This is a genomic window from Fusibacter ferrireducens (assembly GCF_015352425.1).
Classification (GTDB): Bacteria; Bacillota; Clostridia; order Peptostreptococcales; family Acidaminobacteraceae; genus Fusibacter_A; species Fusibacter_A ferrireducens.
The window spans coordinates 57672-115342 of sequence record NZ_JADKNH010000011.1 but is presented as its reverse complement, the minus strand read 5'-3'; the positions used below and the strand labels follow the sequence as shown (position 1 = coordinate 115342).

The following is a 57671-nucleotide window of genomic DNA, read 5'->3' as shown; positions in this document are numbered from 1 at the left end:
CTCTTTAAGTCTCATTGTAATATTCAAATCTTCTCGACTCGGTGTTACATGTCCAGACGGATGATTGTGAACGGCAATGATTGCAGCAGCATTTTTCTTTATCGCTTTATTGAAAACTTCTCTTGGATGTACGATTGAAGCATTTAAACTTCCAACAGAAATAATTTCCCACTTGATCATTTCGTTTTTAGTATTTAAAAGAACAACTATAAATTTTTCTACTTTCTCGTGTCCAATTTCACTTTTAAAAAAAGTAAAAATGGCATCTGGCGAAGTCACTTTCGTCTTCGACTTAAAACTTGACCTTTGGATACGACGCCCCAACTCTAAACTGGATAAAATCTGGCAGGCCTTACTTGGACCAATGCCTTCAATTTCACAGAGTTCTTCCAGAGAAAACTGATTTAAATCCGAAAAATCAGCGGGACACTTTTCGATGAGATCATGCGCCACATCAATCGCAGATTTTTTTGCTGTACCTGTTCTGAGTATAATGGCCAGAAGCTCTGCATTCGACAGCGCTTGTTCACCGTACATCATCATCTTTTCTCTGGGCCTTTCTTCCAAAGGCAATTTCTTAATCATATGTTATAGTCCCTCTCTCGTCAATAGATTAATTCGAAATTCATCGATCATGATCTTATTTAACTTTGAGAGTGGTAAACCCATTACACTGAAATAATCACCTCGTATCTGTTTCACCAGCAGAGCGCCTTGACCTTGAATCCCGTATGCGCCTGCTTTATCAAGAGGTTCTCCTGTATCAATATAGGCCTGAATCTCAGCATCACTCAATTCATTAAAGACAACTTCCGTTTTCACGTAGTCCACGCGCTTTATTTTTCGAGATTCGCAGATCACTGCAATTCCAGTGTAAACGTCATGTGTTCTACCACTGAGTTTCCTTAACATGTGATAGGCATCAGATTTATTTTCAGGTTTTCCCAAAACCTCGTCAAGATAGACAATTGTATCACTGCCGATGACAATTGCATCCGGTTCTAGATGTGCAATTTGAAATGCTTTTTCAAAAGACAATCCCATGACAATTTGTTCTGGTTTTTCATAAAATGTGTTTTTTTCATCAATACTACTAGGCCTTTTTTCAAATGAGATTTTTAACATCTCTAATAATTCAGATCGCCTAGGAGATGAAGACGCCAAAATAATCCTCATAATTTTCTATAAAGTACAAAGGCCAAGACAATACCAATAATACCAGAAACATTTAGAATTAATTCAAATCCAAATGTAAGCTTGACCACACTTAAATCCAGTAAAAAGGGATCTACACCAATGGACTTCCCGAAATTTAAAATGGGGAATACATCGCCTAATGCGGCTCCGATAATACTTCCAATTATTGCTCCTGTCAATATGAGCAGAAGTAGAATTAGGCCATCATTACTTTTAACTCTCATAGTCACCTCTATAATACCATATTTTTACATTTAATACCAACACATTTCTATTTAGTTTAGCATTATGTGAAAATAAATACAAGATATATACCCTTATATAAAAATGAATTTTATTAAATATTCAACGTTTTAAGATAATATCAGTTAACCGTTTAAAGTATGTTCATTTGAGTTTCAATCAACACATTTGAGTTTTAATCTACTGTTGTAGGTATTTTTACTTTTACTGCAATATATAAATTTCCCAGTGAAATAAATGCAGCTAAAAAGAAAATATATTGCGGTCCAAAATTCACCCAAATAACGCCTCCTAAAATCGCGCAGATTATAGAGACAAAGTGATCTAAACTCTGACCCAATGTTAAAGTATGAGTGATATCGTTCTTATCCTTTGAAATTGATTTTAGATAAAGTGTTCTAATGAGTCCCATCTGTGTAGACATTCGATCTATAATTAGTATACCATAAGCAAGCAAAACGCCAATACCAGAAGTTTTAATACTGCCGTTTACATATCCTGCACTTAAAAAACCATAAATTGCATATACGCCTATGAAGGAGAGCGCATCTACATAAAGCATTTTTTTGATCCCAAATTGATCGATCCACTTCCCCAGATAGGTCATGAAGAAAATGCCAATAAATGCGCCTACAATGCCAATGAGTGCTAATGTATCCGCTTTTTTCCCAAGTAAATCTATGAGTACCCAAGGACCATAAACCATCATAATTTGCTTTTGCACACCAAAAAGAATAACGAGGTAATAGTAGTATTTATATTCCTTACGTAAAGTAAAATTTAATTTTTGAGGGGTATGACCTGTCACATTTACTGAACGCTCTAAAAAAAATAATAAAATGAAGACACATAAAAATAAAAAACCTGCTAATATAAAGATCCATTTTCTTTCAGATGTAAAAGTAAAGAAACCGGTCTTAAACCCCACAAAGACTAAAACAGCTGAGAGCATTTGAAAAGCAGTAAATACGCCTTTAAAACGTCCCATCTTCTTGCCAAGGCCTTCTTGACCTGCCAAATCCATTCCTATACTATCTTGGAGTGGAAAAAACAAATGCATACCTAAAGAATTTATAAATATAAATAACAACATTATATTAAAACTCGGTGTGATAAATCCCAATACCATAATGCCAACAAAACTTAAAAGTTGTGCAATCATTGCAATTTTGATGTCACTTATGAAAGAAAGCATTGCAATGACGAACACGCTAATGATACCTGGAATTTCTCTAGGAAACTCAATCAAACCACGTTTAAAAGCATCCACTTGATACGCATCTTTAAAATAATTGGACATAACCGCATTGCTAAGACCTAGTCCAAAAGCTGTAATTGCAATAATAATCACATACAACTTGATTTCTTTTTCTCTATTTCTGCTCTCCATAATATCAACCTCTTCAAATAGATCATAATCTTGCTAACTCTAAAATTTACAAAATAAGCTGACTCCTCTGAGAGCCAGCTTATCTATAATTTAAAAAAAATTAATTCACATACTTATTTCATCTCAATGGCATCCTTCGGACATTTAGCTTCACAGACGCCACAACCAATACATTTAGATTGGTCAATTTCATGTACATTTTTAAGCTCACCTGTAATCGCATCCACAGGACAATTTTTCGCACAAATTGTACACCCAATACATTTATCATCGATGATATAGGCTTTTTTGCGTTTGGAGATGTCCCCTTCAATGGCTTTTGTAGGACATTTCTCAACACAGACCATACAGTTCGTACATTTTTCGTAATCAATAACTGCTAAATTATTAACCACATGGATCGCATCAAATGGACAGTTCTTTTCGCAAATGCCACAAGCAATACAAGCAACACTACAATTCTTCTTAACCATAGGTCCCTTATCTTTATTATTACAATCCACAACCGTAAGTTGTCCATATGGTACAAGTGTGATCACATCTTTAGGACAAGCCTCAATACATTTATTACAAGATGTACATTTTTCAGGATCTACTTCAGCGATGCCTTTGCTGTTAATGTGAATCGCATCAAACGGACAAACCTGTACACAGGTACCCAATCCCATACAACCATATAAACAGCTCTTTGGTCCACCATTTAACATGTTTGCAGCAACGCAACTATCGAAACCTTCATAATCGAATCTATTGCTACACTTATCTTCATCACCTTTACAAAGTACCTTTGCCACTTGTTTTACAGAATCGCCTGCATCAAGTCCCATAATACTTGCAATGTTCTTCGCACATTCTGCACCACCTACGGGACAACCATTTACAGGTGCAAGCCCTTTTACAACAGCATTTGAAAAGCCATCGCAACCAGGATATCCACAGGCACCACAGTTTGCACCTGGAACCACTTCTCTCACTGCAACCACTCTTGGATCAATCTCAACAGCAAATTTTTGTGAAGCAAGTGCAAGACCAGCTCCAAACAAAAGTCCCATAACGCCCAATATACCTGCAGCAGTTAATACACTCATTATATCCATCGTCATTCACCCTTTCTTAAACCAAGCCCGTAAACCCTAAAAAGGCAATTGACATTAAACTTGCTGTGATCAATGCAACTGGGAATCCTTTAAATGGCAACGGTACGTCTGAGATTTCGATTTTTTCTCTGATACCTGCAAACAAAACGATTGCCAAAGAAAAACCGATAGCGGCAAAAAACGAATGCACAACAGTTTGTAACAAACCAAATTTATATTGAATGTTCAACAGTGCAAGTCCTAGAACCGCACAGTTAGTCGTAATCAGTGGTAAAAATACACCAAGAGCTTGATAAAGTGTTGGACTCATCTTTTGTAAAACGATCTCAACAAATTGTACAAGTGATGCAATTACCAAAATAAATGCCACTGTTTGTAGAAACTCGTAATGTAATGGCACTAAAATAAAATATTGAACAAAATAAGTCAATATCCCAGCTAAGGTCATAACGAAAGTTACCGCCATACCCATTCCAAAAGCCGTTTCAACTTGCTTAGAAACCCCTAAAAACGGACAGATTCCTAAAAATCTTGAAAGGACAAAGTTGTTCACTAGGATCGCACTGACCATTATGACAAATAAACTTTCATTTTGCATGACAACCCCTCCTTATCTCGCCTTCTTCATTTGCGCTTGATTATAAATTGCAAGTAAAATTCCAAGTGCTAAGAAAGCACCAGGAGGCAAAATCATAATCAAAGCTGGTTTATAAGCCGCCCCAAAAATAGATACTCCGAAGATACTACCATTTCCAAATAACTCTCTGACACTGCCTAATATTGTCAACGCAATTGTAAAACCAAGACCCATGCCAAGTCCATCAAGCATAGAATCCATAATACTATTTTTAGAAGCAAAAGATTCAGCTCTTGCTAAAATAATACAGTTAACAACGATCAATGGAATAAAAAGTCCAAGTGCATTAAAAAGTGCAGGCACGAAACCTTCCATAACCATACCAACAATTGAAACAAACGTTGCAATAACAACGATAAATGCCGGTATTCTTACTTTTGCTGGTATAACTTTACGCAATAGTGAAATCGCCATATTAGAGCAGACGAGAACTGAAGTTGTTGCAAGTCCCATACCGACACCATTCATTGCTGACGTTGTCACTGCAAGTGTAGGACACATGCCTAGCAATTGAACAAATATTGGGTTTTCTTTAAACAAACCATTTGTTAAATTCTTAATATTCATCTAAATCCCCCCCTAGTTTCCCATAATAAAGTGGTATGCGTCAATGGAAGCATTAACGCCACTAGTGATTGCTGCTGAAGAGATTGTAGCGCCTGTAATCGCTTGAATATCTGTTTCAGTAGGATTTGACTTAGCAACACCTATATGATCTGATGCAGACATACCATTATATTGCTCGTAAAACAAGGGTTCTTTAGCACGAGCACCAAGACCTGGTGTCTCTTGATGATTTCCCATTCTCATACCTGTTACGGTGCCTTCAACATCAATACCCGTTACAACTTCAACAGCGCCGCCGAAACCTGTGGGCAGTGATTTAAAAACATATCCCACAATATTATGATCTGCATCATAACCTATATAACCTTCTGCCACAGGTGCAAATTTTTCACTAACCTCTGCATTTTGAGCTTCATCTAAGTCCTCAAATGAACTAGCCGATGGCAATACCGCTGCTTTAGCGGCATCATTTGCAAGCTGACGTTGCAGTGCAATTTGATCTTTTGTGCCTTCGTTTGTCATGGCAAGTGCAAAAGCTGCCACAGCGCATATAATAAATAGGATAATACCCGTTTTAAATATATCTTTCATTATTTTGCACCTCCAAAGACTCGAGGTTGAGTATACTTATCAATTAACGGTGCCGCCACGTTCATGAGTAAAATCGAATAAGACACCCCTTCTGGATACCCGCCATATAGACGAATAATTGTTGTCAGCAGACCACATCCAACAGCATAAATAACCTGACCTTTAGCCGTTATTGGCGAAGAAGCATAATCTGTTGCCATAAATACAGCACCTAAGATCAAACCGCCTGCAAGTACACTGAAGAGTGTATATTGAAGGTCAAAACCACCCAATAAGAAAGTCAATACTGCCACAGTTCCTATATAAATCAGTGGAATTCTGATACTGATCACTTGTCTATAGACGAGATATGCACCACCAAGAAGCAATAAAAGTGCTGAAGTTTCACCAATACAGCCTCCGATATTGCCCATAAGTGCCTCTGTCATGCTAGGCAATTGAACATCTAATCCCTCTTTGATGATACCAAGTGGTGTCGCAGTAGTCACAGCATCTGCCTTAACCGCTGCCCAAGTGGTCATTTGAACTGGCCAAGATGCAACGAGCATTGCTCTAGCAGCAAGTGCGGGATTCATCCAGTTATGTCCTAATCCACCAAAAGCTTGTTTAACAATGCCGATTGCAAACACACTACCGACAACTGGAATCCAAAACGGTACAGTTGAAGGTAAATTCATACCCAATAACAATCCAGTAACAACAGCACTAAAATCTGTCACTGTCACTGGTACTTTTCTAATCTTTTGCACAGCATATTCTGTAAGCATTGCTGACGCCACAGAAACAATCAATACAATCAAGGCATTTACACCAAAATTATATACACCATATGCCGCTGCAGGCAAAAGTGCAATTGCCACATCCCTCATTATTTTTTGAGTCGTATCATTTGAACGAATATGAGGTGATGAAGAGACTTTTAATCTGGCTTCCATATCTAATCCTCCCCTATTTTTTCTTTCTTGCGATAATTTCTCGCTTCGCCACCCTAATGGACGCCAAAAGCGGCCTCTTAGATGGGCAAACAAATGAACACGATCCACATTCTATACAATCAAGCGCTTTAAAAGAAGCTGCCTTATCATAATTGTGTAAAAGTGCATAAGCACTAATTTGAATGGGTTCTAAAAATGCAGGACAAACACTGACACATTTACCACATTTAATACATGCAGTTGGTTCTGGTATTTTCGCTTCTTCAGGTGTGAAACACAAAATACCGGATGTGTTTTTCATTGCAGGTAAATCATCTGACATTTGAGCAACACCCATCATAGGCCCACCGAGTAAAATTTTCTCAGGGGTCCCATTAAAACCATCACAGAATTGAATTAATTCCCTTAATGATGTTCCCATTTTAAATCGAATATTTTTAGGCGTTTTAATCGCACCGCCTGTAACCGTACAAATTCTTTCAATTAATGGCATTCCAGTGGTAAAGACATTTGCGATTGTAGCGGCAGTTGCCACATTGTTTACCACAACGCCTGCGTCCATAGGCAATCCGCCAGATGGTACTTCTTTACCTGTACATGCAAATATAAGTTGCTTTTCAGCACCTTGAGGATACTTGGTTTTTAATCCCACAACTTTAACATTAGTGCCCTGCGCTGCTGCTGTCATCGACTCAATTGCATCGGGTTTATTACTCTCAATCCCAATGAAACCATTAGATACATTTAATGCTTTCATCAATATCTGAAGTCCTAAAACAATCATCTTAGGTTCTTCAAGCATCAATCTGTGATCACAGGTTAAATACGGTTCACATTCTGCACCATTGAGAACAACTGTGTCAATTGTCTTTTCTGGTGGTGGTGAAAGTTTAACATGTGTTGGGAAGCCTGCACCGCCCATACCAACAAGACCAGCATCTTTAATGATGTCGATGATCTCTTTGCTTGATAAAGTTTTGTAATCTGCCTTTGGTTTTACAGATTCATGATATTCGTTTTTCATATCATTTTCAATGATGATACAAACATCAAAACCATATGCTGTAAACCGTTTTTTGACATCAAGTACTGTTCCCGATACCGAGCTATGAATATTAGCCGATACAAATGATCCTGCTTTTCCAATTAATTGACCAACTTTTACCTGTGCCCCTTTTTCAACTACAGGTTCACATGGTGCTCCAATGTGTTGTCTTAATGGAATTTCTACTATCTTAGGTTCTAAATAATCAACGATTGGCAAGTGTTCCGTTAACTTTTTAGAATGCGGTGGGTGTATGCCACCTTTGAAGGATAGAAGACCCATATAATCTCACCCCTTAACAAAGATTTTTGTTACGTACTACTAATAAATGTTAAAATTTATCAATAAAGAAATTATACAGTATACAATTTCTTTCATAACCAATAATAATTTTACTATAAATCATTATGAAGGTCAATGGCCCAACTATTGAAATTACTTATATCGGAAAACTTGAAAGTTAATTTTTTAGCAATCGTTGTCCCAGCAAATGCGCAATTGAAAACAGCACAGTTGCCTACTTAGAACACTACATACTATTGGAAATCTTAATAGTTGTTGTTTTTTCTATTAGTATATCTTATTATTTTCTAAAAAACTGTACCTATATTATAAAAATTGCAACAAAATGAAATCGCAATGTAAATGTTCGTTATTTTTTTATCAATCATAAATAAAAAAAAGTAATTGTCAATCTATTAGATCAACAATCACTGTTGTAATCATCAGCTTAAGTTATTATTACCTTAAATGAACATCATTTAAGGGTCAGCCTTCTTCCAGATATTTATTGGCTCTTTTAGTCCAACATAACATGATCAGTCAATTAATCTTCATCAACCAATTAATTTTTGAACCTCCGCAATAACTTTTTCTGCAACAAACGGCTTTACAATAAAACCTTTTGCTCCAGCTTTAACGGAATCAATCACCATACCTTCTTGGCCCATAGCACTACACATTAAGACCTTTGCATCAGGAAAACTCGACGTAATCATCTTTACACCCTCGATGCCGTTGACATCAGGCATTGTGATATCCATTGTGACGAGATCAGGTTCAAATTCCTTGTATTTAGCAAATGCTTCTTCACCATTACCAGCTTCAGCCACGATTTCATAACCTGCTTTTTTCAAAATATCACTCATCAATTTTCTCATAAACATAGCATCGTCTACGATTAAAATTCTTTTCCCCATAATTATGCCCCTCTCTTAACCGTCTAACAAACAGTCAATTCTATTATTCTAGTACTATATGCCCACGATTATTAAAACAAATTAATTATACCCATTATAACCAGTAAATACAATACAATTTGCCTAAATTTCTCCTCATCAATTTTATTCCCAATTTTCACGCCAATAAACGTTCCTAAAAATAAAAATGGCAGTATGGGTAAATATGAGTTCATAATGTCTACAGATAAAAGTCCCTTGTTTAAATAAAGCATCACCGTAAAAATATTATATAAAATAAAAAGAGAAGTTAAGCTAATTCTGAAACTGTCCCTATCCTTTTGAATATTTGAAAGTAAAAAGACAATGGGCGGACCACTCAGTGAAACAGAGCCATTTAAAAGACCACTTAAAGTCCCTGTAAGAATCAATGCAAGATTTTTATTTTTAATATTTGCTCTGAATCCCCTTATCATTAATATCGCAACTGCGATGATAAAAATGCCGACAGCTCGCTTAAGCACTATTTCATCCATGATTATCAAAAGCTTTACCCCAAGGGGAATGGCAAGCATCCCAAATAAAAACATTAAAAATATCTCTTTAAAGTTAGGTTTCTTTTTAAGTTGGATTGCTATTAAAATATTGAGTAACAAACTCAATATCACCAGTAACGGCACAGTTTCCTTTAAATTCAATAAAAATCCCATTAATGGTAGTGCCACCAAAGAAAAGCCAAAGCTTGTGGCGCCTTGAATCAATGAAGCCATAAAGACAATCAGTGACAATAGAATAAGTTTCATAATCCCTCCCATAAAAGCGTTCTCTTCTATTATAGCTGTATGCTACAAATTATAAAACCCATTCTTTTGGCTCAAATCTTGCATATAACAACATTTGTGTCATCTCCGATGACTCAAAACGATTTTCGCTGACGCTGTTTGAGGGTGAACATTCCTCGGCACAGCTTTTGGCTCAAATCTTGCATATAACAACATTTGTGTCATCTCCGATGACTCAAAGCGATTTTTGCTGACGCTGTTTGAGGGTGAACATTCCTCGGCACAGCTTTTGGCTCAAATCTTGCATACAACAACATTTGTGTCATCTCCGATGACTCAAAGCGATTTTTGCTGACGCTGTTTGAGGGTGAACATTCCTCGGCACAGCTTTTGGCTCAAATCTTGTTGTTTAAAAAAAAAGCTCAAAATTTAATTTGAGCTTTTTTCTGATTCACATTGAGAAATTAAGATTGTTTGAAGAATGCTTCTATACTTGAAGCCGCTTCTGCTTCATCAGCACCTGATATTTCTATAGTAAGACTGTCATTGTAACTGATGCCTAAAGACATTAAGCTTAAAATACTCTTTGGATTACCTTCGGCACCGTCTTTTCTAATGATGATATCTGATTTAACCGGTTGACATATTCTCACGAGTTCAGATGCTGGTCTTGCGTGGATGCCTTCTTTATAAAGACATGTTGCTGTAATTTTTTTCATAGTATCCTCCGTAATTGCAGTTTAATTTCAAATATTCATTTTAAATTCTTACAGGGTAGTACCATTAGAATTAATAACATTTTTATACCATTCAAAGCTTTTCTTCTTGCTTCTTTTAAGTGTGCCATTGCCTTCATTATCTTTGTCTACATAGATGAAACCGTATCTCTTTTTCATCTCTCCTGTTGAAGCACTGACAAGGTCGATACATCCCCATGGTGTATACCCCATAAGGTCAACTCCATCTAAAGCAATTGCATCCCTCATGGCCTGTACATGTGCTCTGAGATAGTCAATGCGATAGTCATCTTCTACATAGCCATTTTCATCAGGCATGTCCACAGCACCTAAACCATTTTCAACAATAAAAAGAGGTTTTTGATATCGATCATAGAGCATATTTAATGTCGTTCTCAAACCAAGTGGATCAATTTGCCAACCCCATTCACTTGCTTTTAAATACGGATTTTTAAGACTTGCAAAAACATTGCCTTCCGTAGTCGCATTCACTTTAGGATCTGCACTGGTCAATCTTGATGCATAGTAGCTAAACGAAATAAAATCCACTGTATTTTCTTTTAGAATTTGAGCGTCCTCTGGTTCCATTTGAACATGGATCCCTTCGTTTTCCATCATTTTAAGTGCGTAATTTGGGTACTCTCCTCTGGATTGAACATCTATGAAAAAGTAGCTTTCACGTTCTTTTGTCATCGCTTTAAAAGCATCCTCAGGTGCACAAGTGTTCGCATAAGTAACACCAGCTGCCAACATACATCCGATCTTGAAATTTGGGTTGATACGCTTTGCAATCTTAGTAGCAAGTGCACTGGCCATTAATTGATGATGAGCAGCTTGATACTTGATGCTTAAAACGTCATCGCCCTCTTCAAAGAGTAAACCTGCTCCCATAAACGGCAAATGCAACAACATATTGATCTCATTAAACGTCAGCCAATAAGTTACTTTGTTTTTGTAACGTTCGAAGAGAACTTCACAAAGTCTTTCATAGTGAACAATCATTTCACGACTTCTCCAAGACCCAAGTGTTTCAACCAGATGGATTGGCACATCGAAATGTGTTATCGTTACAAGAGGCTCTATACCATACTTTAAGCACTCATCAAAAACATCATCATAAAATTTTAATCCCGCTTCATTAGGCGTTGGATCATCTCCATTGGGGAAAATTCTCGTCCAAGAGATAGACATTCTAAATGTTTTGAACCCCATTTCCGCAAAGAGTGCTATATCTTCTTTATAATGATGATAAAAGTCAATTGCCTCATGACTCGGATATTGATGTGCTTCATCACAAGACAACATTTTCAACTCACCAAGCATCACTGGAAATCGGTCTTTTCCCGCTGGAATCACATCCACAGTTGACAAGCCTTTGCCATCTGCAAGATATGCACCTTCACATTGATTTGCAGCAGTTGCACCGCCCCACAAAAAACCTTCCGGAAATTGTTTCATTTCTGTTTTCATCTCTTTCTCCTATCTCTGTACATCTATTTCAGTACATCTGTCATAATATGTCATTCATAGTAGGTCTACAGTAGTCTATTGCTCTCAATACGTCAATATCATGCAAACTCATTTTTTTCAAGCATCTCTTTGAGCATAATACTAACGCCTTCATCGTCATTAGATGCTGTAATTCGATCTGAAATAGCCTTGACTTGTGATGTCGCATTTTGCATGGCAACACCACACCCAACATATTTTATCATTTCAAGATCGTTTTCGCTATCTCCAAAGGCAATAATCTCTGTTTTATCTATCCCAAAATACTCTGAAAGTATTTTTATGCCATAACTTTTGTTGATCCCTTTATCTGTCAACTCAAAACAGCCTTTTCCAGTTAACGCCATCTCTATTTTTTTATGTTTTCTCAAAATGGATTCAAAATAATTCATTTTTTTAGATCTAATCGCAAAAAAAACTATTTTATGGATTTTCATATCCGATTGATTCCACATCGACATTTTCCATTTTTTTTTGGATTTAAAACTTAAATATCTGTTTGTATCCAATTTCATTTTTTTTGCATAATATAAGTGCATCAAGTATTCTCTAAAACCCGTTACAAAAATTTTTTTATTTGAATATAAAACAGGATTTATATTCATTTCATTAGCCCATGTTAGGATTTCAGTTAATACCGTTCCAGAAAAGGGATTTTCGTGAATTAATTTATCATCAGATACACTACCACTTACGGCACCGTTGGACCCAATAAAATAGGCATCTTTGCTGATCATTTCTGCATGCCGCTTTGCGTCAAAACCTGCTCGTCCAGTGACAACGACAATTTTTATTCCTCTTTTTTCCACTTCTCTCAATGTGCTCAGCGTTTGTTCACTAATTTTATTTTTTGAATTTAATAATGTACCATCTAAATCTAAACATACCATCTTATATTTGGGACTCATCAATTATATCACCCTAGTTTTCTTCAAATTACATACTTTAAATCTTTGTCTTTAACTTTATTGTCAATCTATTTTTGACTACTTTGTATGACCTTTTCAATATGGACCATTAAGTAAGTTAATTCTGCTTTGCTCACTTCAAAATTATGCTTTTCAAGTGCGTATTTTTTTATTTTAAGCGCACATTCATAAGCGTTGGGATACTGTTTGGAAATCATGTCAAAGAGTTGATCTTCGTCAACAGAACTCTTTACACTATTAAGTATTCTCTGAGCAAAAAATTTAAGATGTGTCACGAGACGTTGATAGTATAAAGAATCTTCATCCAGTTCAATACCGTAATGATATTTAATGATATTGAGTTCATCTTGTAATATTTTAATTAATGCCACTGCATTAGGCATATCTTGTTCCAATTCCGCATTGACGATATGCATAGCGATTGAAGCCGCTTCATCTATAGGAAATTCAACACCTAATCTAGATTTTATGATATCGAGCGCCTTCAAGCCAACTTTGTATTCTTCTTTATAAAATCGACTGATTTCCCAAACCATTGGATTACTAATCTTGAACCCCTTTTGCATCCTCTCCATTGCGAAATGAATGTGATCTGTAAGCGTTAAATAGATATTTTCATTGAGTTTCTTATCTAATATATTTTGAGTTGCTACAACTATTTCTTCTGAAAGCTCAACATATTCCACTGGAATCTCACTGATAAGGTCTTTTAACTTTCTAGAAATTTCTTTGTTTTCCATTCTAAAAATGCGTTCAATTTTTTCTTGATCAAGAATATCTCCAACTCTCTTTTTAAAAGCCAACCCCAAGCCTGTTATAACAATCTCTTCCGAATCATTGCCCACTGCAATCACCGCATTATTATTCAGTATTTTCTTGATTTTCATGCAACCACCTTTTCATCTCTTCGTTTAACTCGTAAGAAACGACTTACCCCCACTCACAGAAGCCTTTCCATAGATGATTTTACATCCCATGAGTGAAAATACTCAACTCATGATAGGCCCTTCGTTAAGAAGGGCCAGAATTGCTTTGTTGACTAGATTATACCAGTACCATTAACGCTTCATCTGTAGTGATATCTTTGCCGACTTCAAAGACAAGATCCGCATAGTTAGAAGAATTAGTGATTACGATTGGAGTCAACATTGAATAGCCTTCTGCCTTGATGGCTTCAATATCAAATTCCAAAATAACATCGCCTTTTTTCACATGATCACCTTGCTTCACCAGTGCATTAAAATGCTTTCCATCAAGTTTTACTGTATCCATCCCAACATGAATTAATATTTCAATACCTGAATCCGATTTTATCCCAACAGCGTGTTTTGTTTTGAACAATGTCACGATTTCACCATCCACTGGAGAAACCAACTTGCCTTCAACTGGCAATATCGCCAAACCATTTCCTAATGCGCCTGTTGAAAACGCAGCATCTTCTATATCAGAAAGCGCTCTTACAGACCCACTTAAAGGACTTAATAATACGTTCTCTTTCATTGTATCATTTGAAAGAGAAGATTTCGACTCTGATTTTAAATCTTCTTTGTAAGTGACTAGCGTTGCAATAAATGCAATTCCCATCGCTACTAAAATACCAGTAAACACCAGTAGTAAACCTGAAATATCATTTGTCGCTGGATTGATGTATGATGGGAAACCAAACACACCAAGCCCACCTAACATATATGAGTATACCTTGCCTGTGCCAATAATCCCACCACCAATAGCGGCTGCTATACATGAAATCCAAAACGGTTTTTTACGAGGTAATGTAATCCCATAGATTGCTGGTTCTGTAACGCCAAAGAAACCTGAAATAATAGCTGGAATACTAAGTGAACGTAATTTTTGATCTTTTGTTTTAATAGCAATTGCGATAACAACTGCAGTTTGAGCAAATGATGCTGCAAATACTAATGGCAAAATGTAGTCATATCCCAAAGTACTAAAGTTAACTATACCTAAAGGCACAACGCCCCAATGCAAGCCGAAAATTACTAGAACTTGCCATAATGCCCCCAAGAAAACACCTGCAACGATAGGGCTTAGTCCATATGCACCACCTGTTAAAATGCCTATAATTGAAGTTAAAATAGATGCAATTGGTCCCACAACTACAAATGTAAGCGGTGCACAAACCATTAAAGTAAACATCGGTACTAAGAATACTTTAACCACATCAGGAACAATTTTTTTGAAGAACTTTTCAACTTTTGAAGCCACATACACTGCAAGTACAATCGGTACTACAGATGATGCGTATCCCGCCATTGGAATCGTAATCGGAAGACCAAAGAAAGTCGCATAGACGTTTGTGGCAAAACTTGTACCTGCAAATATCGTTGACATTGGTGTTCCTGCTGCCATTGCAGTCACATCATTGATGTACATAAGAGAAGCACCTAATGTCATCCCTGTAAACTGATTCACCTTAAATTTCTTGGCTGCTGTAAAACCTAAAAAGATTGGCATGTAGTGAAAGAAGCCGTCCCCTACAGAATACAACAGTTGATATACACCGCTGTCTGGTGTTAGCCATTTAAGAAATACAAATAATGCCAAGAAACCCTTAATCATACCTGTTGCAGCAAGAACACCCAATGCAGGTTGGAATACACCTGAAATCATATCTATAAATGCTGCCCCTGGGCTCATTTTTGAACCTTCACCATCTGTCTCAGATGCTGCTGCAAATCCACCTGTTTTTGCGACAACTTCATAAACATCTGGTACGTGGTTACCAATTACTACTTGATATTGACCGCCACTTTGTACCACGGTAACAATACCATCCGTATTTTTTAGAAGTTCCGTATTTGCCTTTGTTTCATCTTTAAGTTTAAATCTCAGCCGCGTAATGCAATGTGTCAAACTGATCACATTTGATTTGCCACCAACATTGTTAATAATAATCTTCGCGAGACCATCGTATTTAGATGCCATAATAAACCTCCAATTATAATATTATTTTAAATTTCCCCCACGGGATGATATGACTTCTTTATACCAGTTAAAAGATTTTTTCCTATATCTCTCTAAAGTACCCGAACCATCATCGTGACGATCCACATAGATAAAGCCATATCTTTTCTTGAGTTCAGCTGTTGAAGCACTTACAAGATCTATACATCCCCAGGGCGTATATCCCATAACTTCAACACCATCTTGAATTGCTTCTCCAACTTGAACTAAGTGATCATTGAGATACTTAATGCGATAATCATCGTTCACCGTTTTATTGCCTTGCTCATCCTCAATGAGTTCATCCACTGCTCCCAGCCCATTTTCGACGATAAACAATGGCTTTTGATAGCGATCATATAACGTGTTGAGAACATATCTTAACCCGATTGGGTCGATTTGCCAGCCCCATTCACTCGCCTTCAAATATGGATTTTTAACACCTGGGAAGATATTGCCTGCACCCATCTCTTTTATTTCATCACTGGTTTCACAAATGCTCATATAGTAACTGAATGAGATAAAATCAACTGTATTTTTAAGCAGTTCTTCATCACCGTCATGCATTTGGATCTCTACACCATTTTCTTTAAATAATCGCTTTGCATAGGAAGGATAATAACCTCTCACATGAACATCACTGAACAATAGATTGCTTCGATCCAGTTCAAGTGTCTTCATCATATCCTCTGGCTTTGGTGTCATTGGGTATACTGGCATTGCCAGAACCATACATCCCACCTTCATATTTGGATTAATCTCATGTGCAATTTTAGTTGCCAAAGCGCTTGCAACCAACTCATGATGAATGGCTTGATACAGATCTTGTTTTGTCAACTTCTCTTTAGCAGTTGCAATACCACCACTCATAAAAGGTGCATGTAAAATCGAATTGATTTCGTTAAAAGTCAACCAGTATTTTACTTTGTCTTTGTACCTGTTAAAGAGTGTTGTCACATAACGCTCATAGAAGTCAATCATCTTCCTATTTTTCCAGCCGTCATAAACTTTAGCCAGATGAAGTGGGGTTTCATAATGTGATATTGTGACAAGCGGTTCAATATTATACTTCAAACACTCATCGAACACATCATCATAAAATTGTAACCCCTTTTCATTGGGTACTAATTCATCTCCCAGTGGGAAAATTCGAGTCCATGCAATTGAGATTCTAAAAACCTTGAATCCCATCTCTGCAAGTAACTTGATATCCTCCTTATACCTATGGTAAAAGTCAATGCCAATCAGTTTCATATTATCGTCAGTAGGCTCGTCAGTAATAGGTCCAAACCCACCCTTAGGTGTTACATCTTGTACACTGAGACCTTTGCCATCTTCATTGTAAGCACCCTCCATTTGGTTCGCTGCGGTTGCACCTCCCCAAAGAAAATCTTCTGGAAAGTAAAACTTCATATTACCTCCTACTCTTTTCTTAATCTGTGATTTTTTAATAGAACTTTTAAAACACTTCATTGTTTGGCCAAACAATTTAAACTGAGCTCAAATTGATGATAAAAAAAAGACCAAAAAGATGCACTATGGGGGTTACCCATACAGCAACTATTTGGTCTTGCCTGAATCCTCAGTCACAATCCATAAAATATAATAAGATCTTTGTATTAATATGGTAACATAAGACAGATTCTTCGTCAAATGTTTTTGTTTTTTTTTCAGTGCATTTTTTGTTTTTGTTCCTCATTCACATTAAAGTACTCTCTTTTTCTTCAGAATCGATCTATTTGTACGCAACCATGCTTCCCTCGAAAATGTTATTATATTCAGACAATTTCTGAATGCATTGAAATGATTGACTTTCATTTTATGATTTCCCTAACCCGTTGAAAATGCAAACTTTTTTCACTTTTACTCTTGACTTATATAGGTAATGTCACTATAATAAATAAAGTAACCTGCGGATGTGGTGGAACGGCAGACACGCTATCTTGAGGGGGTAGTGAGCAATGCTCGTGCGGGTTCAAATCCCGCCATCCGCACCAATTAAAGTAAGGATCTTGCAATTTGCAAGGTCTTTATTTTTTTTAATGCAACAAGATTTGATCCGAAAGCTATAACGAGAGGTGTCCTCTCTCATCCGTGTCAGCGAAAATCGGTTTGAGGCAGCGAAAGATGGCCCAAATGTTGTGATGAGTCACGAGGTTTTCTCCAAAATTACAATCGGAAAAAAACATCAGTATAAATCCATAGAAAATAGTATAAATCCATAGAAAAGGCCAACTCATTACAATCCGAGTCGGCCTTTTTTACATTTATAATTACTCTATTCAGTCTTTCTACTTAAAATTTCTAATACGCTTTAATTTTGGATTGTCAACCATGCCGGGAATTCTGCCGCGCTTGGCAACTGCTTTACCGTTGACCATCTTAATGTCCATAGTCATATCAATTGGAGATGCCGCTGATATATAACTGCCCACACCAAAAGAATCCGCCCCAGCTTCACTCAACAATTTAATCTTGTCAGGATATAAACCTCCAGACACAAAGATCTTAACCTCTTTAAAACCTTCAAGATCCAGCTTAGCTCTCATCTCTTTCACGAGACCAGCCGTTACCCCGCCTCTTTCACTTGGCGTATCCAGACGAATGCCATAAAGCTTTCCATCAAGCGCCTTAGCAACTCGAATGGCCTCTTCCACTTCATCTTTAAAAGTATCCACCAAGACAATTCTATTGTGATCAGGAGATGCAATTTCATCATATTTCTGAGATATCGTCAAAGTATCTCCTGCAATGAGCATAGCACTATGCGGCACAGTACCTGAAGGTTTAATACCACTCAATAACGCTGCTAAAATACAACTTGCACCACCTGCACCACCGATGACAGCAGCTCTCTCCATAACTGGCGCCACTGCTGGATGCACATGTCTTGCACCAAAGCAAAGGAAAAATTTATCGCCGCAAGCCTCTTTTATTTCTCTTGCAGCAGTCGCCCATCCCGAGCTACTCGCAAGCATTCCTAGAATAGTCGTTTCAAATATGGCAAAATCACTATATTTACCTTTAATTCTAATAACGGTATCTTTTTCAACAAAAGATTCGCCTTCAGAAATCGCATCTATCTCCAAGTTTTTGCCTTCAAGTAAAGCCAAAACTTCTTCCAATCCGACAAAAATGCCTGGCTTCCTTGGAAATATTTCTGCAATCACTTCTGCATCAGCAAGTTCAAGCTCATTTAAAATATCCAAAGTTCTTAAAAAATAGACATCCGTTGTTAATCCATTAACAATTTCATCATGTGTCGCTGAAAATAATTTCCGATCATCTGCGATTTGGATACTATCAATATCAGCTAAACTTTTCATCTCTTTCATTATATAATTACCTTCCTAAAAATTAGTCAACTTCATTATAAACAATTAAACCATTTAAGGCAACTTTCGTTATTTTTTTATCGAATTTATAAGGGTCACAACCTGATGTTTTAAGGATTCCAAAGAACCATCGTTTTCAATTACCCGAGTAGCAAATTTTGTCTTTTCTTCAAGGGGCATTTGAGCATTGATTTTGACAATTGCATAGGCTTCATCCACATGATCTCTCTTGCAAATGCGCTTAATCCTAACGGTATCACTGGCGTTTACAACCCAAACTTCATCGTATTCACCTGCCCTATTGTTTTCAAAGAGCAAGGGGACATCCACAAAGACCAGCTCATATGACTTTAGAAGTTGGCTCACTTCACAATTTATTGCCTCATACACAGCTGGATGCACAATACTGTTGAGCTTTTCACGCTTAAGCGCATCATTAAAAATAATCTCCCCTAGACGCGCTCTATTGATTTGAAAATCCTCAAGTAAGATTTGAGTACCAAAAGTTTCAACGGTTTTATCGTATGCAGCAGTTCCTTTATCTAGAACAGTTCTGGCAATAATATCTGCGTCCACCACAGGATAGCCCATTTGTTTTAAAATATTGGAGACGGCGCTTTTGCCGCTCCCAATCCCACCTGTAATGCCAATGATCATTTGTTTACTTTGCATCGTACCAGCTCGCTCCTGTATTCATATCTACATTTAGGGGCACCAAAAGCTCATATGCTGACTCCATGCTCTCTTTGAGAAGTACTTTTACCTGTTCGAGTTCATCCAATGGCACATTGAGGATCAGCTCATCGTGTACTTGTAAGATCAGTTTAGATTTTAACTGTTCTGCTTCAAGGCGGTTGAACACCTTAATCATCGCTATCTTGATGATATCTGCTGCCGAACCTTGGATAGGCGTGTTTCTCGCTGTTCTTTCTGCCGCTGATCTCAACATAAAATTACTATTGGAAATATCCGCAATATCTCTTCTTCTGCCCAACAGCGTTTCAACGTAACCCTTTTCTTTACAAGATTCAATAACACTGTCCATAAAACCTTGAACATTGGGATAGCTTTTAAAATAATTTTCAATGTAAGTCTTAGCTTCTTTGCGTGTAATACCAAGGCTCTCTCCCAATCCGAAATCTCCCATGCCATAAACGATTCCAAAATTGACTTCTTTAGCATGGCTACGCTGTAGCGACGTCACTTCAGAGGTCTCCACACCAAAGACTTGTGATGCTGTCTTCGTATGAATATCTATATTTTGAGTAAAGGCTTCCAACAATGCAGGATCTTTTGATAAATGCGCCAAAACTCTGAGCTCAATTTGAGAATAATCGGCTCCAAGGAGAATACACCCTTCATCAGGAATGAAGAATTTCCTTATTTTACGTCCCATAGGCAATCTAATCGGTATGTTTTGAAGATTTGGCTCTGTAGAACTCAATCTGCCTGTAACTGCAATCGTTTGATTTAGAGAAGTATGCACCCTGCCAGTCACAGGATTTATGGCCGCTCTAAGTCCATCTATATAGGTTGATTTCAACTTCGTATAGGTTCTGTACTCAATAATTTCAGCAACAATTGCATGCTTAGAAGCCAATTTTTCCAGAATATCATGCGATGTGGAATAACCCGTTTTGGTTTTCTTGAGTGGTGGCAATCCCAATTTTTCAAAGAGGATCACTGCCAGTTGTTTCGGCGAATTGATATTAAAGGTTTCACCTGCTTGCTCATATATCTCTTTTTCAATTTCTGTAATTTGTCCTGTTAGCAGTTCATCTATGTGATCGATCTCACTGACATCTATATTAAAACCTGTGAATTCAATGTCTGACAGTATCTTTACAAGCGGCACTTCAACCGTCTCAAATAGCTTCTTAAATTGATTTGCTTCAAGTTTATCATCAAATTTGTCTGCTAAAATATCAATGCCCATGACCATACCTTGGACGTACTGATACAAGACTTCTTGCTCTAACTGATCTGGCGTCTTTTTCTTAGCACCCTTACCTAGTACTTCCTCTTCTGAAGCAATCTTAACCGTCGCCTGCTCAAAGACGAGTTCACTTAAATCATAGCTGCGTCTGCTGGGTTCTAATAAATAAGCGGCAATGTAGCCATCAAATTTTACCCCTTTTAAATCAATGCCCTTTTGCATTAAAAAGAGGTATTCGTTTTTCAAGTCAAATCCACTCTTATGCATTTTTTCGTCTTCAAAAAGAGGCACTAACTTTTCAAAATCCACCATATTATCAATGATACAAATTTGGTCTTTTACTTTAAAAGCGGCACAGATTAAGTCATCATGCCTTAAATCTACCTTATTGTAAATGATTTTAAACGAAAACGCCTTTTCAAATTCAATTAACTTTATAAGCGCATCTACGTCGATCCTTTCAACTTCTGTTTTCTGTTCTACCACTTCCGTTTTCACCTTTAAGCGGTTTAACAAGCCGTTCATTTCATATTGTCTAAAGAGGTGGATAGCAGCTTCCATGTCAGGATCTGTCAGCTTAAACATGTCCGTTTCAAGCTCCACAGGCACATTGATCATAATCGTTGCCAACTTCTTTGAGAGCATAGCTTGATCCGCAAAGTCTATCACTAAATTTTTCCAACGCTTATTGCTCACTTGCTCAACGTTTTGAATCAAATTTTCAACCGTTCCAAATTCCGCCAATAGTTTTGCTGCGGTTTTAGGGCCTACACTTGGAATGCCCGGAATATTATCTGCCGAATCACCGCTGAGCCCTTTATAATCGATTACGTGATCGGCGTCCACACCGAGTTCTTCTATGATATCTTCATTTTTATATTCTTTTAGTTGTGTGATGCCCTTCTTGGTAATATGCACATGTATATTCTCTCTAACCAGTTGCAAGGCATCTTTGTCACCTGTTATCACATGTGCTTCTATATTTTGATCTGCAAAGTAATGTGCAATCGTGCCAATCAAGTCATCCGCTTCATAACCTTGAAGCTCAACACGAGGAATTTTAAGGGCATCGAGTATTGCTTTGACGATGGGCATTTGCATAGCGAGTTCATTGGGCATCCCTTTTCGTGTCCCCTTGTATTGATCATAGGTTTTATGCCTAAAAGTAGGACCCTTCATATCAAAGGCAACGCAAAAATAATCGGGTTCAAATTCATCCATGAGTCCAAAGATCATGGTTGTAAGCCCAAGTGCCCCTCCAGTATAAACACCTTTACTGGTTTTAAGCTCTGACATTGCAAAAAATGCTCTATTGATTAAGCTATTACCATCTACAATTACAATCCGGTTCATAGTCATCTCCTTAATTTAAGTCATATAGAACATTATAACATGTTTTGCACATTAAAAGGACGCCATATCTTCATATAACGTCCTTTTAAATAATCTAAATCATTTACTTGCAAATTTTTTAATAATCATAACCCACAGTAACAGTTGCTTCAATGGTAATTTCACCAGATTCTATTGGTGTTGACCCCATTGCAGAGTCCATTTCTAATCTGACATTAGCGGTTTTATAAATCGTGCTACCACCATAACTTGCTTCTGAAACACTCACTGGCAAACCTGGCTTTTTATTAAAGGTGCTCATAATAGCCGTTGCTTTTGAATTGGCATTTCCCATGGCAAGTTTTAAAGCCTCAGCATAGTATTTGGAATCATCCGCCACAGTAAATTGGATATTATTGACACTGTTTGCGCCAGCTGCAGTTGCAACATCAATAATTTTGCCCACGGATTCAATGTCCGTAATTTTTAAATTGACTGTATTGTTCACTTGATAGTATTCATTTTTCACTTCACTGTTAGGTGTGTAATCATAATTTTGATAAATGTTATATCCTGTTGTCTTAATATTTTCTGCTTTGATGCCTGCCTTTTTAATAGCTTCCACAACGGCATTCATTTTAACGGTATTTTCTTGCTGAGCCTTTTGAGCATCTTCATTTTTAGTTTGAACACCGAGGTTGATATAAGCCAAATCCGGAGCTACCACTATTTTGCCTTCACCTGTGACGTTTACAACTCTTTGATTTGTGTCCGCCGAAGCATCTGCCACTGAAACTGGGGCTGAATTCACTGCGCCAATGGCCAAAACTGCCACCATTACCAACGCGATCATTGTTATTATTTTGCTTTTCATAAAAATACTCCTTTCATTTTGCATCAATTAATGTGCATTGTTTTAGTTTATATTGCCATATATTTTTTATAATATGGTTACTTCACGAGTTTATTTTTTCGCCTTTTCCTAATCGCCAGCCAAATGAGTACCAAAGTGATTAAAATGAGCATTGGAGAGTTCGCTACAGTCCATATAAAGGCATTTTCAAGCATCCTTCTAATGCCGTTAATGGTTTTAATCAACTCCGTTTTGGCTTTCCCAAAGAGAGAATCATCAATGGGTTCTACGACAGGTTCTAAACTTCTAACTTCGCTTAATTCAACGTTAATACTTGAAAGATCCACGAGGACTTCCCAATCCTTCAATCTGCGCTCAAAATGATTGATTTGGCTTCTTATACGCGTCAATTCATTTTCAATCGCTAAGATATCCTGCATTTCTGTTGCCGTTGACAAAAGTTCTCTAAATCGATTTTCTGTCAATTTTAAGTTTTCAACTTCTTGCGCGGTATCTCTGTACTCTTTAGTCACGTCCTCAGCATGGACATTATCAGATCTGACATTTCCATACTGTTTTAAAAGCGACATCATTGTTTCGAATTGATCGTTTGGAATACGTATAACCACCGAACCGTATTTCAAGTCATCTTCAGGATTTCGAGAATTATATCCCATCTTAGAGGTGCTTTCGTTCTCAATATAGCCTCCCCATGAAACGACCTTTTGTCTAATATCATCAAGGACGGTATCATAATCTACGATCTCAAGATTGATGTTGCCCGACTTAATAATCATTCGACCAGTTCTATACTGATCCGTGTTGGTTCTTTGATTTTGCATTATCGTCTGTTCTGAAAGACCATTTTCTAAATGGATGCCATCCTCACTCGCAGCAGCAAATTCGGTACTAGCAGATGACATTTCAGGCGTTGGTGCAGCCATTGGTTCTGTCGCCGTAGTATCATTTTCAGTGTCTATATCCATTCTCATTGCGCCATACTCTGCAGATTCAGCCTTTGCACTTTCAGCAACATCATAACTATTTAATTGAAACGGGTTATTGGTTACAAGTACAATCAATGCAATTGCTGCTGCAGCAATCGCGTACTGACCGTGACTGGAAACCCAACGCTTTGCTTTACCCAAAATAGATATGTTCTTTTTGGGCATCTCGTTACTTAGGTCTATCCTTTTTTCTTCTAATAGTCTAGCATGTAGTTCCTTCTCAAAATCATTTGGGAGTTCTTTCATCTCCATTTCACCCATCAACTCTTTTAGATATTTAAGCTCTTCATACTCCACAGTACAGTGCTCACAGTGTTCTAAATGGTCGTTGAGTTGAGAAAGTTCTTCATGATTCAGTTCTTCATCAATTGCTAAGTTCATTAGCAAACGTGCTTCATCACATTTCATTTAACTCACTCCTTTCTAGCTTTCTGCAATTTGTACTCTAAGTATTTCCTTAAGAGCTATTCGACTACGATTTAATCTTGACCTTACAGTTCCAATTGGTATTTGCAGTATTTCTCCAATTTCATCATAGGAATATCCCAAGATATCCTTTAAGACCACTACCGATTTTCCATCATCTGATAATCGATTTAAGGCACTCTCAATATTTGCTTTAAGTTCAGCCTTTTCATAAACTAGTATTGGATCAGACTTTTCATCACTGATTTCATGTTTTAGTCGATTGTCCTCACCAAAGGTTTCATCTAGTGAATAGGCTGTTTCTTTTCTCTTTCTGAGTTCATCCTTACAGGTATTGATTACAATTCTATAAAGCCATGTGGAGAAACTAGATTCCATTTTAAACTTTTTAATGTTCTTATAGGCCTTTATTAAAGCTTCTTGAGACATGTCCTTTGCATCTTCTTCATTGCCCATCATTCTATATGCAATATTGTAAGCATACCGATTATACTTTTTAATCAGTTGTTCAAAGCTTTCCACATCTCCTTGAATCGCGCGTTCAAGTAGCTTTGTTTCCATGGTCTCACTCCCTTCTTAAGAGGTTATATGTTTATGACGTCTGTTTTATTCAAAAAGTTCCCTCTGTTCATGTTTTTTTGCGTTTATTTTTATCGATATTTTTTTCATAGCATTGCTTCATACATATACAGGTCTCTATATGTAAAAGGATCAAGACATCTTGACCCCGTTTACAGCTTAATTTGGTGATATAATCGTTAAAAGATCTTTAGGGTATTGATTAAGCACTTCACACCCAGTTTCTGTCACCCTGACCAAATCTTCAATTCTGACGCCAAATTGATTCGTAAGGTAAATACCCGGTTCAATGGAAAAAGTCATCCCGAGTTCGCAGATCATTTCATTAACAGCTGAAACATCAGGAAATTCATGCACATTGATGCCGATGCCATGACCCGTTCTGTGGGTAAAGAAATCGCCATACCCTGCCTCTGCAATGACATTTCTAGCAGCTGCATCAATCTCTTTGAAGGCAACCCCCGGTCTAACCGCCTGAATACCAGCAAGATTTGCTTTTCTTACAAGTTCGTAGACTTTAACATATTCCTCCGGTGGCGTTCCGTAATAAAAGCTCCTCGTCATATCTGAACAATAGCCATCTTTTCTACCGCCAATATCGACGATAATCGCTTGATTTTCACGTAAAACGGTTTCATCACTGTCATGATGTGGTTCTGCGCCATTCTCCCCAAAGCATATGAGAGGTGTAAATGAGAGTTCATGAACGCCAAGCTCAGCATTAAAAGCTTTAACTTTTTCTTGTATCATGCTCTCCGTGATGGTCATTGTGCCGACGTTTTCCTGTATATACTCATAAACAAGTCTCATGACCTCATCATTCAGCTTGGATGCATTTCGCATCAACATCCCTTCTTCTTTGCTTTTAATGAGTCTTGCACTGTCGACGGTTACTGAGCCGTTTACAAAGGTACACGATGCTTTAAATCCCATGAGTTCAAGTAAAAATCGACTTGGCCACTCTTTATCAACACCGACTGTAACGTGATCACCTATTTCTTTTGACATCATCTCAATAGGCTTATCCGTATCTTTATAGTACCTCACAACTACTGGCAAGGTCTCTTTGAGTGGAAATAAGGCATTTAGAAAAAAGACTGCACTGTGTTCTTTAATTAAAAGTGCCATTAATCTCTCACCCGGATGGATTTCAACGCCGAGCAAATAGTAAATCGAATCTGTTGCGGTTACAATCATGGCATCTATTTGATTCTGCTTCATATTTGATCTTATTTTTTCAAGTCTCTTATTGTACATAATACCCCCTCATTTTTTTATTAAAATGGCCTATGCGCCTACTTTCAATGTCAATTTCAGTTTATCATATTTTAAGAATTCAAGGTTTAAATTATTATGACAAAAAAAAATAATATTTTTGTTTAAAGGGTATTGCATCATAACGAAACCTATGTTATTATATAGAAGTTCCGCGCCGAAGTGGTGGAATTGGCAGACGCGCCGGACTCAAAATCCGGAGAGGTAACACTCGTGCGGGTTCGACCCCCGCCTTCGGCACCATTGAAAAAGCCCTTACAGAGATGTAAGGGTTTTTTAATTTTAACAATAAGATTACAACAATCCTGTTCCTCCTAACCATCAAATACTGGAATCTTTTTTTAGACCTTAGATTAACTCTTTAAGGATTACGTTTTAAAATTAAATAGCTTAGTGCCGATGTAAAGCCACACAGAAAAGTACCCCAAATAAGGTCAATAACAGTAATCATAATAGGCCAATCCTGTAGAGTGGCTAAATTGGTCAAATCATAGGTCGCGTAAGTGATGAGCCCAAAGAACATACCTCTAAGCAATGCATACTTAAGATGCCCCTTTGCCAAAGCAGGTTGAATAACAAAATAGATTAACCCCGTAATAAACAAAACATAAAAAATAACTGCTGCGCTAACGAAGATTTGATCTGCCATGAGATGTCCCAAATGACGAGCGTACAATTGCTTTCCAATAGAACCCAACCATAAAAGATCAATAGAAAAAAATATAAATGCCGTTACCATAAATTTTTTTATATAACTCATAAAATCATCTCATTTCTTTGGAAACCAAGGGATAAAGATACTTGTTTTCTCCGCATACTTTTGATACGCTCTATTATTTTCATAATGTTTCTCCAATAGAGGCACGCCTGAAAAATATCGGAGCAAAACTGTAATTGTCAAAGGACTTATGATGTACCATAGGCCGCCTGAATCCAAACCAATAATATAAATCCCCCACCACATCGTCGCTTCTCCAAAATAGTTAGGATGACGTGAATACTTATAGAGACCTGTTGTCAGTATTTTTCCCTTATTGGAAGCGTCTGATTTAAATCGACGCAATTGCTGATCAGCTTTGACCTCAAAATAGTATCCCAAACACCAAACTAGGAGTCCAATAATCGTATACAATGACCATCCCGTATGATTGTTCAAGATAATATTTACCGGTGCAGATACAATCACTAAAAGCATAAACATTTGCAACATATAAACCTGAAAAAAAGCTTTTGTCTTAACCCATGAATGCCCCCATTTCTTTCGAAAATTCACATATCTAAAATCTTCAGGTCTACCATGATTTCTTTTAAAAATATGATAAAAAAGCCTTATCCCCCAAAGCGTTACCAGCAGCGTTGTCAGAAGAGAGGACAATCCAAAAGCATGATTGTAGAACAGGGCGAACCAAACCGCTATAACAAAACCCAACCCCCAGAATATATCGACAATCGAATTGTTTTGCGTGTACTGACCATACCCGAACTGAAGCATGTAAAAAAGAAATACGACACCAACAACACTCATATATGCACTCATTTTTCACCTACTTTCTAGTATATGCAACTGCAAAAGCGCCCTTGCCTGCTCCTGCTGCAATTATAGAGGAACACTGAACCAGATATTCACATTTGATGCCTAAAAATTTTTCCGCTTCTTTTACAAAATATTCTGCCTCTTCTTTATCATCAACGTAGGTCACAGCAAAACTATCTAACTCATACGATCTCATAGCTTCAAGCATCAATTTCAGTAAAGCTCTTTTCCTATTCTTTATGCCCCAAATCATTTTAGCAATCACCCCACGCCCCTGTGTATCTATCGAAATAATTGGATACAGCTTTAATTGTTTTACAACACCTGCCAAATGACTATTCAGTCTACCAGAAGCAACCATATTGTCCAAATTTTTTACGGATACAAATATTCTACTTTTGGGAACAAGTGCCTCCACATGTTCTCTAATTTCTAAAGCATTATAGCCATCCTCCAACATTTTTATAGCATTATAGACGATCAACCCCTGTGCAACAGAATTTTGCTTTGAATCAATCACTTGAATTCTATCACCAAATATCTCCGCCGCCATTTTAATAATATGGTAAGTGCCACTCATTTTTTTGGAAACGGTGATAATCACTGCATCTTCGTAAATATGCATCAGATCTACCAACATTTTTTTTACTTTATGTATGTTGGGTAGAGAGGATGTATGATGATTTCCTAGCTTATTGCCCATTTCGAAAATCATGTCATTGTTAATTGTTAATCCATCCATAAAGTATTGATCTCCAATCAAAATTTCCAAAGGTATGACAACAACTTGCCCATCATCTATTTTGAATTGGGGTAAATCCGCTATGGAATCCGTCACAACTACCGTTTTATATTTTCTTTGATACTGTTGCATATATTGACGCAACATGTCGTCCACCTTTTGTTCTTTGATTTCAAAATTCTCACTTAAACTTTTAAAAACCTCGCTTGGACAATTCGTATGAAGATGTATTCTCGAATAACTACTGCCGGAAGAGACAACTACAGAATCACCATAAGCTGCTAAATTTCTTTTTAAATGTTTAAATTTTTTTTCATGTCCGGAGATCAAAGCCTCTGTGCAATATCGATACTTTGGAGGCGTCAATACATCTGCGTATTTGTGTCCTAAATTCATTTCAAAATTCACAACAAGCTCATGATGCTCTAAACTAATGGATTTTCCTTTAAGCCCACTGATAAAGCCCTTAATAAAAAATGCAAATCCCTTTGCCCCTGAATCCACCACAGATGCCTTTTTTAAAACAGCCAGTTGATTCGTGGTTTGATTCACTGATGCTTCTACTTGTAAATAGGCGTGTTCAAGTACATCCATAAATGAAATTTTAATATCGTTGTATTTGAGCAGAGATTTATGGAAAATACGCATGGCCGTTAACATCGTGCCTTCAACGGGGCTTTCAACAGCGCTATAGGCATAGGATACACCATTTTCAGCCGCCAGTATAAATTGTTCTCTATCCAAAGCAACGGATTGTGCTTCAAATGCACACAATCCTTGTATATATTGAGCAAATATAACGCCTGAATTACCCCGCGCGCCAATAATAGCAGATTCAGAAATAGATGCCAACGTTGCTCTTAACGATTCCTTTACTTCTGAATAGATAATGATACTGTTCATCATGCTATATAAGTTATTTCCAGTATCAGCATCAGGTACTGGAAAGACATTGATTTGATTTAGCAACAATCGGTTATTCATCACTTCTTTAGCACCTGTAATAAAGGCTTGATACAAGCGCTCATTTTGAATTTCTTGCATAGCACCCTCCCTATTTTTCGCTGTCTCAAAAATACGATTAATCTTTAAAATAAAAGAACGTCATCAGCATTTAAAACAAAATGCCATCCCTGTATAAATGATCTTCCTCATATATAAATTATCACTATCAGTTATATCCATTACAATCGATGATGACATTACATCTGGTCTCATGTATATGTATACCTATGAAACACATCCTTTAAACTCATCACCATAAAAACCTACTGCCTTCAACGTCATTAAAAAGAGGCTCTCAACGCTTAAACCCTTCTCAATAAATTTCCAACACATCATTTCTGCTCTTGAATCAAAGCAAGAGGTTCTTGCCTATCTTTCATAAAATGAGTAAAAATCATATGAATTTCTATTGACAATAGTTGATATAAAAATTGAATCTTGCTTGAACCTGTGCTATCATTATGTTGGATGATATCTTTTTAGAGTCGTACCTGCTTGCAATACAATTTATTTGATGGTAATCTGCTTTGAACTGAGGACAGAGACAGATGAACTTGATCGTTAAGCCTAATTTAGAGATTGATGAGTTCGTTTAGAAGTTTATTGTTCATTTGATATTATATGGTGACTGTATTTTGACGGTACACTGTAAATAATATGATAAACTCTTTCATCCATGTGCAGGACATTTTCATATTTAATCAAAGCAGATGTAGAGGATCGCTAGGTCCACAACTACATCTTTTTTATTACTCTATTTTCATAAAATAAAGGAGTGAGCACATGAATTTCAAAGAAAAAAATAATCAAATCAATAAAGAAGCAAAAATAACTGTTGGACTGTATCTGTTCTTTTTCATATGGTGGGTTGCTTTTGCCTATGGAATTGGTTTAAAAGACATCTCCGAATATAAATATATACTCGGTTTTCCTTCTTGGTTTTTCTACAGTTGTATAGTGGGATATGTGATGATTTCTTTCCCACTTGCATTTGTGGTAAAAAAATACTTCAAGGATATTGATTTTGAAGAAAATGATGAGGAGGTAAAATGATGGGGAATTCAATGATCTTAATACCAATGATCCTATATCTTGTACTCATGTTTGCAATCGCTATTTACACCAATAAATTTACGTCTGGTAAAGGCGGTTTTATGGAAGAGTACTTCATTGGCGGCAGATCCATGGGAGGATTTGTGCTTGCTATGACGCTTATTGCAACTTATTCAAGTGCAAGCAGTTTTGTTGGAGGCCCAGGAGTGGCGTATTCTATGGGGTATGGTTGGATACTGCTCGCCATGATTCAAGTGCCGACAGCTTTCCTTACTCTTGGCGTTTTAGGAAAGAAATTTGCAATTATTTCGAGAAAAATCAATGCAGTTACTGTAACCGACTATTTGAAGGCAAGATATAACAATAAATTTATCGTCATCTCTACTTCCGTTGCAATGGTTATTTTCTTTGCTGCTGCAATGGTGGCTCAATTTATCGGTGGCGCAAAATTATTTGAAGCGGTTACTGGATACTCCTATTTTATTGGACTTGTGATCTTTGGCATCACAGTAATTGTTTACACAACCATAGGCGGATTTAGAGCAGTTGCCATTACAGATGCCATTCAAGGCATTGTAATGGTTCTAGCAACCATATTTCTACTGGTTGCCATCATCCACGCAGGTGGCGGCATGGCAGCAATCACCGCTAAGATGATTGAAACGAACCCAAGTGCTCTGACACCTACTGCTGGTGGTAAAATTCCAATTCCATTTATATTGTCATTCTGGGTGCTTGTTGGATTTGCAGTGCTCGGATTACCTCAAACCACAGTGAGATGCATGGGATTCAAAGACTCTAAATCACTTCATAGGGCCATGGTGATCGGTACGGTGGTCGTTGGATTTCTAATGCTCGGTATGCATCTTGTGGGGACTTTAGGTGCCTATGTGGTTCCTGGACTTGCTGGAGATGGCGCTATCCCTGGCATTACTGTAAAAGTATTGCCGCCAATTCTTGCAGGCATTTTTATTGCGGGACCTTTAGCTGCGATAATGTCAACCGTTGACTCCATGCTTATACTCGCCTCTGCTTCTATCATTAAAGACCTTTATTTGAATTACGGCAAGGGCAATATCGATGAAAAGACCTTAAATAAAATCAGCTTTATGACCACTGGTATAATCGGTATTGGCGTCTTCATTTTTGCGATTAAGCCACCATCGATTATTGTATGGATCAACCTATTTGCTTTTGGAGGGCTTGAAGCCGTTTTCTTATGGCCAACAATTCTGGGGCTTTACTGGAAAAAGGCAAATGCTGATGGTGCACTCATATCTATCGTTACAGGACTTATTTCATTTTTCATCTTTACGATCTATAAAGTAAATCCTTTTGGGATGCACCAAATTGTCCCCACACTGGCCATTGCCCTTGTTACATTCATTGCAGGGTCCTTATGGGGAAGAAAAAACGATGCAGAAACGATCAAATTATTCTTTGGAGAATAATAGCAGGCTTTAAAAGACCCTCTATTACTGTTCTTCAATAGGATCATCTAATAGATGAACTTAAAACAAAATTAATGGACCTATTGCAATTGCAAAGGTCCATTAATTTTGTTTTAGATAAACTGATTTAAAGGGAGACCATTTATGACTTCACTAAAGGCAATTCTATCTTAAATGTCGTGCCCTTGCCCATTACAGAATCTACTGTGATGCCGCCTCCCAGAGCTTCCACTTCACTCTTAACCGCATATAGACCAACACCTCTACCCGATAACATACTCACCTTATTCTGCGTTGAAAAATCAGGTTTAAATACGCTCTGAATCATTTCTTGATCGGTCATTGCTTCACACGCTTCAGCTGTGTAAAGGTTTTTCTCTTTCGCCTTAGAGCGAATTTGTTCAGGATTTATGCCTTTGCCATCGTCTGATATGCTTAAGTGAATCGCACGATGACACTCAGAAATATCACAAGTGATCTGTCCACCTTCTGATTTTCCATTCTCTATTCTTGAGTCAGGAAGTTCAATACCATGATCCACAATATTTCTAAAGATATGAATGAGACTTTTGATAAAGCCTCTATAATCGTTACGGTTAATATGAATGAGATCACCCTTCACGTCGAAGGCTGAAATGGTTTTATCCAGCTTAAGGGCTAATATTTTAGTGTATTCATCATAACTCATGATGATCTCGTTTAGAGTGGGATTGGTTAAATCACGAATCTTTCGGATTAGAACAGCACGGTCATACTGTTCATAATGTGCCTCTATATCTTGAATGAGCAGCTCAACCTGTGCCGAACTTATAGCTATTTTCTTTTCGGATGCACAGTAACCTTCTCCTAAGAAATTTTCTATGATTGCTATATCTTTACCAATCATACTTTCAAAGTCAATCGATTCCAAATAATGGTCTATAGCATCGGTCTCTACTGCCCCGATATCCTTTAAGAAAGTTGCCAAGCGATCTTCAATCACGTGTAAATCCACAGCTGTGTTGTGAAAAGCATATAACGCAAAATCGCCTTTCATCGTATGAACCATTCTAAAGATCTCACTTAGACAATCCAAAATCTGATTTGAAGTCGCTAAGATCTCTTTGTACCCTTTTGAAAAGAATCGTCTTGCGGCTTCAATAGCTTCTAGTATCTCGCTTTTATTATTCATCGCTGAAAGCACTAATTTCATATTGTTTTTTTCGTCTTGTTGCTTTTGTTCTAAAGTAACCTTATCTGTGATGTCCGTTAAAATGACCATGAGTTTTTTATCTTCATTGAATGCAATGAGTTTATAATCCATTTGAATAATTCGGTGGTCTGTCTTGAACCTATCTGGCAACAACTTTAAAAAAGCTTTAGCCCGTGCCTTTTTAGTTTGTTTGAACATACTTTCCAGCGAATTTATCAAAAGATGATACATGTCATCCCTTAAAAAATGACGCATGAGTTCGCCAAAGTGCATACCTGGTATAGATCTGCCAAAAATGATCTCACTGACGCTACTGATTTCTTCAGATATAATCAACGTCTCACCAAAACTTAAAAACCCTTGATCTGCATTATTGAGCAAATTTTTTATGGATTGATTCTTCTGCTCAATTTCCAGTCTATATTGCTTCTCTTGCTCATTGGCCTCTTTTAAAATGCGTTTTTGATTATTTAAAAGCTCAATTTCACGCTGTTTTATTTCAGACATTGCCACTAAAAAATTAGAAATACTGATGACACCCACAAATGCATCCCCAGACATGGCAATGACAAGGTCATAGACATCGTTTTCGTGTCGATTCATTGCTTTTAAGCCAAAAGAAGCCAAGTCACACGTCACGTCCACTTTGATGATTTCGGTTTTCATAATGAGCTCAATAGAGCGATTCATATAGAGCGAATAGCCAAACTGAGTGCCAATTTTCTGATAAAAGTGATTGCGCATAACTAGGCCAACCGGACTTCCCGTATCATCTTGTACAACAATGCCCTTACATGCCGTATTCGCTTCGAAATACGTATGGATCAAACTCGATTTTTCTGTATTCAAAACAACTTTGGCATTTTCGACTAAAGCTAAAATGGTTTCACTCATAATTCTCTCCGCTCAATAAAACGCTTTGTTATTCCAAGGCTTCTCTAATCGTCTTCAATACTTGCTTTTCTTCAAAGGGCTTTGTAATGTAATTGAGTGCACCTGCATTCAAAGCATCTAGAATGACATCGCCCTTTCCAAGAGCAGAAATCATCACTACATTTGCATCTGCATCAATTGCAATAATTTCTTTTAGACATTCTACCCCCATCATATTAGGCATGGTCACATCCAATGTCACAAGATCCGGTTTTAAAATTTTAAACTGTTCTATGCCCTCTAAACCATCTTCTGCCACCCCGACAACTTCATGACAGTCTGTTTCAAAAATATCTTTCAATTTCATACGTGAAATTGCTGAATCATCTACAATTAAAATTCTAGCCATAGCATTCACACTCCCTTTATGTTAAATAAAATATCAAATTTCCCAAATGTCAGCTCACAAGGTAATACGAAGAGTTTGTTTTGAGAAGTAATTATTCCTTTTTCTTTATAATCTTGTGGTTCAAGATTACAATTTATCCCCTTGTGGTATAAATTGGAGATAAAGAGTCCATTCTGACAATTCATAAACTCACCAATAGCATCTTTTGCCAGTTCATTGACTTCAGATATCAACATATGTGCATAAATCGTTGCAAAATTAGCGATGACTTCGTCGCTTGCAGATAATCCCGTACTCAGTGCGTAAAACCCTACAATATCTTGAACAGCATGGTTTTCATAAGTATAGGCTTCTGCTAAATAAGGCTTGCCAATAACCACATTTCGGTCCACAAATCTAATGATATTTCTGATAAAAAGTTCCACATAGTCTTTAAAAAGCTTGACTTCATCTGTATTTTCCATGTCGATAAACAGTTCTAAAATAGCGTCGCTGTCATTAGATTTCAAAATTTTAATTTCTTCATCTGAAAAACCAGAATCCTTCTTATATTGTATGAGCAACTGCTCATAATCTTCATAATTCATGATATTTTCATCTACTAAAACTTGACCAAGCGTGGTATGAGATTCTTTTTGTTTAGATAGCAAGAGCATCAGTTGATCTTCTGAAAGAAATCCCTTCTCAACAGCGAGATCCCCAAATCGACGATCTTGTGCCATCTGCATCTTGTGAATTTCTGTAACCTCACTTGAAGTCATATAACCTGCATCAATTGCTAAAACACCTAACTTTACACGTGTTTTGTTTTCATCCGACAAAACAAATTTAAGTTTTTCCTTTGTGATGATATTCTTTGAAAGTAAGTAGTACCCGAAATACTGATTAAACATATTTAGTCTCCTCCATTGCCTCTAGCAAAGTCAATTTTATATAATGATGCTTTACTCCAAGATTCTATCACTTCAAGAATAAATTTTTGTTAAGCCTACGTTAAATTTGAGACCCTATCCTTTTTTTAAGCCTTAGGCTTTCTGCCCGCTTTAAAATTTGATTTTGAGATACTTGTGTTTTTTCTAAAAAAAGAGGCCCAGAACTGCGAATGCATCACAATTCCTAGCCTCTATTTGTGATATAAGCCTTTAAATGAGCTTATAAATATATCTTTAAATGTGTCTTTAAATGTCTCTACAGTCGTTTTTCTGCTTTAATCCTTTTATTGAGCGACTTTAATAACAAGTCCTAAGCCATCTTGGAAACTATATAAATAGTCATATTCACCTAAATCAACAATAGCTTTGCCGTTTATGTCCACATATCCGAACTGACCCTCTTCAAAGATTGCCATAACACCATCGTTTATATAGCTGACACGATTATACAATTTACTGGTTTTAACAGTACCCTCTAGGGAAACGATACCGAATTTACCTTCTTTAGTATAAATCATATGACCTGATTCAACTGGCAGATAGATATCATCAAAGGCGTTGTCCTTAAGATAAGCTTTTCCTTGATCATCAACCACATAGTAAATGCCTTGATTGTCCACAAACTGATAATACTCACCATACGCCTCTACAAAAGTATCTTTAGTCTCATAGACCGTATTGCCAGCGAATGTGATAATCTTAGAAGTCCCATCTACGGATTCAGTCACGATACTTTTGTCAGCCACTTGTTGTGGATAGCCCATTAAAGCTTTACTAAGTACTCTCTTATTTTTTAAATCGTAAATCAGTGCAGAACTGACATCGCCTTTTTCCATCCCCACAATAAGAATATTATCTTTAGTAAGATGAGTATCAATATAATCATATTCAGGCTGGACAATCATGTGTCCCATACGGTCAACTATACCCGATAATTGATTTTCATCCACCACTTCATATAACCCATCATCTAAGCTGTAAATTGAATCATATACAGGATCAAGAAGCACCTTCCCACTGAGATCATACATTCCATATTGATAATCTTCTGTTTCAACAATTACAATGTTTGCATCTGTATCTATATCCAAATCGTTAAACTTAGGCTCTATAAGTTTCGCATTTTGGGCATCATAATATCCGTACAGATAATCGTTTTCCAACAAGAAAATATCATTGCCCATATCATCAATGCTTGAATACTTAGGCTGTAAAACAATTTGATTCGTCGATCTATTGGCAAGCCCCATGTCACCATAATAGCCTTCTGAAATCGTGTAAAAATGAGAATTTGACTCTGAATCACTATCCTCATATGCGTCTTTCATTCGATTCCCTTTTAAGTCAATGGTGTAACTCTGATCACCTAATTCAACAGAAGCTTCTCCATTGCTAAAGTCGCTAGCGAACGAATATTGAACCGGAATCGCCACATTGCCATTTTTATCAACATAACCGTATTTTCCATCTTTCTCCACAACTGCTAAGCCTTCTGAGAAAGATTGAACACTGTCATAATCTGATAAATCAAGCACTACCTTGCCTGTGTTATCTATAAATTTAAACGCATACTTAGTATTTATCTCAAAAGCATTTTGAGTTTCTGGAATCGATTTTACAGCATGAGTATCTATTATTTTGCCATCATCAATTGCAAAAATGTGATCTCCTAAATAATCATACGCCGGATAACTTGCTAAAGTATTGCCTGAAAAATCCTTAAAGACATAGGCATCTGCTTCGGATTCAACATAAAGATTTTCATATATTTCTGGGTTTAAATCCGAGAGCATTTTACTGATAGGTTTTAGCTCATGCGTCAATATCATTATGAAAAGCCCGTCGTCGCCAATCACATAGCCATCATCTGTAATCTGTACACTTCTAAAGGTTGGCTTAAGTATCATTTTACCATTTTTATCAATGATACCATATTTCCCATCTTCTTCAAAAATGGCTATATCACCTTGATAATCAAATGCATCATCCAATATAAACGGTACCGCTAACTTGCCAAGTTCATTTACATATCCATATTGACCACTTTCATAATCATAAACCACTGCTCTACCGTTGGAAAAAGAATAGTAATCATAATCAATATCTGGTTCAAAAGCCAAAGTGCCATCTACTTTTACAAAATAACTATTGTAATCCTCATCGTAAACTAGGGCAAGTTGATCACCAAAGTCATTGCCATCATAGTACTGATCAAAAGGCATAACTAATTCACCTTTTGTATTGATGTAACCAATGCTATCATAGTTATCAATTCTGGCAAATCCCTCACTGAAGTCATAAAGATAAAAATCATCCTCATCCAGATTGAGTTGAGCGGCAAGCCCTTTAACAGTAAATAATATTTTACCTGATAAATCTATATATGCCACACCATCTTCTGTGCTCACTTTGGCAATACCATCTTGAAAAGCTTCTGCATCTTCAAATTGTGCTGGAATAACCACATTGCCATCATAATCTAAATAACCATAACTTGAATCCTTTGAAAACAAAATTCGGCCTTCAGAAGCGGATAACAGCGTCTTATTTTCAAACGAGCTGCTTTCAACTACTTTTATGTCCTCAGTTGTTGCAAATACAGGTTGAACCAACATCGTCCCCACTAACATCGTGAAGATGATTTGAAAAACGATTATCATTTTAAACTTTGATTGAATATTTTTTTTCACAATTATTCTCCTTCATAGATTCTATAGGTTAATGCCACTAACCCACTTTATTTTGATCGGCATTTTATAGCGATACCGCTTAGAACTACAATGAATACAACAAAGATTGTTCTTTTTACAGTAAACTTGGAATCATTCTTGCATTAAACCACTATATAACAGCTATTTTACACTATTTTAAACAAAATAGCATACATTTTTTATGTTTTTTACAACTTTGCACCTATTTCAAACAAAAAACGATGCCCAAACCCTTTGATTTCACTGAATTATAAGTATTTTTGGGCATTTATCCCTATCTTTATACGACCTTTGACTTTACTGGCTCACTTTTTCCCTTAACAGTGTATTTATACGGGATATGTATTGCTCTTCAATTTTAATGCGCTTCTTTTTCCCCTGTCTATATAAGAACTTCGGTCTACCAGATATATAAATGCTCAACGGTGTAAAACGATCACTTTCGATGTGTTCCCATTTGTAGCTAATAACTTGTTCCCAACGACAGATGCAAAGCGGTAGCACAAGATAATCTTCATAAATCTTTAAATTCCTCAACGCCGTTCGGACACTTGATATCAGTAGTATAGAAAACATAATTAATGTTAAGGAAAAAAGCGAGGCATTCATTTCAGTCTTTATGACAAGACTTATGTTAAGTAAAACGACAATGGCATTTACAATAACAATCCCCCATGCCCCTTCTTGCTTAATCTGAAAAGCTTCTATCAGATGCCCACATCGTCTTAATCTTATCGTCTCCACAATTAAATCTGCCAGTGCATAAAATATCAGTCCCATATAGAGCCATTGAACATTCTCATAAAAATAACCCATCTCTTGAATATCTCCTTAATATAATATATTTTGCTTGTTAAAGAGAGCATATAAATCTTTAAACCAACATGATTATACCATATCTTTAGCCCTTTTAGCGCATTCAAAATAATTGCACCGGACTTTGATTCATTTTTTAATTGTAGTATAATTTAATTAACTGTAAGTTCATTCTATAACGTAATCCAATGTACAAGGAGGATTTAATATGACAAGAAACGAAGCATGGGCGCTTTTAACCGAATTTAACGACGATCCTTTCCATCTTGAACATGCCCAAATTGTTGAAGAGACGATGAAATATTTTGCTGAAAAACTAGGTTATGGTGATGAAGTGGAATTTTGGGGTATTGTGGGCTTATTACACGATTTAGATTTTGGTAAGTTTCCAGATCAACATTGTATTAAGTCGCAGGAAATTATGAGAGAAAGAGGCGTGGATGAGCGTATTATTCGTGCAACTGCAAGTCATGGTTATGGCATTTGCGTGGATATTAAACCAGAGCATCAAATGGAGAAAGTTCTTTATGCTGTGGATGAGTTGACTGGTCTCATAGGCGCAGCGGTGATCATGAGACCTTCAAAAAGCGTTCAAGATTTAGAGCTTAAATCTGTGATGAAAAAGTTCAAGAGCAAGTCTTTTGCTGCAGGCTGTTCAAGAGAGGTCATTTTGGATGGTGCTGAAATGCTTGGTTGGGAACTCAACGACCTTGTTCAGCAGACCTTAGATGCCTTAAAAACATTTAGACCTTAAATTTAATTCAATTTTAAACAAATCCCGGTAAGTTTAGTCGCTTTCCGGGATTTGTTGTCTGTTCTCTATATTTTCAATTGAGTTATCTTATCCTTTTGATGTGTTTCTTTATTCAGAAACATGTACACTTTTAACAAAGCAAACGCAAGGACACTCATGATCAAACAGATCACCAAGCCATCGTGCAAAGAATGATCTGCTGCCTTCCCTATGGCCACGTTACCAATTGACGCGACAATGCCACCCACCATGGAATATATGGAGAGTATGGTGGCCCTGTCTGAAGTGTCAATCCACTTGTTTTTCACATCCAATTCAATTGGTCCCATCAAGGATGCGCTTACAGACAAAATCAACACAGCCGCAATACTTAAAATTGGATTATCCGTTAAGAGTAGTAATAGACTTGCTCCTAAAATAAATCCCATAAGCATAGAGATCGCATTTATACTACCCATTTTCTTGCTCACGGCATTGGACTTAACTGAAAGTAAGCGAACACATTGAATCGCAGCTATAATTACGCCAAAATATTTTGGCTCTATACCCGAGCGCATATATTGAGCTTGATTTAAAAATACGGTGATCGCTTGCACGACTTCCACCACCAGAGCAATAGACAAAACAAAAAATAATATTGATTTATGTGAAAAAGCCCGTTTAAAATTTTTAAGAATATTGGATTTCTCTTGATTTTCAACTTTAACTTCCACTAAAAAAAGGGTTAAAATAGCGGATAGAGCATAAGGATATATTGTGAAGAGCGCTGTATCATCTATTGATCTTGCCACAATAAAGGTCGATAACAGAGAGGCGATTATGAACCCCAAAGCGCCATAAGCACTATACTTGCCAAACACACTTTGAGCTTCCTCCTCATGAATAGAGCCATAAATAAGCGCCGTATCACACCCTGACAATCCCGAAAGAACAACAGAAATCATAATGCGTTCCAATAAAAAAGACTCAAATGAATGTGCTTTATAAAATACGATTTTCGATAGGAAAAAGAGCGTATTTACAAGCACTAGTGTTTTCTTATAGCCAAATCTATCTGAAATCCAGCCCCAAGGCACTTCTAAAATTATAATAAGCACCCATGAAATGGATTCTATAATAAAGATTTCTGACATAGAAAGACCCCTAGCTTGTCTAAACAGCGTCGCTACGGGACCATAGAAAACGAAGCCCTGCAAAAAGACAATGCTGTACATCAAGTACACATTTCTCATTTTATTCAATTTGAACACCTCCGAATTTATTACATACTTAAACCAAGGCATGATTTATGCGCCTTGATCCTTTCATATACAATTCATTCAACGGCATCAAATTGGACAATACATTTGCAGGTCTCCTCAATTTAGATTTCTAATTAACATTTCCACTATTTATATATTTTAATTATCACTATTTATACTTTTACTATTTTTACGCTATGCTCAATTTTTACTCTATGCTCATTTTAGAACGATTGATTGCAAAGATCAAGCATTATCGTTAAATTTCTTTAAGTGATTTAAGCACTTCCAAAAAAGCTTTTGCAGCCACTGGACAAAATTGCTTATGGATGTTTTCTTCAATGATCTCACTGGCAATTTTTACAGAACGCCCCTTACGATAAGGTCTATCACTGATTATGGCATCAAAAGTATCTGCCACAGCTATGATTCTAGCCCCTAAAGGGATGGCCTCGCCTTCTAAACCGTCAGGATAACCATGTCCATCATAGCGTTCATGATGATGATAAATCATCGGCAGTATACTATCAAGAGATTTGATTGGCGCGAGTATCCCCCAACCCATTTTGCAGTGATCTTTGATGATTTGATATTCAGCAGCCGTCAATTCTTCATTTTTCAAGAGAATACTGTCTTTAATGCCGATTTTACCAATATCATGGAGTTTGGCCGCCATAATAATCTTTTCAATTTCTTCTTTCGGCAAATTAAGTTGCTCTGCAATTTTCCCGGAAAAAATCGTCACCCGCTCAGTGTGCCCTTTAGTGCCAGAATCACGTTCTTCCAAAGCCTTGATTAAAGAATTGATCGTAGAGAGCATATATTTGTTTTCCATCATGTATTCTTTATATTTTTCAACAATATAGTATTCTATTTGATGAAGCACATAATCCAATTGAAAAGGTTTTACAAAATACTTCTCAACGCCTAGAGATTCTGCTAATTTTTGATTGTATTTGCCATCTGTAGAACTCATAATGATGCATGGTGTATGCTTGATTTCAGGTGTATTCCGTATTGCCGCTATCATTTCATACCCATCCATTATTGGCATATAGATATCGCTTATAATGACATCCGGCTTTTCTCGAATTGCAGTCTCAAGCCCTTCTTTGCCATCACTGGCAACAAGCACATGGTAGCCATTTCTCATGATTCCAAGTTTAAGTACATTTTGAATCATGAGGCTGTCATCAACCACAAGTATTTTTTCATGCCTATTTTTTGTATCAAAATATCTATTGACTTTATTGATCAATTTATCTTCTGTTATGGGCTTGGGAATAAAATCATCTGCCCCCATTTGATATGTTTTTTGAAGTGTACTTTCCTCAACAGTGGATGTGGTGACGATAATTGGCAGATCAGAATCCCGATACTTTTCTCTTATTTTTTTACACAGCGTATAGCCATCCATCTCTGGCATATGAATATCAGTAATCACCAAACTTGGCATGGTCTGCTCTATCATTTTAAGTGCCTCAACACCATTTGAAGCAAATACGATATGATAGCCGGTATTCTTAAAAATCATTTTAATTTGCTTTTGCTGTAATTGGCTGTCATCAACAAAAAGTATTCTCTTTAACGCACTAATATCATTTTCCTTTGTCAATTTTTCCTGCATATATAGGTTTTTTATGGATAGATATGTTTTAAAACCATCTGACAATTCCTCAGATGTTTTTATATTGATCTTAAAAAAACCCTTTTCAATATCATCAAAAGATGTGCTGGATTCAGATGTCAAAACAATTACATCTACAGGATCAGAAAACAGTGTTTTCATTAATCGATTCAATTTTACTGGATCGACAATGTGCTGTTCAAGCTCAATTGCAATAAAATCAGGCAATTGCTTTCTGAAATTGGTCTCAAAAATCGTTTCTACTTCAATAAATAAATGCTCAATATTGAATGTTTCAAAATAAGCATGCAGATGTCTTCTCAGACTTTGCGAGTTAACTAAGCAATAGCCTTTCATGAAACTCACTCCCTTTGCAAAATCTCGCAATTCATTTTATCACCATAGAATTTATACCCCCCAATATGGATTCTAAAATATTTTATCTGGCGCCATGACCGCTTTGTGCTTATAAGGCTCAAAAAAATACCTACAGATATTGAACAAACTGTCTTTCAAAATCCATAGGTATAGCGCTTAAATTTTATATATATTTTCTTACATCCATTGAATCGCCATTTCTACTTGTGTCGAATGACTTCAAATCGGTAAAGCTTTACGCCTTGATCCATGTAAATGCCTGCTTTATCCAAGCAAATTCGATACTGTTCTTTCACTGTGGTAACACTGTCCAAATTGGGAAGCAATAAACCACGCTTGCGCCCCTTTTCCACAATCATGCCATATCGATTCACATCAAATGCATCCAAATCCTCAACGGCTTCTTTTGCCATGAGCACATCTACTGAGATTTCCAAGTCCTTTAATTCACAGGGATTGATTTCATTAAATCGTGGATCTTCAGTGGATGCAATAATGGCATTATATGCAATTTCATCATACAGATCATTCAATGCCGGTTCAATAGTCCCCATACATCCCCTGAGATGATGATTTTTATGAATGGAAACAAAACTGCCCTTCCGCTCATGGGATAATGCTTCTAAAAACAATTCAACCTCTTCTGCACTATAATGGTAGAACTCTGAACTCAAAACGATTTCTTTAAACATTTCTCGCTTAAGTGTTCGTCTTGACTTGAGATAATGTGCAATCGTCAATCTCGCAAGGGTCACGTACAGGCTCTCTTCACTAAGGCGTTGTTCAAACAATTGATCTCTCTTACCCTCAAAAGTTTTATAAAAGGAATCTGTTTTTTCAACGGGCATCAAGCTGGCAATCATATACCCCACTCCAAAAGGCCCCTCGTAGCTATACAATGACGATTTATATGTATAGCCATCTAGTGCTCCAAAACCAATTAGAAACGATCTGAGACCACATTGAGCAGCATTTTCAACGAATGAATCTTCTAATGTCAACAACATTTCCACATCTTGCTTTTCTACACTGTCACGCATAACTTGATCAAATACGGGGCCATCTTTATGAAACGCATAAGGACCGGAACTTTTAAGCGCATGTGATAAATCACCACTGCATACGATTACACAATCGTCGAATTGATCTGTGATTTTTCGGACAAGCATGCCAATCTTGTAATTTTCTAATAAAGAGGTTCCCCCCGGTGTCAAATGAACCACTTCATAGTCAATATAGTACTGATCTATGAAATACATAGGCACCATAACACCATGATCCAATTTTAAAGAACGATTATAATTTTTTACGAGTTCATTCGTCATCAAGATGCTTGTGAAATCATTTTGTTCCATTAATGACTCTAAACACTTTGTCATTTCCTGATCTATGCTCTTATGAAAAGTAATCTCTGGTGACCCGAACATTTCAAAATCACCTCTGAGGTATGTCTCATCATAAAAGCATGTCCCATTATCAAAGGAAAGTCCGTGTGGCGATACAAAAATAATTGTTTTTGGTCTGTCTTCAGCAATCATTTTTGCAATCTTGTGATAAGCAATTACTGTATCCTTGGCATGGTCAACATCTCTACCACCAATTTCTTTCATAATAATAGGTGGATGTGGTACAAAGTATATATTTTGAATAGCCACTATTTACCGCCTCCCTTTGGCTATAATTTATTATTCAATACCCAATGGCATAAAAAAAGTGTATAAATAAATTATACACTTTTTTTGGCTCTAATTTCAGATTTTCGTATTTTATCCTGCCCTATTTCTTATTGCGATCACCTAAAACTAGTGGAATTTCCAGTTTGTCTTTACCATCTCTAATCACTTTGATTGTGACAGTATCTCCTGGGTTATATTCTTTTAACGTAGAAGTGAGGTCGTCCATAGTGAACACTTTGTGGTCATCTATTCCAATAATTACGTCCTTTTCTTTTAACCCTGCTTTAAGTGCAGGCGAATCCTCATAGATATATCTTACCAGTACACCAATTGGTATTTCATACAGCTTGGAAGTATCTTCATCGATATTGATACCGCCAATGCCTATATATGGTTTTGAAATATAGCCATTTTCAATAAGCTCTGCAACAATTGGCATTATCGTATCGGTCGGGATGGCAAAACCAATGCCCTCAACGCTTGTCTCTGCAATTTTTGAGGTGTTGATCCCAATGAGTTCACCTTTTTTATTCACCAGAGCTCCGCCAGAATTTCCTGGATTGATGGCTGCATCTGTTTGGATGTATTCATTGGATTGATCCGATGTCACTTTTCGATCAAGAGCACTCACAACGCCATAAGTCAAGGTATTGCTATAACCGAGTGGATTGCCAATAGCAATTGCAGGTTCGCCGACATTTAAGCTCCCAGAAGAGCCAATTGCAATCGGTTTAATGACGTTTTTATAAGCCTCAGGAATATCTTTTTTCATTATAGAAACAACTGCTAAATCAGTATCTTCATCATATCCGATTAAAGTAGCAGGTACGATTTGATCGCTTACGATCTCAGCAACAACCTCTGTAGCACCGTCAACAACATGGAAATTAGTAACAATATAATAGCGATCTGATTCTTCTTTGACGATAACACCTGATCCTGTGCCTTCTGTAAAGCGTTCATTATTAAACCAATCCGTATATTTGAGCTTACTAGTCAATCCCACCACTGAGTTGCTCACATTTTTATAAATGCTTGCAATGTTAACATCTCCAACTGTGACTGGATTACCTTGTTCATCTAAATATTTAACAACAGAATTATAGACTTTGTCATTGATATTTTTGTCGAGAATTGCATTGACTCGATCATTAATCTTTTCATCTTGAAGATGAATTTGACCTTGGTAGTAACCTACCGTAAATGTTGATGAACCTACCAAAACAATTGCCAATAACACGGCAATTACATTTTTGACTTTAGGGCCGCTTTTAACTCTTACGTTTTCTGTGGTACCCTGTTGGCTTATAGGGACAACTCTTGGGTCATCTTCGCCAACGAAAATACTGCTTGTGCGTTCTCCTTCATCAGCTGTTTTGGATTCAAAATCATCGACTGGCCCTTGTGTCATGTCACTTGTTGACACTTGCTCTTGAACAATTGTTTCTGGATTAACTTCAATTTCTTGACCAACCTCTGTATTGCTCTCAGTTTCAACATACGCGTTTTCCAGTGTTTCCTGGTCCTTAGATGAGTCCGTCTTCGGCTCTTGAATAATAGGATCTCTTTTTTCTTCATTCATTCATCTTCACCTCACTAAAAATTTAAAAAACTGTATGCATGTTTTTAGGAAGTTCAATTGTCAAAACGCCATGCTTAAGTGTTGCTTTTATATTCTCTCTCTCAACATCTTCAACAAAAAAATTGCGTCTGAACAAACCACTTCTTCTTTCTCGGCGTATAAAATCACTTTTACTTGCTTCCTGTTTCTGAGCAATAATACTCAGGTAATTATCTTCATAAATAATGGTGATTTGATCGATTGAGAACCCCGGTAATTCTGCTTCAATGATGTAGCCTCGCTCTGACTCACTGACGTCCACATCAAAAGTATTGATCACATTTTCACCTTTTTTTACGGCACAACTAACTTTTTCTTCCATTACATCATAAAAAAGCTGGTCTAGTGCATTCTTATGTCTTTTTTCAGGATTAATCTTGAACAATTCTATACACCTCCCACTGTTATATATTACAATATCAATTTTAAGTTTTTGTGAACAAGATTGAAAACTTATTAAAATTTTGGGATTGATATCAATTATTACATATGTCACGCCCAACTGCGTTGGACTTTCTAAAAGATACACTTGAATACACTTTTATTTTATTCATTTTTTATGAAATTATTCACTTGAAAATTTGAGACGCAACTGTAAAGATGAAAGCAACGCCCACGTCCTCATTGCTATATACATCAATTTTTTCATTATGCGCTTTGACAATCTCCTTGACAATTGAAAGCCCCAAGCCGGATGATTTTTTTTCAAGACCTCTTGATTTATCCAATTTCGTAAACCGATCCCATATCATGCTCAGCTCTTTAGGGCTTAATATATTCCCAGAATTGCTGATGCCCACATAGAATTTATCGTTTTTTAGCTCCGTCCTAATACTGATGTTGCCGTCCAAATTGACGAATTTTGTCGCATTATCCATCAGATTATAAACAACTCTTTGAATTGAAGCCATATCGCCATGAGCCAATATTTTTTCTTTTGTCAAGTCTATGGTCAATTTGATCCGCTTGTCGATAATCTTTTGCTCAAAACTGTCCAACACGTTGACAATGACCTCATTGAGATCAAAATCCGTCTTATTCAGTACAAGAGCACCACTTTCCATTTTGGATAAATCGAGTAAATCGTTGATCATTTTAATTAAGCGATCACTTTCATTGGATACAATCTTCAGATATCTTTCCTGCTTATCTGCCTCAATGGTGCCATCCAGCATGCCGTGCGTATAGCCCTTTATCGTGGTCAATGGCGTTCTTAAATCGTGGGATAAACTGGAGATGAACATCCGTTTTGTATTTTCTTGCTTGTATAACTCGTTTGCCATGGCGTTAAAGCTCTCTGCGAGTTCACCGAGTTCATCTTTTCTATTGATGATAATCTTCTTTTCAAAATTGCCTTGAGCAATATATTTTGCGGCATCATTAATAACCTTAATTTCATGACCCATTCTTCTTGTGATCATAAAGATCAGAGCCACTGCTAGAAGCCCAGAAATGGATAGAGAAATAAAAATGATCACAGATACTTTTGATATCGTATCCTCTATTTCTGGCATAGGTACATTGATAAACATGGCATAAATCTTATCACCCACATGAAAGGGATATCCCACTCTTAAAATGCTATCTTGTGAAATGCCCTTATATAAAACTTCCCGACTCGTTTCTCGTCCTTGAAAAACATTTTTGATATCCTCTGCCAAATGGGGATAGTTGCCCATCTGCATGTCATAAGTTGAATCAGATGTCGAGTAGAATGCACCTTCTTCAGTAAAAAGCCATATGTTCGCACCTGTATAACCATCTAGAATCGTAATCTGTTCTTGCAACAAGTCTAAACTGATACTATTGACATACTTGCTGTTAACGATTTCCTCAAAGTTATGTGCTCTCTTTATAATGAGCGTCGATTCGTTACTGACAAAGTAATAGTCCAAAACACTTCTCACACCAATAATAATCAATATAAACGAAATCAAAAAGATTAAAATGTAAATGAAGGCAAATTTATGAAAAATTGTTTTCATGAATACACCTCACCTTTAATCCAGTTTAAACTTATAACCAACACCCCAAACGGTTTTGATTTCCCAACCATTGTTGGGTTTTTCAAATTTTTCTCTGAGACGCTTAATGTGCACATCCACGGTTCTCGTCTCACCGAAGAAATCGTATCCCCAGATGTGGTCCAAAAGCTGTTCTCTTGTAAACACGCGGTTTGGATGATTTACAAGATAGTTTAAGAGTTCAATTTCCTTTGGAGGCAACTCTAAAGTTTCGCCAAAGTAAGTGATATTATAATCCACCATATTTATCGTTAAATTAGGCACTGAAACAATGCCTTCCGTCTCTGTCTTATCTGTGTTTTGGAATCTCCTAATAACGGCTTTTACTCTGGCAGTAAGTTCCTTCGGATCAAATGGTTTTACGATATAATCATCTGCACCGAGTTCAAGGCCAAGTACCTTGTCAAAGGTCTCTTCCTTGGCAGTAATCATAATAACAGGTACTGTGCCCAGCTTTCTGATTTCTTTTAAGGTGTCATAGCCGTCGATGCCAGGCATCATGATGTCAAGCAATACCAAATCGGGTGCATTGGATTTGAAGGCTTCAAGACATGCTTCGCCAGAGCCATACGTCTCAACTGCATAACCCTCTTTTTCCAAATATAATGAGATCAGCTCTCTTATATTTTCTTCATCATCTACAATAAAAACTCTTTTATTCATACAGTGACCTCCCATTTAGATCGTCCTCGCAGATCTTGTTGTTTTAAAAAAAAAGAGCATTAGACTAATGCTCTTTTACATACCTATTCTATATTATACAACATTTCAAAATACTATTCCAATGCTGTTTGTAAATCAGTTGTAAACAGTTTTTGTCACAATGATCTTTATAAATTGATATCTATGCCTCTTGCTCATTTCAAAGATTTACAGCTCATTTTAGCGGTTTAAAAACGATTTATAAGCTTTATAAGTCATATACACATCCACTTTGCTCACGATTTCGTAAGGGGCATGCATACTTAAAACTGGAACGCCACAATCCACCACTTCTGCATTTGAATTGGCAAGAATGTAAGCGATTGTACCGCCGCCACCTTGATCCACTTTTCCAAGTTCACCAATTTGCCAAACGATATTGTTGTCATTAAAAAGTTTTCTAACCGATCCTAAAAATTCAGCATTGGCATCATTGCAGCCTGCTTTTCCTCTAGCACCTGTATATTTAACGAGTTGCACACCTTTGCCAATATGAGCTGAATTGGTTTTTTCATATGCACTTGCATAGTTGGGATCAAAAGCAGCCCCCACATCCCCTGATAAAACAGAGGTATTCGAGATACATCTTCTGAGATATAAATCATTGAAGTTTGGCTCTTGTAATGCTATGAGTTCCGCGACGATGTTTTCAAAAAATCTGGATTGAGAACCCGTGTTGCCCTGACTGCCAACTTCTTCTTTGTCCATGAACATTGCACAGGCAGTTGTCTCAACATCTGAAAGCTCAAGTATTGCTGCGAGCCCCACATACGAACAGACTCTATCATCATGCCCATAAGCAGAGATCATACTTCTATCAAGTCCCAAATCCTTGGCTTTACCTGCAGGTACAACCTCAAACTCTGCGGATAAAAAATCTTCTTCCTTAATCCCATATTTTTCATCTAGAATCTTGAGTATATTGAGTTTTACTTTATCTTTAGTTTTGCTATCACCTATAGGCATATGTCCAATAAGCACATTGAGCGTTTCACCGTCAATACCCTCTGATAAAGTTTTGCTCACCTGATCTTTTGCTAAATGAGGGAGTAAATCTGTAATTGCTAGAACAGGATCTGTATCCTCTTCGCCAATGACCACTTCAATTTTCTCGTTGTTATGATTGAATACAACACCATGCAAAGCAAGGGGTGTTGCTGTCCATTGATATTTTTTTACGCCTCCATAGTAATGTGTCTTCAAGAAGGCCAAATCACTGCTTTCATATAGAGGAAACGGTTTCAAATCCAATCTAGGCACATCAATATGTGCCCCCACAATATTCATGCCCTCTTTTAAAGCACTCTTACCCATCAAAAAAAGCACAATAGCTTTATCGCGATTCATCGCATATACTTTTGAACCCGCTTTCAAGCTTTCCTTTCCAGATATAAAATCTTCAATGGGTTTATATCCAGCTTCCACAGCTTGGTTTAGAATTTCTTTAGCGCTTTCTCTCTCCGTTTTTCCTGCATTTAAAAAAAGTTTGTACTTTTCACTGAGATCGAAACAGGCCTTTGTTTCATTTTCATCTAACGCTTCCCAAGCATTTTGAAATTTATGCGTTAATGTCTCAGATAAAGCTTCATAATTTGTATTATTCTCCATTAATATCCCCTTTCAACCATACACTACAAGTTAGTTTTCATATAGAATTGATGTTCTATTGGTAAACCACACCTTTTCACGTCATAAAGTTTCATTCTATATATAGGATATCGAAATATTATTTAAGGTTCAAGTGAATTAAATTTTTGTAATATTATGTTTAATGGCATAAAGTGCCGCCTGAGTACGATCAGTTACTTTTATCTTTTTAAAAATATTAGAGACATGGTTTTTTACAGTTTTTTCACTGATAAATAACTCCGTTGCGATTTCTTTGTTATTATAGCCTTGAGAAATTAATTTGATGACTTCATATTCCCGCTTAGTCAAATTCGTGCCAATCATCTCATCAATGGACTTATCCTTCTTTTTGTATTCTTTGACCAAAATGCCTGAAAGTGTTGGATGAATGTAAAGTTCACCTTGTGTGACTTTATGAATTGCTTTTACCAGTGATGAAACATCGGCATCTTTGAGCACATATCCTTCAGCACCTATATTGATTGTCTCAATCAAATACTGTGCATCCTCATGAATGGTAAGCATAATGACCTTAATCTCACTGAACTGATCTTTTAAAATGCGCAATGTATCAATTCCGTTTAAGTTCGGCATATTGATATCCAAAAGAATAACATCCGGCATATGCGCTTCCAACAATTCAATGGTTTCCTGACCATCACCAGCCAGAAAAACAATTTCAAGACTTTCCTCAAGCTCAAGCAACTTCTTAATACCTTCACGAATCAGTGCATGGTCGTCCACAATCGCAACTTTTATCGGTTTCATTTACTTCCTCCAAATTCATCTTTCATCAAGATATTTTATTAGGTATTACAATTTTTATTTTGGTGCCTTTACCAATTTGTGACTTTAATGAAAAAGTACCGTTAAGCATTTCGATCCTCTCTCTCATATTGTATAGGCCATAACCGCTAGGTTTTAAAAGCATTTCCTGAGCATCAAACCCAATACCATCGTCAATAATTTCTACCTCAATTTGTCTTTCAGTACAGTCAATTATTAATAATGCATTTTTACATTTTGAGTGTTTAACCATATTATTAAAACTTTCTTGCACCACTCTAAAAACAGTGAGATTAATAAGTGGATCATTTATAGGGATTCGATTTTTAAGTTTCATTTCAATTTGCAGTGCATGACCCTCCAACAAATTAGAAATCAATTTGTTGAGCGTTGGGATAAGGCCTAAATCATCTAGCGACATGGGCATGAGGTCATATATTATTTTTCGAATATCTTTCAGAGTATTCCGTATGTCTTCTTGCAATTCTGAAATTTCTTTTTTAGCTTTATGTGGTGCCACGTCAATAATTTTAGAGAGGTATTCCGCTTTGAATATTATGTTGGCCAACGATTGAGCTGGACCATCATGAATATCCCTAGAAATCCGTTTTTTTTCATTTTCCTGAGCTTCTATAATTTTTAGACTCACTTCTTTTTTGTGCTTATGATCTTCCACTTGCTCAAAAATACTATTGGTCAAATAATCCAGTGCAACACTTACTTTTGTCTCAAGCACCTCGGAACGTTTCATGACATCCTTTGACGTAATCAAAAGTCTGTCCAATTCCATCTTACGCTCCTGAAGTTCTCTTTCTTCCTGTCTTTTAACAGAGAGTTCAATCTGAACTTTTTGGGACAACTCATAAGCATCTTTGATGTCTTTTTCCGTAAATTCATCGAAGTGAGCATTAATCGTTGCAATCATATTTTTAGCCATTTTAGCTTTAATCTCAACCTTGTCAATTTCGTTGACAATTAAAGTTAACTTGGTCTTGATATTTAAAAGTTCCTGTTCGTAGTGATTATAGTCCTGTCTCGTCTTCTCAGATATTTCGAAGATTTCTTTTTTCCCATCTTCTATGGACACAGCTGTTTTATTAATGATTTGATCCAATTCCTTTATTTCAATGAAATTCTTCAAAATACACACTCCACCACGTTTTAATTAATAATTATTATATCATAAAAGCTCACGCATATACACAACGTGAGCTTTTTTAGTAAATAGGTCCTATTTAATTCACAATTGTCAACTAATTGATCTCCAATATTTCACTAATTTCATCATCTGTCAAAATTTTATCAAAATCTATAACGATAATCAATTCATTTTCATGGATACATACTTCTGAAATGTAAGCATTATCCTTTTTAATTGCAATTTTAGGCGGTGGCAATATATCTTGCTCGTCTACAGCCATAGATTGTGAAGCGTCATCCACTAAAAATCCTATGAGCACATCCTCTTTTCTCGCAATTAAAATACGCTTATCCCTTGCAGCAGTATCAGTCATTTTAAATCTCTTTTTTAGATTGACAACAGGTATGATATCGCCTCTTAGATTTAAAAGGCCATCCACATATGCAGGTCCATTTGGCAACGACGTAATTGAAGCATAATCTGTTATGGATGCAATGTGGTGGATATTGGTTGCGAATTTTTCGTCGTTTAGCTTAAATACAATATATTGTTTCTCCGCCATTTAAACACCTCCAATGAAATTTTAATCGTTTCAAGGGATATCTACCCAAAAATTAATCTTTATAGACAATTTCTATGTTGTCCAATTGCTTTTTAAAGCTACTTCTAAAAGCTTTTAAATAAGCTTCACGAAGCTCTAACTGCTCTTTGAGCTCCTCATCGTTCAATCCTTCAGTCTTTTTTTTATGCGCCAAAAAATTGATACGATCTAATTTTTCTTGAGATAACAAATAATCACCTTTCTAATTAATAGCCAATGTCCCAACGACATGCTCTACTTTTTCTACGATTTCATTAGTTCTAATTATATCATATATTTTATTAAAATCTAGATGCATTACACGATCTTCTTCAATTTTTGAAACTTCTCTTCTAATGACATCATATGCTGCTCTTGAACCAGCACCCAATTTGCTCGCATCATCGAAGTCAATAGCCTGTGCAGATGCCAGCAATTCGATTGCAATTACGTTTTGAGCATTGAATAGGATATCTCTTGCTTTTCTCGCCGCTATTGTCCCCATACTCACGTGATCTTCTTGATTTGCCGATGAAGGAATAGAATCTACACTTGCTGGATGTGCCAATATTTTGTTCTCAGATACCAGCGCTGCTGCTGCATATTGAGCAATCATAAAGCCAGAATGCAGGCCACCATTTGGTGTTAAGAAAGCTGGTAAATTGCTGAGTTGAGGATTGACAAGTCTCTCAATTCTTCTTTCTGAGACATTCGCCATTTCTGCAATTGCTATGCCTAAGAAGTCAAAAGGCAGTGCCATCGGTTGTCCATGAAAATTTCCACCTGAAAAGGCTACTTCATCATCTGGAAAAATAATCGGATTGTCTGTAACCGCATTAATTTCTATATTTATTTTATCTATAACGTATTGAACTGCATCTTTACTTGCACCGTGAATCTGAGGCACACATCTCAGTGTATAGGCATCTTGTACTCTAATTTCACCTTGTTTTGTTGTGAGCTTGCTCCCTTTCAAAATTTGGAGTAAGTTTTCTGCCGTTTTGATTTGGCCTAAATGCGGTCTAACTTGATGTAATCTAGGATCGTAAGCATCTGTAATGCCCTTTAGTGCTTCAACCGTCAAGGCAGTAGAAATGTCCGCAAGTTTTAACAGTTGTATCGCTTCATAAGTGACAAGTGTCCCCACCGCAGTCATAACTTGTGTCCCATTGATAAGTGCCAATCCCTCTTTAGAAGTTAACACGATTGGCTGAATACCTGCTTTTTTCATTGCCTCAGCACCAGAGAGTTTTTCGCCTTGATACATGGCTTCACCAATACCGAGCATCACAAGAACCATATGTGCAAGTGGCGCCAAATCTCCGCTTGCACCCAAAGAGCCCTTTTCAGGAATAATCGGATGTACACCGCGATTAATCATTTCAACAAGCGTATTTAGGGTAATGCGTCTTACGCCGCTGTGTCCCTTGACTAGATTATTGACACGCAACAACATAATTGCTCTTGAAACATCTTCTGAAAATGGCGTCCCCACCCCGCATGCATGGCTTATTATAAGATTTGTTTGAAGATCCGTCGTTTCTTCTTTTGAGATGACAACATCTGAAAATTTACCAAAACCTGTGGTAATACCATAAACTACTTTTTTCTCATCGACAAAACGATCTACTAATTCTCTAGCTTTATCCACACCCGCTAAAGCTTCTTCAGCAATTTGGATTTTAAAATTATGTCTTGAAACATTGACTACATCTTCAATTGTTAAACTTTTTCCATCAATAATAACCATATTTGCTTTCATTTTAACACCCCTCAAAATTGGATTTCGTTAATACCATACTATCGAATTACCGTCTTTTTTTAGTCTTCTCAATTGAATTTATAGACGTTTTTGAACTGGGTGTCTTGCGTTTGCTGGATTTACTCTTTTTACTACCACCTGCTTTAGGCACATTGGTCCTTGGTTTTATGAGCGCTTTTACATGAAACCCGATCAAATCCTGCCTACCTGCAAGAATAAGTGCTTCATAGACCAAATCATAATTTCTCGGATTTTTATATTGAAGCAGCGCACGTTGCATGGCCTTCTCTTTGTTGCTCTTAGGCACAAAGACGGGTTTCATCGTTCTTGGATCTATCTCAGTGTAATACATGCAAGTGCTCATGGTGCCAGGGGTCGGATAAAAATCTTGAACCTGTTCCGGCGTATAATTGATATCTCTAAGGTATTCTGCCAACTTAATAGCAGAGTGAATTGTACTCCCTGGATGCGAACTCATAAGATACGGAATGATATACTGCTCTTTTTGAAGTTCTTTATTAATTTGATCAAATTTTTTAACAAACTGACCATAGAGTTTACCGCTTGGTTTGCCCATGTAATCCAGAACAGTCTCATCTATATGTTCAGGCGCCACTTTAAGCTGTCCACTTACATGATACTGGCACAAGTCATAGAAAAATGCATCTTCTTGATCGTGCATAAGGTAGTCATATCTGATACCACTTCTGATAAATACTTTTTTAATCCCCTCTAAATGCCTCAATTTTTTAAGAAGCTCCACATAGTCGCTATGATCTGTGTCTAAATGTTCACAGGGTTCTGGATGAAGGCATTGTCTGTGCTTGCAAGTGCCAACTTTAAGCTGTTTTTTACAGGCAGGATGCCTAAAATTAGCGGTTGGGCCTCCAACATCGTTGATATAGCCTTTATAGTCCACATCCATTTGTATCATCTTGGCTTCTTCTATTATGGACTCATGAGATCTGGATGTAATAATACGTCCTTGATGAAAAGCAAGAGCACAAAATGAACAGTTTCCAAAACAGCCACGTTCACTGATAATGCCCATTTTCACTTCTTTAATCGCAGGAATACCACCTCCCGCCTCATACATAGGGTGGTAATTTCGCATGTAGCCTAACTTGAAAACCCAGTCAAGACGTGCCCTTTCAAGGGGCATGGTCGGCGGATTTTGTACTAGATAAGTCTCACTATGTCTTTGTACAATGGTCTTCCCCCTAATGGGATCTTGTTCATCATATTGAACTTTAAAAGCCTGAGCATATTGGATCTTATCGTTCTTGACGCTTTCAAATGAGGGTATTTCTATATATTGATCCAAGTTTTCCAGTGACTTTGTCAGATAGCATGTCCCAGGAATATGTTGAATATATTGAACTTCAATGCCATTGTTAAGGTATTCTGCAATCTCAACAACTTGATTTTCCCCCATGCCATATATGAGCAAATCTGCCGCACTGTCAAATAGTATGGATCTTCTCACAGAATCATCCCAATAATCATAATGTGCAAAGCGCCTGAGCGATGCTTCTATCCCCCCCAATATAATCGGTTTATCCTTATATTTCTTGCGAATTAAGTTTGTATAAACCAGAGTTGCTCGGTCTGGTCTTTTTCCCATGGCGCCACCTTCAGAATAATTATCTGTCTCTCTGTGTCTTCTTGAAACATAGTAATGATTCACCATGGAATCCATATTGCCGGCAGAGACCAAAAAACCGAGTCTGGGTTCACCTAAAATATCAATGCTATTGGGATCATTCCAATCCGGCTGTGCAATGATGCCTACTCGATAACCTGCATCCAACAACACTCTTGCTATAACCACTGGTCCAAAACTGGGATGATCCACATAGGCGTCCCCAGAGACCAATATAAAATCTAAATAGTCCCACTCAAGTTTGAGTAGATCTGCTTTATTCACGGGTAAAAAGTCGTTTAAAATCATTATATCCTCTTTTCATAAAAAAGTGACTACACACAAAATCAGTATAGTCACTATCTACCTAAAATGCAATAAATGTTAAAATAATATATAACTTATCACTAACTTTAAAGTTTCAACAAAGTTATAATTACTAAAGTCGAGTTCTTTTTCATGTATCGGTACCGATATCGAAAGGATACCTTTTTTATCTGGTTCATTATAACTGATGACAATGTACGATTTCCAGTTTGGAATATGAGTGATCTCATCGTAAAATACCGTCTCTTCCCAGTCGATAAAATACTGACTTTGAGCTGTATTTTTAAACTGATCAAGAAGTCTTTGATTGATGTAAAGTTCATCGCTTAAAATATCGTGCCCCTTCTTTTTACTGATAACTTTTTCCATGGCCCACTGCTCATCAAACTTTATAAAACAAATTTCTTCTGCTTCTGTAATGTCCAGCAATGTAATGAAGGTATCCTTAATACGATCTTCAGCGCTTTTAGAACTTTCCAATTGGGATAATATATCTGTCAAAGCTTGCACATTCCTCGT

At 36.8% G+C, this 57671-nt stretch carries 51 protein-coding genes and 2 tRNA genes (2 of these 53 cut by a window edge); 5 read left to right on the top strand and 48 right to left on the bottom strand.

Features of this window, described 5'->3' with window-relative positions; all coding sequences use genetic code 11:
• From radC to ISU02_RS17255, 18 genes are all read right to left on the bottom strand, one after another.
• A protein-coding gene (gene radC / locus ISU02_RS17340; RefSeq protein WP_194703104.1) for a RadC family protein crosses the window boundary here: on the bottom strand, window positions 1–585 show its 5' portion. It extends 90 nt beyond the left edge of the window; the window shows 585 of its 675 coding nt (coding positions 1–585); it begins with the start codon at window positions 583–585; its stop codon lies beyond the left edge, outside the window.
• A gap of 3 nt (window positions 586–588) precedes the next feature.
• On the bottom strand, window positions 589–1164 hold the full coding sequence (locus ISU02_RS17335) for a Maf family protein (RefSeq protein WP_323985056.1): 576 nt from the start codon (window positions 1162–1164) through the stop codon (window positions 589–591).
• A gap of 8 nt (window positions 1165–1172) precedes the next feature.
• On the bottom strand, window positions 1173–1421 hold the full coding sequence (locus ISU02_RS17330; RefSeq protein ID WP_194703102.1) for a DUF4321 domain-containing protein: 249 nt from the start codon (window positions 1419–1421) through the stop codon (window positions 1173–1175).
• A gap of 194 nt (window positions 1422–1615) precedes the next feature.
• Window positions 1616–2830, bottom strand: coding sequence for an MFS transporter (locus tag ISU02_RS17325; RefSeq protein ID WP_194703101.1), 1215 nt, complete (start codon window positions 2828–2830; stop codon window positions 1616–1618).
• Window positions 2831–2943: 113 nt separating this feature from the next.
• Entirely contained in the window at window positions 2944–3927 is a 984-nt protein-coding gene (locus ISU02_RS17320) for an RnfABCDGE type electron transport complex subunit B (protein WP_323985055.1), read from the bottom strand.
• Window positions 3928–3943: 16 nt separating this feature from the next.
• Entirely contained in the window at window positions 3944–4525 is a 582-nt protein-coding gene (gene rsxA / locus ISU02_RS17315; RefSeq protein ID WP_194703100.1) for an electron transport complex subunit RsxA, read from the bottom strand.
• A gap of 12 nt (window positions 4526–4537) precedes the next feature.
• Window positions 4538–5131, bottom strand: a complete 594-nt coding sequence (rsxE, locus tag ISU02_RS17310) for an electron transport complex subunit RsxE (protein ID WP_194703099.1) — start codon at window positions 5129–5131, stop codon at window positions 4538–4540.
• Window positions 5132–5143: 12 nt separating this feature from the next.
• Entirely contained in the window at window positions 5144–5722 is a 579-nt protein-coding gene (locus ISU02_RS17305) for an RnfABCDGE type electron transport complex subunit G (protein ID WP_194703098.1), read from the bottom strand.
• A complete protein-coding gene (locus ISU02_RS17300) occupies window positions 5722–6657 on the bottom strand; it encodes an RnfABCDGE type electron transport complex subunit D (protein WP_194703097.1) in 936 nt (311 codons plus the stop codon). The genes ISU02_RS17305 and ISU02_RS17300 overlap by 1 nt, the downstream gene beginning before the upstream one ends.
• A 13-nt stretch (window positions 6658–6670) precedes the next feature.
• Window positions 6671–7984, bottom strand: coding sequence for an electron transport complex subunit RsxC (gene rsxC / locus ISU02_RS17295; protein WP_194703096.1), 1314 nt, complete (start codon window positions 7982–7984; stop codon window positions 6671–6673).
• A gap of 554 nt (window positions 7985–8538) precedes the next feature.
• Window positions 8539–8901 carry a response regulator gene (locus ISU02_RS17290; protein WP_194703095.1) on the bottom strand — a complete coding sequence of 121 codons (363 nt, stop codon included), beginning with the start codon at window positions 8899–8901 and terminating at the stop codon, window positions 8539–8541.
• 71 nt (window positions 8902–8972) lie between these two features.
• The gene (locus ISU02_RS17285) at window positions 8973–9683 is read right to left on the bottom strand and encodes a sulfite exporter TauE/SafE family protein (protein WP_194703094.1); all 711 of its coding nucleotides are present in this window, start codon (window positions 9681–9683) and stop codon (window positions 8973–8975) included.
• 443 nt (window positions 9684–10126) lie between these two features.
• A complete protein-coding gene (locus tag ISU02_RS17280) occupies window positions 10127–10381 on the bottom strand; it encodes an HPr family phosphocarrier protein (RefSeq protein ID WP_194703093.1) in 255 nt (84 codons plus the stop codon).
• Window positions 10382–10429: 48 nt separating this feature from the next.
• Window positions 10430–11869 (bottom strand): 6-phospho-beta-glucosidase, encoded by a 1440-nt coding sequence (locus ISU02_RS17275; RefSeq protein ID WP_407646451.1) that lies wholly within the window; start codon window positions 11867–11869, stop codon window positions 10430–10432.
• 98 nt (window positions 11870–11967) lie between these two features.
• Complete coding sequence (locus ISU02_RS17270) at window positions 11968–12816, bottom strand: Cof-type HAD-IIB family hydrolase (RefSeq protein WP_194703092.1); 849 nt, start codon at window positions 12814–12816, stop codon at window positions 11968–11970.
• Window positions 12817–12884: 68 nt separating this feature from the next.
• Window positions 12885–13724, bottom strand: coding sequence for a BglG family transcription antiterminator LicT (gene licT, locus ISU02_RS17265; RefSeq protein WP_194703091.1), 840 nt, complete (start codon window positions 13722–13724; stop codon window positions 12885–12887).
• A 157-nt stretch (window positions 13725–13881) separates the two neighbouring features.
• Complete coding sequence (locus tag ISU02_RS17260) at window positions 13882–15783, bottom strand: beta-glucoside-specific PTS transporter subunit IIABC (RefSeq protein ID WP_194703090.1); 1902 nt, start codon at window positions 15781–15783, stop codon at window positions 13882–13884.
• 21 nt (window positions 15784–15804) lie between these two features.
• Window positions 15805–17214 (bottom strand): glycoside hydrolase family 1 protein, encoded by a 1410-nt coding sequence (locus ISU02_RS17255; RefSeq protein WP_194703089.1) that lies wholly within the window; start codon window positions 17212–17214, stop codon window positions 15805–15807.
• A 499-nt stretch (window positions 17215–17713) separates the two neighbouring features.
• Between ISU02_RS17255 and ISU02_RS17250 the strand changes: the two genes are divergently transcribed.
• Window positions 17714–17798, top strand: a tRNA-Leu gene (locus tag ISU02_RS17250).
• A gap of 294 nt (window positions 17799–18092) precedes the next feature.
• Here the strand turns inward: ISU02_RS17250 and ISU02_RS17245 are convergent.
• The 7 genes from ISU02_RS17245 to ISU02_RS17215 form a co-directional block, all read right to left on the bottom strand.
• The gene (locus tag ISU02_RS17245) at window positions 18093–19136 is read right to left on the bottom strand and encodes a nicotinate phosphoribosyltransferase (protein ID WP_194703088.1); all 1044 of its coding nucleotides are present in this window, start codon (window positions 19134–19136) and stop codon (window positions 18093–18095) included.
• 69 nt (window positions 19137–19205) lie between these two features.
• Window positions 19206–19808 (bottom strand): dephospho-CoA kinase, encoded by a 603-nt coding sequence (gene coaE / locus ISU02_RS17240; protein WP_194703087.1) that lies wholly within the window; start codon window positions 19806–19808, stop codon window positions 19206–19208.
• Window positions 19798–22425, bottom strand: a complete 2628-nt coding sequence (gene polA / locus ISU02_RS17235) for a DNA polymerase I (RefSeq protein ID WP_194703086.1) — start codon at window positions 22423–22425, stop codon at window positions 19798–19800. Before polA ends, coaE begins: the two co-directional genes overlap by 11 nt.
• Before the next feature lie 118 nt (window positions 22426–22543).
• Complete coding sequence (locus tag ISU02_RS17230; RefSeq protein ID WP_194703085.1) at window positions 22544–23278, bottom strand: SIMPL domain-containing protein; 735 nt, start codon at window positions 23276–23278, stop codon at window positions 22544–22546.
• A 77-nt stretch (window positions 23279–23355) separates the two neighbouring features.
• Entirely contained in the window at window positions 23356–24672 is a 1317-nt protein-coding gene (locus tag ISU02_RS17225) for a DUF4349 domain-containing protein (RefSeq protein WP_194703084.1), read from the bottom strand.
• Window positions 24673–24687: 15 nt separating this feature from the next.
• A complete protein-coding gene (locus tag ISU02_RS17220) occupies window positions 24688–25251 on the bottom strand; it encodes an RNA polymerase sigma factor (RefSeq protein ID WP_194703083.1) in 564 nt (187 codons plus the stop codon).
• Between the two features lie 177 nt (window positions 25252–25428).
• Window positions 25429–26526: a M24 family metallopeptidase gene (locus ISU02_RS17215; protein ID WP_194703082.1), complete on the bottom strand. Its 1098-nt coding sequence runs from the start codon at window positions 26524–26526 to the stop codon at window positions 25429–25431.
• Window positions 26527–26700: 174 nt separating this feature from the next.
• Between ISU02_RS17215 and ISU02_RS17210 the strand changes: the two genes are divergently transcribed.
• Window positions 26701–26787 (top strand) — tRNA-Leu (locus tag ISU02_RS17210).
• A 118-nt stretch (window positions 26788–26905) separates the two neighbouring features.
• Here the strand turns inward: ISU02_RS17210 and ISU02_RS17205 are convergent.
• The 3 genes from ISU02_RS17205 to ISU02_RS17195 are packed head-to-tail and all read right to left on the bottom strand — an operon-like array spanning window position 26906 to window position 29864.
• Window positions 26906–27304: a DUF2177 family protein gene (locus tag ISU02_RS17205; RefSeq protein ID WP_194703081.1), complete on the bottom strand. Its 399-nt coding sequence runs from the start codon at window positions 27302–27304 to the stop codon at window positions 26906–26908.
• Window positions 27305–27313: 9 nt separating this feature from the next.
• A complete protein-coding gene (locus tag ISU02_RS17200; protein ID WP_194703080.1) occupies window positions 27314–28081 on the bottom strand; it encodes a DUF1295 domain-containing protein in 768 nt (255 codons plus the stop codon).
• 7 nt (window positions 28082–28088) lie between these two features.
• The gene (locus ISU02_RS17195) at window positions 28089–29864 is read right to left on the bottom strand and encodes a DegV family protein (RefSeq protein WP_194703079.1); all 1776 of its coding nucleotides are present in this window, start codon (window positions 29862–29864) and stop codon (window positions 28089–28091) included.
• A 744-nt stretch (window positions 29865–30608) separates the two neighbouring features.
• Here ISU02_RS17195 and ISU02_RS17190 point away from each other — a divergent pair.
• Together ISU02_RS17190 and panF are read left to right on the top strand one after the other, a co-directional pair.
• The gene (locus ISU02_RS17190) at window positions 30609–30878 is read left to right on the top strand and encodes a YhdT family protein (RefSeq protein WP_194703078.1); all 270 of its coding nucleotides are present in this window, start codon (window positions 30609–30611) and stop codon (window positions 30876–30878) included.
• Window positions 30878–32329: a sodium/pantothenate symporter gene (panF, locus tag ISU02_RS17185; RefSeq protein WP_228727862.1), complete on the top strand. Its 1452-nt coding sequence runs from the start codon at window positions 30878–30880 to the stop codon at window positions 32327–32329. Before ISU02_RS17190 ends, panF begins: the two co-directional genes overlap by 1 nt.
• 142 nt (window positions 32330–32471) lie before the next feature.
• On the opposite strand, the gene ISU02_RS17180 is transcribed toward panF, so the two are convergent.
• From ISU02_RS17180 to ISU02_RS17160, 5 genes are all read right to left on the bottom strand, one after another.
• The gene (locus ISU02_RS17180; protein WP_194703077.1) at window positions 32472–34415 is read right to left on the bottom strand and encodes an ATP-binding protein; all 1944 of its coding nucleotides are present in this window, start codon (window positions 34413–34415) and stop codon (window positions 32472–32474) included.
• Between the two features lie 28 nt (window positions 34416–34443).
• Complete coding sequence (locus ISU02_RS17175) at window positions 34444–34803, bottom strand: response regulator (protein ID WP_194703076.1); 360 nt, start codon at window positions 34801–34803, stop codon at window positions 34444–34446.
• 5 nt (window positions 34804–34808) lie between these two features.
• On the bottom strand, window positions 34809–35696 hold the full coding sequence (locus tag ISU02_RS17170) for a hypothetical protein (RefSeq protein ID WP_194703075.1): 888 nt from the start codon (window positions 35694–35696) through the stop codon (window positions 34809–34811).
• 323 nt (window positions 35697–36019) lie between these two features.
• Window positions 36020–38425, bottom strand: coding sequence for a WG repeat-containing protein (locus ISU02_RS17165; protein WP_194703074.1), 2406 nt, complete (start codon window positions 38423–38425; stop codon window positions 36020–36022).
• Window positions 38426–38743: 318 nt separating this feature from the next.
• Entirely contained in the window at window positions 38744–39262 is a 519-nt protein-coding gene (locus ISU02_RS17160; RefSeq protein ID WP_194703073.1) for a hypothetical protein, read from the bottom strand.
• A 208-nt stretch (window positions 39263–39470) separates the two neighbouring features.
• Here ISU02_RS17160 and ISU02_RS17155 point away from each other — a divergent pair, with 208 nt between their 5' ends.
• On the top strand, window positions 39471–40016 hold the full coding sequence (locus ISU02_RS17155) for a hydrolase (RefSeq protein WP_194703072.1): 546 nt from the start codon (window positions 39471–39473) through the stop codon (window positions 40014–40016).
• Between the two features lie 65 nt (window positions 40017–40081).
• Here the strand turns inward: ISU02_RS17155 and ISU02_RS17150 are convergent, their stop codons facing one another.
• The 15 genes from ISU02_RS17150 to ISU02_RS17080 form a co-directional block, all read right to left on the bottom strand.
• Window positions 40082–41248 (bottom strand): MFS transporter, encoded by a 1167-nt coding sequence (locus ISU02_RS17150; RefSeq protein WP_228727866.1) that lies wholly within the window; start codon window positions 41246–41248, stop codon window positions 40082–40084.
• 268 nt (window positions 41249–41516) lie between these two features.
• Complete coding sequence (locus ISU02_RS17145) at window positions 41517–43241, bottom strand: response regulator (protein ID WP_194703070.1); 1725 nt, start codon at window positions 43239–43241, stop codon at window positions 41517–41519.
• Window positions 43242–43462: 221 nt separating this feature from the next.
• Window positions 43463–44917, bottom strand: coding sequence for an AmmeMemoRadiSam system protein A (gene amrA / locus ISU02_RS24385; RefSeq protein WP_194703069.1), 1455 nt, complete (start codon window positions 44915–44917; stop codon window positions 43463–43465).
• 121 nt (window positions 44918–45038) lie between these two features.
• The gene (locus ISU02_RS17135; protein ID WP_194703068.1) at window positions 45039–46520 is read right to left on the bottom strand and encodes a S1C family serine protease; all 1482 of its coding nucleotides are present in this window, start codon (window positions 46518–46520) and stop codon (window positions 45039–45041) included.
• A 22-nt stretch (window positions 46521–46542) separates the two neighbouring features.
• On the bottom strand, window positions 46543–46944 hold the full coding sequence (locus ISU02_RS17130; protein ID WP_194703067.1) for an Hsp20/alpha crystallin family protein: 402 nt from the start codon (window positions 46942–46944) through the stop codon (window positions 46543–46545).
• A gap of 184 nt (window positions 46945–47128) precedes the next feature.
• A complete protein-coding gene (locus ISU02_RS17125; RefSeq protein WP_194703066.1) occupies window positions 47129–48544 on the bottom strand; it encodes a sensor histidine kinase in 1416 nt (471 codons plus the stop codon).
• A 15-nt stretch (window positions 48545–48559) separates the two neighbouring features.
• Window positions 48560–49246: a response regulator transcription factor gene (locus tag ISU02_RS17120; protein WP_194703065.1), complete on the bottom strand. Its 687-nt coding sequence runs from the start codon at window positions 49244–49246 to the stop codon at window positions 48560–48562.
• A gap of 219 nt (window positions 49247–49465) precedes the next feature.
• On the bottom strand, window positions 49466–50893 hold the full coding sequence (locus tag ISU02_RS17115) for an aminopeptidase (RefSeq protein ID WP_194703064.1): 1428 nt from the start codon (window positions 50891–50893) through the stop codon (window positions 49466–49468).
• Between the two features lie 138 nt (window positions 50894–51031).
• Window positions 51032–51682 carry a response regulator gene (locus ISU02_RS17110; RefSeq protein ID WP_194703063.1) on the bottom strand — a complete coding sequence of 217 codons (651 nt, stop codon included), beginning with the start codon at window positions 51680–51682 and terminating at the stop codon, window positions 51032–51034.
• Between the two features lie 25 nt (window positions 51683–51707).
• On the bottom strand, window positions 51708–52841 hold the full coding sequence (locus ISU02_RS17105; RefSeq protein ID WP_194703062.1) for a sensor histidine kinase: 1134 nt from the start codon (window positions 52839–52841) through the stop codon (window positions 51708–51710).
• Window positions 52842–52953: 112 nt separating this feature from the next.
• Window positions 52954–53403, bottom strand: coding sequence for a chemotaxis protein CheW (locus tag ISU02_RS17100; protein WP_194703061.1), 450 nt, complete (start codon window positions 53401–53403; stop codon window positions 52954–52956).
• Between the two features lie 52 nt (window positions 53404–53455).
• Entirely contained in the window at window positions 53456–53632 is a 177-nt protein-coding gene (locus ISU02_RS17095; protein ID WP_194703060.1) for a DUF896 domain-containing protein, read from the bottom strand.
• 12 nt (window positions 53633–53644) lie between these two features.
• Entirely contained in the window at window positions 53645–55183 is a 1539-nt protein-coding gene (gene hutH, locus ISU02_RS17090; protein WP_194703059.1) for a histidine ammonia-lyase, read from the bottom strand.
• Between the two features lie 46 nt (window positions 55184–55229).
• The gene (locus tag ISU02_RS17085; RefSeq protein WP_194703058.1) at window positions 55230–57134 is read right to left on the bottom strand and encodes a YgiQ family radical SAM protein; all 1905 of its coding nucleotides are present in this window, start codon (window positions 57132–57134) and stop codon (window positions 55230–55232) included.
• 75 nt (window positions 57135–57209) lie between these two features.
• A protein-coding gene (locus tag ISU02_RS17080) for a diguanylate cyclase (RefSeq protein WP_323985057.1) crosses the window boundary here: on the bottom strand, window positions 57210–57671 show its 3' end. 4884 nt of this gene lie beyond the right edge of the window; only the last 462 of its 5346 coding nucleotides appear in the window; its start codon lies beyond the right edge, outside the window; the stop codon is at window positions 57210–57212.

What these genes read in the sequence shown, in the direction of transcription:
- rsxE (WP_194703099.1), bottom strand. Translation starts at nt 5,131, where the DNA reads ATGAATATTAAGAATTTAACAAATGGTTTGTTTAAAGAAAACCCAATA.
- ISU02_RS17270 (WP_194703092.1), bottom strand. Translation starts at nt 12,816, where the DNA reads ATGAGTCCCAAATATAAGATGGTATGTTTAGATTTAGATGGTACATTA.
- ISU02_RS17255 (WP_194703089.1), bottom strand. Translation starts at nt 17,214, where the DNA reads ATGAAGTTTTACTTTCCAGAAGATTTTCTTTGGGGAGGTGCAACCGCA.
- hutH (WP_194703059.1), bottom strand. Translation starts at nt 55,183, where the DNA reads ATGAAAGCAAATATGGTTATTATTGATGGAAAAAGTTTAACAATTGAA.
- ISU02_RS17325 (WP_194703101.1), bottom strand. Translation starts at nt 2,830, where the DNA reads ATGGAGAGCAGAAATAGAGAAAAAGAAATCAAGTTGTATGTGATTATT.
- ISU02_RS17230 (WP_194703085.1), bottom strand. Translation starts at nt 23,278, where the DNA reads ATGAAAAGCAAAATAATAACAATGATCGCGTTGGTAATGGTGGCAGTT.
- ISU02_RS17155 (WP_194703072.1), top strand. Translation starts at nt 39,471, where the DNA reads ATGACAAGAAACGAAGCATGGGCGCTTTTAACCGAATTTAACGACGAT.
- ISU02_RS17120 (WP_194703065.1), bottom strand. Translation starts at nt 49,246, where the DNA reads ATGAATAAAAGAGTTTTTATTGTAGATGATGAAGAAAATATAAGAGAG.
- ISU02_RS17225 (WP_194703084.1), bottom strand. Translation starts at nt 24,672, where the DNA reads ATGAAATGTGATGAAGCACGTTTGCTAATGAACTTAGCAATTGATGAA.
- rsxC (WP_194703096.1), bottom strand. Translation starts at nt 7,984, where the DNA reads ATGGGTCTTCTATCCTTCAAAGGTGGCATACACCCACCGCATTCTAAA.
- ISU02_RS17125 (WP_194703066.1), bottom strand. Translation starts at nt 48,544, where the DNA reads ATGAAAACAATTTTTCATAAATTTGCCTTCATTTACATTTTAATCTTT.
- ISU02_RS17330 (WP_194703102.1), bottom strand. Translation starts at nt 1,421, where the DNA reads ATGAGAGTTAAAAGTAATGATGGCCTAATTCTACTTCTGCTCATATTG.
- ISU02_RS17275 (WP_407646451.1), bottom strand. Translation starts at nt 11,869, where the DNA reads ATGAAAACAGAAATGAAACAATTTCCGGAAGGTTTTTTGTGGGGCGGT.
- ISU02_RS17260 (WP_194703090.1), bottom strand. Translation starts at nt 15,783, where the DNA reads ATGGCATCTAAATACGATGGTCTCGCGAAGATTATTATTAACAATGTT.
- ISU02_RS17215 (WP_194703082.1), bottom strand. Translation starts at nt 26,526, where the DNA reads ATGTACAATAAGAGACTTGAAAAAATAAGATCAAATATGAAGCAGAAT.
- ISU02_RS17180 (WP_194703077.1), bottom strand. Translation starts at nt 34,415, where the DNA reads ATGAGTGAAACCATTTTAGCTTTAGTCGAAAATGCCAAAGTTGTTTTG.
- ISU02_RS17285 (WP_194703094.1), bottom strand. Translation starts at nt 9,683, where the DNA reads ATGAAACTTATTCTATTGTCACTGATTGTCTTTATGGCTTCATTGATT.
- ISU02_RS17100 (WP_194703061.1), bottom strand. Translation starts at nt 53,403, where the DNA reads ATGGCGGAGAAACAATATATTGTATTTAAGCTAAACGACGAAAAATTC.
- ISU02_RS17170 (WP_194703075.1), bottom strand. Translation starts at nt 35,696, where the DNA reads ATGTTTAATCAGTATTTCGGGTACTACTTACTTTCAAAGAATATCATC.
- ISU02_RS17175 (WP_194703076.1), bottom strand. Translation starts at nt 34,803, where the DNA reads ATGGCTAGAATTTTAATTGTAGATGATTCAGCAATTTCACGTATGAAA.
- ISU02_RS17245 (WP_194703088.1), bottom strand. Translation starts at nt 19,136, where the DNA reads ATGAAAGAGATGAAAAGTTTAGCTGATATTGATAGTATCCAAATCGCA.
- ISU02_RS17300 (WP_194703097.1), bottom strand. Translation starts at nt 6,657, where the DNA reads ATGGAAGCCAGATTAAAAGTCTCTTCATCACCTCATATTCGTTCAAAT.
- ISU02_RS17280 (WP_194703093.1), bottom strand. Translation starts at nt 10,381, where the DNA reads ATGAAAAAAATTACAGCAACATGTCTTTATAAAGAAGGCATCCACGCA.
- ISU02_RS17320 (WP_323985055.1), bottom strand. Translation starts at nt 3,927, where the DNA reads ATGGATATAATGAGTGTATTAACTGCTGCAGGTATATTGGGCGTTATG.
- ISU02_RS17220 (WP_194703083.1), bottom strand. Translation starts at nt 25,251, where the DNA reads ATGGAAACAAAGCTACTTGAACGCGCGATTCAAGGAGATGTGGAAAGC.
- ISU02_RS17135 (WP_194703068.1), bottom strand. Translation starts at nt 46,520, where the DNA reads ATGAATGAAGAAAAAAGAGATCCTATTATTCAAGAGCCGAAGACGGAC.
- panF (WP_228727862.1), top strand. Translation starts at nt 30,878, where the DNA reads ATGGGGAATTCAATGATCTTAATACCAATGATCCTATATCTTGTACTC.
- ISU02_RS17200 (WP_194703080.1), bottom strand. Translation starts at nt 28,081, where the DNA reads ATGAGTGCATATATGAGTGTTGTTGGTGTCGTATTTCTTTTTTACATG.
- ISU02_RS17110 (WP_194703063.1), bottom strand. Translation starts at nt 51,682, where the DNA reads ATGAAACCGATAAAAGTTGCGATTGTGGACGACCATGCACTGATTCGT.
- rsxA (WP_194703100.1), bottom strand. Translation starts at nt 4,525, where the DNA reads ATGCAAAATGAAAGTTTATTTGTCATAATGGTCAGTGCGATCCTAGTG.
- licT (WP_194703091.1), bottom strand. Translation starts at nt 13,724, where the DNA reads ATGAAAATCAAGAAAATACTGAATAATAATGCGGTGATTGCAGTGGGC.
- coaE (WP_194703087.1), bottom strand. Translation starts at nt 19,808, where the DNA reads ATGCAAAGTAAACAAATGATCATTGGCATTACAGGTGGGATTGGGAGC.
- ISU02_RS17195 (WP_194703079.1), bottom strand. Translation starts at nt 29,864, where the DNA reads ATGCAAGAAATTCAAAATGAGCGCTTGTATCAAGCCTTTATTACAGGT.
- ISU02_RS17190 (WP_194703078.1), top strand. Translation starts at nt 30,609, where the DNA reads ATGAATTTCAAAGAAAAAAATAATCAAATCAATAAAGAAGCAAAAATA.
- ISU02_RS17305 (WP_194703098.1), bottom strand. Translation starts at nt 5,722, where the DNA reads ATGAAAGATATATTTAAAACGGGTATTATCCTATTTATTATATGCGCT.
- ISU02_RS17160 (WP_194703073.1), bottom strand. Translation starts at nt 39,262, where the DNA reads ATGGGTTATTTTTATGAGAATGTTCAATGGCTCTATATGGGACTGATA.
- ISU02_RS17290 (WP_194703095.1), bottom strand. Translation starts at nt 8,901, where the DNA reads ATGGGGAAAAGAATTTTAATCGTAGACGATGCTATGTTTATGAGAAAA.
- ISU02_RS17150 (WP_228727866.1), bottom strand. Translation starts at nt 41,248, where the DNA reads ATGAGAAATGTGTACTTGATGTACAGCATTGTCTTTTTGCAGGGCTTC.
- ISU02_RS17145 (WP_194703070.1), bottom strand. Translation starts at nt 43,241, where the DNA reads ATGAAAGGCTATTGCTTAGTTAACTCGCAAAGTCTGAGAAGACATCTG.
- ISU02_RS17205 (WP_194703081.1), bottom strand. Translation starts at nt 27,304, where the DNA reads ATGAGTTATATAAAAAAATTTATGGTAACGGCATTTATATTTTTTTCT.
- polA (WP_194703086.1), bottom strand. Translation starts at nt 22,425, where the DNA reads ATGAACCGGATTGTAATTGTAGATGGTAATAGCTTAATCAATAGAGCA.
- ISU02_RS17115 (WP_194703064.1), bottom strand. Translation starts at nt 50,893, where the DNA reads ATGGAGAATAATACAAATTATGAAGCTTTATCTGAGACATTAACGCAT.
- ISU02_RS17085 (WP_194703058.1), bottom strand. Translation starts at nt 57,134, where the DNA reads ATGATTTTAAACGACTTTTTACCCGTGAATAAAGCAGATCTACTCAAA.